Source organism: Kitasatospora sp. NPDC057015 (assembly GCF_042673745.1).
Classification (GTDB): domain Bacteria; phylum Actinomycetota; class Actinomycetes; order Streptomycetales; family Streptomycetaceae; genus Kitasatospora.
Genome location: NZ_JBHUSG010000009.1, coordinates 168,021 through 225,691 on the forward strand (window position 1 = coordinate 168,021; position 57,671 = coordinate 225,691).

The 57,671-nt window shown below is 74.5% G+C and carries 39 protein-coding genes, 5 tRNA genes and 2 pseudogenes (1 of these 46 only partly in view); 17 read left to right on the plus strand and 29 right to left on the minus strand.

Annotation, left to right across the window (positions count from 1 at the left end; genetic code table 11):
- Together ACFTWP_RS12005 and ACFTWP_RS12010 are read right to left on the minus strand one after the other, a co-directional pair.
- Window positions 1-1,685 carry the 5' portion of a transglycosylase domain-containing protein gene (locus ACFTWP_RS12005; RefSeq protein WP_380264357.1) on the minus strand. It extends 667 nt beyond the left edge of the window, so 1,685 of the gene's 2,352 nt are visible here — the first part of the coding sequence; the start codon lies at window positions 1,683-1,685; the stop codon falls past the left edge of the window.
- A 185-nt stretch (window positions 1,686-1,870) separates the two neighbouring features.
- A tRNA-Lys gene (locus ACFTWP_RS12010) sits at window positions 1,871-1,944 on the minus strand.
- A gap of 158 nt (window positions 1,945-2,102) precedes the next feature.
- Here ACFTWP_RS12010 and ACFTWP_RS12015 point away from each other — a divergent pair.
- Window positions 2,103-2,945: an alpha/beta fold hydrolase gene (locus tag ACFTWP_RS12015; RefSeq protein WP_380264358.1), complete on the plus strand. Its 843-nt coding sequence runs from the start codon at window positions 2,103-2,105 to the stop codon at window positions 2,943-2,945.
- 80 nt (window positions 2,946-3,025) lie between these two features.
- On the opposite strand, the gene ACFTWP_RS12020 is transcribed toward ACFTWP_RS12015, so the two are convergent.
- The 9 genes from ACFTWP_RS12020 to ACFTWP_RS12060 all read right to left on the minus strand — a co-directional run bounded on the left by ACFTWP_RS12020 (window position 3,026) and on the right by ACFTWP_RS12060 (window position 12,579).
- Window positions 3,026-3,099, minus strand: a tRNA-Lys gene (locus tag ACFTWP_RS12020).
- A gap of 100 nt (window positions 3,100-3,199) precedes the next feature.
- Window positions 3,200-3,613 (minus strand): hypothetical protein, encoded by a 414-nt coding sequence (locus ACFTWP_RS12025; protein WP_380264359.1) that lies wholly within the window; start codon window positions 3,611-3,613, stop codon window positions 3,200-3,202.
- The gene (locus tag ACFTWP_RS12030) at window positions 3,610-4,194 is read right to left on the minus strand and encodes a ubiquinol-cytochrome c reductase iron-sulfur subunit (protein ID WP_380264360.1); all 585 of its coding nucleotides are present in this window, start codon (window positions 4,192-4,194) and stop codon (window positions 3,610-3,612) included. Before ACFTWP_RS12030 ends, ACFTWP_RS12025 begins: the two co-directional genes overlap by 4 nt.
- The gene (locus ACFTWP_RS12035) at window positions 4,191-4,883 is read right to left on the minus strand and encodes a 4Fe-4S dicluster domain-containing protein (RefSeq protein ID WP_380264361.1); all 693 of its coding nucleotides are present in this window, start codon (window positions 4,881-4,883) and stop codon (window positions 4,191-4,193) included. The genes ACFTWP_RS12030 and ACFTWP_RS12035 overlap by 4 nt, the downstream gene beginning before the upstream one ends.
- 5 nt (window positions 4,884-4,888) lie before the next feature.
- Entirely contained in the window at window positions 4,889-7,189 is a 2,301-nt protein-coding gene (locus tag ACFTWP_RS12040; protein WP_380264362.1) for a molybdopterin oxidoreductase family protein, read from the minus strand.
- Window positions 7,190-7,202: 13 nt separating this feature from the next.
- Entirely contained in the window at window positions 7,203-8,288 is a 1,086-nt protein-coding gene (locus tag ACFTWP_RS12045; RefSeq protein ID WP_380264420.1) for an MFS transporter, read from the minus strand.
- A 141-nt stretch (window positions 8,289-8,429) separates the two neighbouring features.
- Window positions 8,430-10,619 (minus strand): dipeptide ABC transporter ATP-binding protein, encoded by a 2,190-nt coding sequence (locus ACFTWP_RS12050; protein WP_380264363.1) that lies wholly within the window; start codon window positions 10,617-10,619, stop codon window positions 8,430-8,432.
- Window positions 10,616-11,575, minus strand: a complete 960-nt coding sequence (locus ACFTWP_RS12055) for an ABC transporter permease (protein WP_380264364.1) — start codon at window positions 11,573-11,575, stop codon at window positions 10,616-10,618. The genes ACFTWP_RS12050 and ACFTWP_RS12055 overlap by 4 nt, the downstream gene beginning before the upstream one ends.
- A gap of 20 nt (window positions 11,576-11,595) precedes the next feature.
- Entirely contained in the window at window positions 11,596-12,579 is a 984-nt protein-coding gene (locus tag ACFTWP_RS12060) for an ABC transporter permease (protein ID WP_380264421.1), read from the minus strand.
- Window positions 12,580-12,954: 375 nt separating this feature from the next.
- Here ACFTWP_RS12060 and ACFTWP_RS12065 point away from each other — a divergent pair, with 375 nt between their 5' ends.
- From ACFTWP_RS12065 to ACFTWP_RS12080, 4 genes are all read left to right on the plus strand, one after another.
- Window positions 12,955-14,658 (plus strand): ABC transporter family substrate-binding protein, encoded by a 1,704-nt coding sequence (locus ACFTWP_RS12065; protein ID WP_380264365.1) that lies wholly within the window; start codon window positions 12,955-12,957, stop codon window positions 14,656-14,658.
- A 396-nt stretch (window positions 14,659-15,054) separates the two neighbouring features.
- The gene (locus tag ACFTWP_RS12070) at window positions 15,055-16,242 is read left to right on the plus strand and encodes a low temperature requirement protein A (protein ID WP_380264366.1); all 1,188 of its coding nucleotides are present in this window, start codon (window positions 15,055-15,057) and stop codon (window positions 16,240-16,242) included.
- Between the two features lie 146 nt (window positions 16,243-16,388).
- Complete coding sequence (locus tag ACFTWP_RS12075; protein WP_380264367.1) at window positions 16,389-17,048, plus strand: pentapeptide repeat-containing protein; 660 nt, start codon at window positions 16,389-16,391, stop codon at window positions 17,046-17,048.
- Between the two features lie 223 nt (window positions 17,049-17,271).
- A complete protein-coding gene (locus tag ACFTWP_RS12080; RefSeq protein ID WP_380264368.1) occupies window positions 17,272-19,329 on the plus strand; it encodes a phosphocholine-specific phospholipase C in 2,058 nt (685 codons plus the stop codon).
- A 41-nt stretch (window positions 19,330-19,370) separates the two neighbouring features.
- Here the strand turns inward: ACFTWP_RS12080 and ACFTWP_RS12085 are convergent, their stop codons facing one another.
- Window positions 19,371-20,213 (minus strand): DUF1206 domain-containing protein, encoded by an 843-nt coding sequence (locus ACFTWP_RS12085; RefSeq protein WP_380264369.1) that lies wholly within the window; start codon window positions 20,211-20,213, stop codon window positions 19,371-19,373.
- Window positions 20,214-20,516: 303 nt separating this feature from the next.
- Between ACFTWP_RS12085 and ACFTWP_RS12090 the strand changes: the two genes are divergently transcribed.
- Window positions 20,517-22,544, plus strand: a complete 2,028-nt coding sequence (locus ACFTWP_RS12090; RefSeq protein ID WP_380264370.1) for a hypothetical protein — start codon at window positions 20,517-20,519, stop codon at window positions 22,542-22,544.
- An 85-nt stretch (window positions 22,545-22,629) separates the two neighbouring features.
- Complete coding sequence (locus tag ACFTWP_RS12095) at window positions 22,630-22,899, plus strand: hypothetical protein (RefSeq protein ID WP_380264371.1); 270 nt, start codon at window positions 22,630-22,632, stop codon at window positions 22,897-22,899.
- Between the two features lie 134 nt (window positions 22,900-23,033).
- Here the strand turns inward: ACFTWP_RS12095 and ACFTWP_RS12100 are convergent, their stop codons facing one another.
- Window positions 23,034-26,276, minus strand: a complete 3,243-nt coding sequence (locus tag ACFTWP_RS12100; protein WP_380264372.1) for a S41 family peptidase — start codon at window positions 26,274-26,276, stop codon at window positions 23,034-23,036.
- Between the two features lie 390 nt (window positions 26,277-26,666).
- On the opposite strand from ACFTWP_RS12100, the gene ACFTWP_RS12105 reads away from it, so the two are divergent.
- Window positions 26,667-28,355: a chitinase gene (locus ACFTWP_RS12105; protein WP_380264373.1), complete on the plus strand. Its 1,689-nt coding sequence runs from the start codon at window positions 26,667-26,669 to the stop codon at window positions 28,353-28,355.
- 171 nt (window positions 28,356-28,526) lie between these two features.
- Here ACFTWP_RS12105 and ACFTWP_RS12110 read toward each other — a convergent pair.
- Window positions 28,527-28,600: transfer RNA gene (locus ACFTWP_RS12110), tRNA-Lys, on the minus strand.
- 82 nt (window positions 28,601-28,682) lie between these two features.
- On the minus strand, window positions 28,683-29,591 hold the full coding sequence (locus tag ACFTWP_RS12115) for an NADP-dependent oxidoreductase (RefSeq protein WP_380264374.1): 909 nt from the start codon (window positions 29,589-29,591) through the stop codon (window positions 28,683-28,685).
- A gap of 178 nt (window positions 29,592-29,769) precedes the next feature.
- On the opposite strand from ACFTWP_RS12115, the gene ACFTWP_RS12120 reads away from it, so the two are divergent.
- The 3 genes from ACFTWP_RS12120 to ACFTWP_RS12130 all read left to right on the plus strand — a co-directional run bounded on the left by ACFTWP_RS12120 (window position 29,770) and on the right by ACFTWP_RS12130 (window position 33,944).
- On the plus strand, window positions 29,770-31,353 hold the full coding sequence (locus tag ACFTWP_RS12120; protein ID WP_380264375.1) for a Na+/H+ antiporter: 1,584 nt from the start codon (window positions 29,770-29,772) through the stop codon (window positions 31,351-31,353).
- A gap of 288 nt (window positions 31,354-31,641) precedes the next feature.
- Entirely contained in the window at window positions 31,642-33,315 is a 1,674-nt protein-coding gene (gene pgi, locus ACFTWP_RS12125) for a glucose-6-phosphate isomerase (protein ID WP_380264376.1), read from the plus strand.
- Window positions 33,316-33,554: 239 nt separating this feature from the next.
- Window positions 33,555-33,944 carry a DUF3291 domain-containing protein gene (locus ACFTWP_RS12130; RefSeq protein WP_380264377.1) on the plus strand — a complete coding sequence of 130 codons (390 nt, stop codon included), beginning with the start codon at window positions 33,555-33,557 and terminating at the stop codon, window positions 33,942-33,944.
- Between the two features lie 70 nt (window positions 33,945-34,014).
- On the opposite strand, the gene ACFTWP_RS12135 is transcribed toward ACFTWP_RS12130, so the two are convergent.
- The 6 genes from ACFTWP_RS12135 to ACFTWP_RS12160 all read right to left on the minus strand — a co-directional run bounded on the left by ACFTWP_RS12135 (window position 34,015) and on the right by ACFTWP_RS12160 (window position 40,077).
- Window positions 34,015-34,088 (minus strand) — tRNA-Lys (locus tag ACFTWP_RS12135).
- Window positions 34,089-34,302: 214 nt separating this feature from the next.
- Complete coding sequence (locus ACFTWP_RS12140; RefSeq protein WP_380264378.1) at window positions 34,303-35,049, minus strand: bifunctional DNA primase/polymerase; 747 nt, start codon at window positions 35,047-35,049, stop codon at window positions 34,303-34,305.
- Between the two features lie 62 nt (window positions 35,050-35,111).
- Window positions 35,112-35,522: a hypothetical protein gene (locus ACFTWP_RS12145; RefSeq protein ID WP_380264379.1), complete on the minus strand. Its 411-nt coding sequence runs from the start codon at window positions 35,520-35,522 to the stop codon at window positions 35,112-35,114.
- A 297-nt stretch (window positions 35,523-35,819) separates the two neighbouring features.
- Window positions 35,820-37,199, minus strand: coding sequence for an AAA family ATPase (locus ACFTWP_RS12150; protein ID WP_380264380.1), 1,380 nt, complete (start codon window positions 37,197-37,199; stop codon window positions 35,820-35,822).
- Window positions 37,196-38,845: a hypothetical protein gene (locus ACFTWP_RS12155; protein WP_380264381.1), complete on the minus strand. Its 1,650-nt coding sequence runs from the start codon at window positions 38,843-38,845 to the stop codon at window positions 37,196-37,198. The genes ACFTWP_RS12150 and ACFTWP_RS12155 overlap by 4 nt, the downstream gene beginning before the upstream one ends.
- Entirely contained in the window at window positions 38,842-40,077 is a 1,236-nt protein-coding gene (locus ACFTWP_RS12160) for a hypothetical protein (protein ID WP_380264382.1), read from the minus strand. Before ACFTWP_RS12160 ends, ACFTWP_RS12155 begins: the two co-directional genes overlap by 4 nt.
- Before the next feature lie 290 nt (window positions 40,078-40,367).
- Between ACFTWP_RS12160 and ACFTWP_RS12165 the strand changes: the two genes are divergently transcribed.
- On the plus strand, window positions 40,368-41,018 hold the full coding sequence (locus tag ACFTWP_RS12165) for a histidine phosphatase family protein (protein ID WP_380264383.1): 651 nt from the start codon (window positions 40,368-40,370) through the stop codon (window positions 41,016-41,018).
- A gap of 54 nt (window positions 41,019-41,072) precedes the next feature.
- Here ACFTWP_RS12165 and ACFTWP_RS12170 read toward each other — a convergent pair whose 3' ends face one another.
- The gene (locus ACFTWP_RS12170) at window positions 41,073-42,518 is read right to left on the minus strand and encodes a tetratricopeptide repeat protein (protein WP_380264384.1); all 1,446 of its coding nucleotides are present in this window, start codon (window positions 42,516-42,518) and stop codon (window positions 41,073-41,075) included.
- Between the two features lie 524 nt (window positions 42,519-43,042).
- Between ACFTWP_RS12170 and ACFTWP_RS12175 the strand changes: the two genes are divergently transcribed.
- Window positions 43,043-43,561, plus strand: coding sequence for a hypothetical protein (locus ACFTWP_RS12175; RefSeq protein WP_380264385.1), 519 nt, complete (start codon window positions 43,043-43,045; stop codon window positions 43,559-43,561).
- A 155-nt stretch (window positions 43,562-43,716) separates the two neighbouring features.
- Window positions 43,717-44,643, plus strand: a complete 927-nt coding sequence (locus ACFTWP_RS12180) for a spermidine synthase (RefSeq protein ID WP_380264386.1) — start codon at window positions 43,717-43,719, stop codon at window positions 44,641-44,643.
- Between the two features lie 130 nt (window positions 44,644-44,773).
- On the opposite strand, the gene ACFTWP_RS12185 is transcribed toward ACFTWP_RS12180, so the two are convergent.
- Window positions 44,774-45,310 (minus strand): hypothetical protein, encoded by a 537-nt coding sequence (locus ACFTWP_RS12185; RefSeq protein ID WP_380264387.1) that lies wholly within the window; start codon window positions 45,308-45,310, stop codon window positions 44,774-44,776.
- Between the two features lie 699 nt (window positions 45,311-46,009).
- Window positions 46,010-47,470 carry a GH1 family beta-glucosidase gene (locus ACFTWP_RS12190; protein WP_380264388.1) on the minus strand — a complete coding sequence of 487 codons (1,461 nt, stop codon included), beginning with the start codon at window positions 47,468-47,470 and terminating at the stop codon, window positions 46,010-46,012.
- Between the two features lie 478 nt (window positions 47,471-47,948).
- Here ACFTWP_RS12190 and ACFTWP_RS12195 point away from each other — a divergent pair, with 478 nt between their 5' ends.
- Window positions 47,949-49,016, plus strand: a complete 1,068-nt coding sequence (locus ACFTWP_RS12195; RefSeq protein WP_380264389.1) for a LacI family DNA-binding transcriptional regulator — start codon at window positions 47,949-47,951, stop codon at window positions 49,014-49,016.
- Window positions 49,017-49,431: 415 nt separating this feature from the next.
- Here the strand turns inward: ACFTWP_RS12195 and ACFTWP_RS12200 are convergent, their stop codons facing one another.
- The 4 genes and pseudogenes from ACFTWP_RS12200 to ACFTWP_RS12215 all read right to left on the minus strand — a co-directional run.
- Entirely contained in the window at window positions 49,432-49,878 is a 447-nt protein-coding gene (locus ACFTWP_RS12200) for a DUF4442 domain-containing protein (RefSeq protein ID WP_380264390.1), read from the minus strand.
- A gap of 252 nt (window positions 49,879-50,130) precedes the next feature.
- Window positions 50,131-50,206: transfer RNA gene (locus ACFTWP_RS12205), tRNA-His, on the minus strand.
- A 205-nt stretch (window positions 50,207-50,411) separates the two neighbouring features.
- Window positions 50,412-51,014 (minus strand): oligoribonuclease, encoded by a 603-nt coding sequence (orn, locus tag ACFTWP_RS12210; protein ID WP_380264391.1) that lies wholly within the window; start codon window positions 51,012-51,014, stop codon window positions 50,412-50,414.
- 910 nt (window positions 51,015-51,924) lie between these two features.
- Window positions 51,925-52,978, minus strand: a pseudogene (locus ACFTWP_RS12215) (helix-turn-helix domain-containing protein); the annotation flags it as partial.
- A 730-nt stretch (window positions 52,979-53,708) separates the two neighbouring features.
- Between ACFTWP_RS12215 and ACFTWP_RS12220 the strand changes: the two are divergent.
- Entirely contained in the window at window positions 53,709-54,635 is a 927-nt protein-coding gene (locus tag ACFTWP_RS12220) for a GNAT family N-acetyltransferase (protein WP_380264392.1), read from the plus strand.
- Here the strand turns inward: ACFTWP_RS12220 and ACFTWP_RS12225 are convergent.
- Entirely contained in the window at window positions 54,596-56,062 is a 1,467-nt protein-coding gene (locus ACFTWP_RS12225) for an HAD-IA family hydrolase (protein WP_380264393.1), read from the minus strand. The two genes, ACFTWP_RS12220 and ACFTWP_RS12225, sit on opposite strands and share 40 nt — an antisense overlap.
- A gap of 1,013 nt (window positions 56,063-57,075) precedes the next feature.
- On the opposite strand from ACFTWP_RS12225, the pseudogene ACFTWP_RS12230 reads away from it, so the two are divergent.
- Window positions 57,076-57,510: pseudogene (locus tag ACFTWP_RS12230) on the plus strand (universal stress protein); the annotation flags it as partial.
- Window positions 57,511-57,671 lie beyond the last annotated feature (161 nt).

Consider the following 57,671-nt stretch of genomic DNA (forward strand, 5'->3'; position numbering starts at 1 on the left):
ATCGCGGTGACCCGGTTCGCGGTCTGCTCGCCGACCGCCTGGGTGACCTGCGGGGCGGGCAGCGCGACCGGCTGCCCCTCGTGCTCGACCGACGTCACCAGCCACGGCGTGATCCGGCGCCCGCCGTTGTCCAGGGTGGCGTACACCCCGGCCATGTCCAGCACGCTCGGGGTGGCGACGCCCAGCGGCAGGGACGGCTGCGCGGCGAGCCCGGGGGTGCCGGCGGGCAGGCCGAGCGCCACGGCGGTGTCCCGGACCCTGTCCAGCCCGGTGTCCTGGGCCAGCTGGGCGAACACCGAGTTCACCGACCAGTCGGTGGCCTGCTGCAGGGTGACCTGACCGTAGTCCTTGCCGCCCTCGTTCGGCGGTGCGTACGGCGTGCCGGTGCCGCCGCGGACCTTGCGGCCGCTGGTGCCGTCGTAGACGGTGCGCGGGCCGATCGTCTGCCCGGACTGCGTCCGGGCGTCGCTCTCCAGGGCGGCGGCCAGCGCGATCGCCTTGAAGGTGGAACCGGCCTGGTAGTCGCGCCGGGCGGAGTTGTCGACGAAGTGCTCGGTGTAGTCGCTGCCGCCGTACAGGGCGAGCACCGCGCCGGTCTTCGGGTCGACCGAGGCCGCGCCCGCCTGGGCGGCGGCGTCCTTGGCGCGGGTGTCCGGCTTGAGGTCGGCGGTGAGCTGGCTGCGGACGGCGTTCTGCAGGTCCTGCTCGCGCGCGGGGTCGACGGTCAGCTTGATCGTGTAGCCGCCCTTGGCCAGCGCGGCCTCACCGAGGATCTGGTGCGAGACGAGGTAGTCCTCGGCCGCGTTCACCAGGTAGCCGGCCTGGCCGGAGAGCCCGGGCGCGGCCTGCGGCTTCCTGACCTCGGGGAAGGTCACCGCGGCGCGCTCCTCGGCGGAGAGCCAGTTCTCCTTGACCATCCCGTCCAGCACGTAGTTCCACCGGTTCATCGCGTTCTGCTTGCCGGTCGCCGTCGCGGTGGAGACGTCGTACGCGCTCGGGGCGTTGAGCACCGCCGCGAGGTAGGCGCCCTGGGCCGGGGTCAGCGCGGCCGCGTCGACGCCGAAGTAGGCCTGGGCGCCGGCCTGGATGCCGTACGCGCCGCGCCCGTAGTACGAGGTGTTCAGGTAGCCCGCCAGGACGTCGTCCTTGGTCTCGGTGGCGTCCACCTTGAGCGCGATGAACAGCTCCTTCACCTTGCGGCCGATGCTCTGCTGCTGGCTCAGGTAGGTGTTCTTCACGTACTGCTGGGTGATGGTGGAGCCGCCCTGGGTGCCCTCGCCCTTCGCGGTCTTGAGCGCGGCGCGGACCAGGCCGGGCACGTTGACGGCGCCCTCGTGGTAGAAGTTCCGGTCCTCGGCGGCCAGCGCGGCGTGCTGCGCGGCGGGGGAGACCCGGTCCAGGGTGACGTTCTGCCGGTTGGTCTCGCCGGTCCGGGCGATCACCGAGCCGTCCTGGTACAGCCAGGTGTTGCTCTGCGCGGTCGCCGCCGCGTGCGCGTCGGGCACCTGCACCAGCACGACGCCGAGGACGAACGCCCCGATCCCGAGCAGCAGCGAGACGACCAGCCCCGCCAGGGCGGCCCGCCAGCCGGGGATCAGCCGCCGCGGACCGGTGCGCCGGGGGCGCCGCGGGGAGCGGGTCTTGCTGGACGGCGCGCTGCGCTCACTCCGGGCGGTACGTGGCAAAGCAGCGGCCTTTCCTGCGGGCGGATCGTGCCAGCCTGCACAGGTGGTCGCCGAAAAGGTTAGGGACCTTTGTCCTGTTTTTGGGTGATGTGGCGCCTCTCACGTCCGGCGGGGGCGGTGCGCGCCCTCGGCCCGGGAAACGCCGAGAGGCCCTTCGCTCTCGCGAAGGGCCTCTCGGGTGTCTGTGCGCCGCCAGGGACTCGAACCCCGGACCCGCTGATTAAGAGTCAGCTGCTCTAACCAACTGAGCTAGCGGCGCCTGTCTGACCCCGAGAACAATACACGCTCCGCGCGGTCACCACGAAACGCCCGCCCGCGCCCGACCGGCGACGTCCGGTCCGTGGTGGCTAGGGTGGATACGTACCCGCTCGACGGCCGTCGGACGGGAGCAATCGGCACCGGGGAGGGCGGGCAGTCATGACGGAGCGGTTCGTCCGCGTCGACGGTCGGCCGCTGCACGTCCGCCGCGAGGGCGCCGGGCCGGTCTGCCTGCTCAGTGGCGGGCTCGGCAGCAGCTGGTTCGACTGGGACCTCGTGGTGCCGCTGCTCACCCCGTACCGCACGGTGGTCCGCTTCGACCGCCCCGGCTTCGGCCTGAGCGCGCCCGCGCCGGACCCGCCGACCGCCGCCGGCGAGGCCCGGCGGATCCTCGGGGTGCTGGACGCGCTCGGCCTGCCGGGCGCCTGCACCGTGGCCGGCCACTCGCTCGCCGCCTTCCACGTCGAGGCCTTCGCCCGGCTGTACCCGGCCCGCACCGCGGGCCTGGTCCTGCTGGACGGCAGCTTCGAACCGGACCCGGAGCCGCTGCCCGCCCCCGAGCTGCGGGACCTCGCCGCCCGGGGCCTGGCCGCCGGCGCCACCGCCGTGGCGGGCCCCTACCTGCTGGGCCCGGCCGCCCGGCGGCTGGTCGCCCGGGCCAACACCGTCTGCGGCGAGGACCTCGCCCCGGTCGAGCTGGTCCGGCGCAGCTACCGGACCGGCCGCGCGCTGCGGGCCCTGCTCCGGGAGAACAGCGCCTACCTGGACGTCGCCGCCGAACTGGCCGAGCTGCGCGTGCTGGCCCCGCTGCCCGACGCGCCGGTCACCGTGCTGGCCGCGGACGACGGCCGCGACGACCCCCGTACGCACCGCCGGCTGGCCCGGCAGCGCGCGCTGGCGGGCCTGCTCGGCGGCGAGTTCCGCACCGCGGCCCCCGCCGGGCACCTGCTGATGTTCGACCGCCCCGACTCGGTGGCCAGGGCCGTGCTGGACTGCGCCTGAGCGGGTGGCGGGCAGTCATCGCCGGCGCCCGGGAACGCCGAGAGGCCCTTCGCTCTCGCGAAGGGCCTCTCGGGTGTCTGTGCGCCGCCAGGGACTCGAACCCCGGACCCGCTGATTAAGAGTCAGCTGCTCTAACCAACTGAGCTAGCGGCGCCTGTCTGACGCGGAAGACATTACACGCTGGTGAGCGGATCCGCCGAATCGCCACCGGTCCGTCACAGCGGGTAGCCGGCGGGGCCTGCCCGCCGGCCGGCTCAGCGGTCGCGCGGGCCGATCCGCCAGGCGAGCAGCACGAACAGGAAGGAGGCCGCCGAGAAGCCGGTACACCACCAGGCGGCGGCGGTGCGGCCCTCCATCCAGGCGTTGGTGGCCACGGTCAGGGCCCACAACTGGCCGGTCACCACGGTCATCGCCACCACCAGCCGGGCGGTCAGCATGGCGGAGCGTTCCGGCTCCTGCTCGGTGCCGGCTCCCGGGCCCGGGCCGGTACGGCGGACCCGCGGGTCGGCGTAGCCGCTGGTGGCGCGGATCTGCGGGTAGCGCTCGGGCACCGGCCGGTTGAGCCGGGGGTCCGCGCTGCCCGGGGTGTAGCCGGCCGGGACGTACTCGCCCGGGACGTGCTCGCCGGGCGCGTGCTCGTCCGGCGTGCGCCCGGGCGGCCGGCTCACCGCGACCCTCCGCAGCCGGCCCGGGCGGCGAGCGCCGGGCTGCGTTCGCGCAGGCCGCGACAGAGTCCGGCCTCCTCGCTCTCGCCCGAGCGCGCGGTGCCGACCGCCCAGACCGCGCCCTGTTCGTCCTCCACCATCAGCACCTTGGGCAGCGGGCGCGGTGGCGGCCCCGAGGTGACCTCGCCGGTCCGGACGTCGAACACCCCCTCGTGGCAGGGGCAGTAGAGCCCCTCCCGCTCCGCGTGGTCGTCCCGCCGGAGCACGCCGCAGGCCAGGTGGGTGCAGACGGTGGAGTAGCCGACCAGGGTGCCGTCGGCCAGCCGGACGGCCATCGCCCGGTCGTCCTCGCCGGGGTAGTCGAAGGTGACGGCCTCACCCCGGGCCAGCCGGTCGGCGACCTTGAGCGGGGCCGCCGTGCCGTCCCCGTGCCGGTGCAGGACACCGGCGGAGACCAGGGTCGAGCCGACCGCGAGCCCGCCGGAGACGGTGGCGACGATCCGCAGGTAGTCCCGGCGGGAGGTGAGGGAGTCGGCGCTGATCCGGTCGACCAGGGCCTCCTCCTCGGGCGTCGGTCGGCTCATGCGGGGGCTCCCGTCCCGGGCGTGGGCCGCCCGTTGACCTCGATCACGCGCAGCAGCGGCCCGCTGCCCGGCCCGTCCGGTGTGCGCCCGCCCGGCCCGGACCCGCCCGGCGTCCCCCCGGCCGGCAGCCCGCCGGGGAGCGGTTCGGCCCGCCGCTCGGCCGGTACGACCATGGCGACGCCGGTACTCACCGTGACGTCCCCGAAGGCGAACATCGTCGAGACGTCGACCCCGGGCCGCTCGGCCTGGAGCTCCTCCAGCGTGCCGTAGAAGAGCGCGCCGGTCGGGCAGACGGTGGCGCACATCGGGGCCAGGCCGTAGGAGGTGCGGTCGTAGCAGAGGTTGCACTTCATCTGCAGCTTGGCGTCGAGGTCGATCTTCGGTACGCCGAACGGGCAGGCGTTGACGCAGTTGGCGCAGCCGATGCAGCGGGTCGGGTCGGCCTCCTGGACGACGCCGTCGGCGGTGATCAGGATGGCGTCCGCCGGGCAGACCTCGGCGCACGGCGCGACCGGGTCCTCGCAGTGCATGCAGACGGTCGGCAGCGAGGCGACCGAGTGCCCCTCGTCCGGATAGTCGAGGTGGATCATCGACTTGCCGCGGTGCGAGTCGCACTCCCGGCAGGCCGAGACGCAGGCCTGGCAGCCGATGCAGCGGCCGGGGTCGATGAAGATCGTTCGTCCGAGCATGCCGGTCAGCCCCTCTCGGCGGTGCCGCGGCCCTGCGGGGCGGTCGGCGGCAGCGGGTCGGTGCGGGAGGCCTGCGCCTGCGGGTAGGCCTCCCGGCCGGGTGGCATCGGCGGCGCGGGGACGGGGTCGAGCCGCTCCGCGCGCTCGATCCGTACCGCGCACACCTTGTACTCGGGGATCTTGGAGCGCGGGTCCAGGGCGTCGATGGTCAGCGCGTTCGCCGCCACCGGCGAGGGCCAGTGGTAGGGCACGAAGACGTGGTCGGCCCGGATCGCCTCGGTGACCAGGGCCGGCAGCACGGACGCGCCGCGCCGGGTCACCACCCGCACCGGGTCGCCGGTGCGGAACCCGTGCGAGGGGTGGACCTCCACCCAGGGCCGCGGGGTCTGCTCGACCAGCGCGCCGAGCCGCCGGGTCTGGTTGCCGGACAGGAAGTGCGCGACCGTCCGGCCGGTGGTCAGCGTCATCGGGTACTCGTCGTCGTACGGGTCGGCGGGCGGGTGCCACTCGACCACCTGGAGGTGCACCCTGCCGTCCGGGTGGTAGGTGCGCCCGTCCTCGAACAGCCGGGGGGTGCCGGGGTGCGCGGTGTCCGGGCAGGGCCAGGCGATGCCGCCGGTCTCCTCCAGCCGCTCGTAGGTGATGCCCGAGTAGTCGATCACCGTGCCGGCCGAGGCCCGGCGCAGCTCCTCGAAGACCTCACGCGAACCGGGGAAGGCGAACTTGTCGCCCTGCCCGAGCCGCCGGGCGAGTTCGCACATCACCCAGGTGTCGGTGCGCACGCCGCCGGGCGGCTCCTGCGCCTTGTTGTGCTTGACCACCCGGGCCTCGGCGTTGGCCATCACGCCCTCGTCCTCCGCCCAGGTGGTCACCGGGAACACCACGTGGGCGTTGGCGGAGGTCTCGGAGAGGAAGAAGTCGAACTGGGCGTGGAACTCCAGCCGGTCGTAGCCGTCCTTCACCACCGCGTAGTTGGGCAGCGAGACGAAGGGGTTGTTGCAGATGCCGATCAGGCCGCGGATCTCGCCGCGCTGCATCTGCCAGACCATCTCCATCATCGAGGTGCCGGCCTGCGGGAGTTCGGCCTCCTCGATGCCCCAGATCGCGGCGATCTGCCGGCGGTGGGCCGGGTCGTTGATGGAGCGGCCGCCGGGCAGCAGGTCGGACTTCTGGCCGTGCTCGCGGCCGCCCTGCCCGTTGCCCTGCCCGGTGATGGTGCCGTAGCCGGCGCCCGGCCGGCCCAGGTTCCCGGTCGCCGTGCACAGGTTGATGACGGACAGGCAGTTCTCCACGCCCTGGGTGTGGTGCTCGATCCCGCGCGCGTGCCAGGCCATCGCCCGCTCGGCCGTCCCGAACAGCCGGGCCACCCGGACGACCTGCTCGGCGGGGATGCCGCAGATCGCGGCGGCCCGCTCCGGCGGGTACTCGGCGACCTTGGCCTTCAGTTCGGCCCAGCCGGTGGTGTGCGCGGCCAGGAAGGCCTCGTCGGTGAGACCGTCCTGCACGATCACGTGCAGCACGGCGTTGAAGAACGCCGAGTCGGTGCCGGACTTCAGCGCCACGTGCACGTCCGCGGTGCGGGCGATCGCCGTCTCGCGCGGGTCGACCACGATCAGCTGCGCGCCGCGGTCGCGCGCGCCCCACACGTACTGGGTCATCACCGGGAAGCACTCGCCGACGTTGGAGCCGGCGATCAGCAGGCAGTCGGTCTGCAGGATGTCCGCGAACGGGTTGGCCGCCCGGTCGATGCCGAAGGCGAGCTTGTTGGCCCCGGCGGCGCTCACCATGCACAGCCGCCCGTTGTAGTCCACGTGCCGGGTCTTCAGCGCGACCCGGGCGAACTTGCCCACCAGGTACGTCTTCTCGGAGAACAGGCTGGCGCCGCCGAGCAGCCCGAAGGCGTCCACCCCGTGCTCGCGCTGGATCCGCCGGATCTCCTCGACGGTGAAGTCGAGCGCCTCCTCCCAGCCGACCTCGCGGAACGGCTCCTCGCGCGAGCGGCGCAGCAGCGGGGCGGTCAGCCGGTCCGGGTGGTTGACCTGCTGGTAGGCGTTGATGCCCTTGGGGCACAGCCGCATCCGGTTGATGTCGTGGTTGCGCGGCTCCACGCCGAAGACCTTGCCGGCGGCGTTCACCCGCAGGTACATCCCGCACTGCACGCCGCAGAAGCAGCAGTGGGTGGGGACGAGGGTCTCCTCGGCCTGGTCGGCCCGCCAGCCGGAGGCGGGCAGGCCGCCCGCGTCCCGGAAGTTCCGGGTGCCGCGCGGGGCGACGGACGGATCCAGCGGCACGGACTCGGCCGTCACTTGTGACCCCGCTTCACTTGTAGCCCCGTTTCACGTCGGAGAGGTAGGCGCTGCCGCGCAGCACCCGCTTGCAGCGCGGGCAGTACTCGGCCCACTGGTCGAAGCCGAGCCGCAGGTCCCGCATGGTGGCGCGGAGGTTCTCGACGTACGGCGCGGTGTCGACCGGCTCGCCGCACCGGCGGCAGTCGAACACCGGATGGCCGGCGGCCCGTCGGGCGGTGTACTTGAACAGCTGCATCCCGACGGCGGCCGGGCGCTGCACGATGTGGAAGAACTTGCCGAACGGCAGGTAGACCAGGGTCAGCACCACCGAGGCCATGTGCAGGACGGACAGGAACTCGTACCCGCCGCCGTCCAGGGCGATCTCGGAGAAGGTCAGCAGCAGGCCCGTCACCGAGATGGTGAGCAGTGCGATCAGCGGGACGAAGTCGTAGCCGAAGCGCTGGCCGGTGATCGCGCCGCGGTCCCGGAAGCGCCGCCAGAGGAAGTAGCCGGCGCCCGCGATCACCAGTACGGCCGCCAGGTCGAGCCCGTGGTACAGGGCCCAGCCGACGACGCTCGCCGAGTCGAAGCCCAGCACCTCGTAGCCCCAGAGCCGCATCTGGTAGCCCGGGCCGGTGGCACTGGAGGCGGTGAAGGTGAACCAGCCCCAGGTGAGCGGGAAGGTGATCGCGGCGGCCAGCAGGCAGCCCCAGAACATCAGCTGGTGGGCCGCCCAGCGGGCGTGCGAGCGGGCGCCGAGGAACTTCTGGAACCCCAGGTAGGTCGCGGCCATCCGGGGCAGGGCGGTCGGCGCGGAGCGGAGGTTGTCCCAGGACAGGGCCGCTCGCCAGCCCTGCCGGAAGAGCCGGCGGGCGGCCGGCGCGGACACCCAGACGGTGTAGCGGTAGGCGACGCCGAAGGTGAGGAAGAGCGTCGCCACCGTGTAGGGGACGAGCGCCGAGTCGAAGTTCCGCAGGCCCCGGCTGCCCAGCACGACGGCCACCAGGAGGAGCAGGGTCGCTCCGGTGGCCACCAGTGACGCCCGGACGGTGACGGACCGGCCGGGCGGGGGGTCGGGCGGACGCTCCTGCGCGGGGGCGTCCGCCGGTTCGGTCACGGCCACCGGCTACCTCCTGCAGACGTGGGCGACTGCTTCGGAAGCTACTGATGGCCCGTCGGTCCGGCCTGCCGGGCGGGGCGTACGGGTGACCCGGTTCGGCGGGTCGGGGCGAGGGGTGGGGCGCGGGTCGGGAGCGGGTCAGTGCGTCCCGGGGTGGTGGCAGGCGGCCGCGTGGTCGACGCCGGGTGCGGCCTCGGCCAGCGGCGGAGCGTCCTGCTCGCAGGCCGTCCGCAGGCCCTCGGCGAGGCCGGCGTACACCGGGCAGCGGGTCCGGAACCGGCAGCCGGCGAGACGTTCGGCGGGGGAGGGCGGGTCGCCGGCCAGCAGGATCCTGGCCCGGGCGCGCTCGGCGGCCGGGTCGGGCAGCGGGACGGCGGACAGCAGGGCGCGGGTGTACGGATGCCGGGGCCGGTCGAACACCGCGGAGACCTCGCCCTGCTCGACGGTGCGGCCCAGGTACATCACGCTGACCCGGTCGGCGAGATGGCGGATCACCGAGAGGTCGTGCGAGACGAACAGGTAGGAGAGTCCCAGCTCGGCCTTCAGCCGCTGGAGCAGGTTGAGCACGCCGGCCTGGATGGAGACGTCCAGGGCCGACACGGGTTCGTCCAGGACCAGCAGCCTCGGCTCCACGGCCAGCGCGCGGGCGATCGAGACGCGCTGGCGCTGCCCGCCGGAGAACTGGTGCGGATAGCGGTCGGCGTGCGCGGGGTCGAGCCCGACCAGGCGCAGCAGCTCCGGGATCCGCCGGGCGATCAGCTCCCGCGGGGCACGCTGGGCGCGCAGCGGCTCGGCCAGGATGTCGCCGACCGGCAGCCGGGGGTCGAGGCTGGCCATCGGGTCCTGGAAGACGATCTGCAGCTCGGCGCGGAGCCGGTGCGCGGCGGCCCGGGAGAGGTGGGCGGTGTCCTGGCCGAGCACCTCGATCCGGCCGGACTGCGGCGCCGCCAGGTTGAGCAGTTCGAACAGGGCGGTCGACTTGCCCGCGCCGGACTCGCCGACCAGACCCAGCGTCTCGCCCGCCCGGATGTCCAGCTCGACCCCGTCCACGGCGTACACCTCGCCGGCCCTGCGCCGCAGCACCCCGCCCTTGAACACCGGGAAGGTCCTGGTCAGGCCGGTGACCCGGAGGACGTGCCCGCGCTCCGCCCGGGGGCCGGCGGGCGGAGCGGCGGCGACGACCGGCACCGGGTAGATCTCGGCGGGGGCGGCCCCGCGCAGCACCGGTTCGTCCGCCCGGAAGCAGGCCGCCAGGTGTGCGTGCGGCGTGCGCCCGCTCGCCTCCGGGCCCCGCGACCCGGCGCTCCCTCGTTCCCCGGTCGCTCGTCGCTCGTCGCTGTCGGCGCCGGCGGGCGCTTCGGTTCGGGGTGCGGCGACCGGTACCGGCCCGCTCGCCAGCGGGGGTTCGGCGGTGCGGCAGCGGTCCTCGGCCAGCGGGCACCGGGCGGCGAACGGGCAGCCGGCCGGCAGGTCGGCCATCGGGGCGGGCACACCGGGTATCGGCACCAGCGGCCCGCCGCGGGCGTCCAACCGGGGGACGGCGCCGATCAGCCCGAGCGTGTACGGGTGCCGGGGCCGGGCGAAGAGCTCGTCGACCCCGGCCGTCTCGACCACCCGGCCCGCGTACATCACGGCGACCCGGTCGGCCATCCCGGCGATCACCCCGAGGTCGTGGCTGACCAGGACGAGTGCGGCGCCGGTCTCCCGCCGGGCGGTGCGCAGCACGTCCAGCACCTGGGCCTGGATGGTGACGTCCAGGGCGGTGGTCGGCTCGTCGGCGAGCAGGATGTCCGGTTCGTTGGCGACGGCCATGGCGATCATCGCGCGCTGGCGCATGCCGCCGGAGAACTGGTGCGGGAAGCCGTCCAGTGCCCGCGCGGGGTCGGGGATCCCGACCAGGTCGAGGAGTTCGGCCGCGCGCCGGCGGGCGGCCGCGCGGTCGAGCGGCCGGTGGATCCGCAGGGCTTCGACGATCTGGTCGCCGATCCGGTAGACGGGGGTGAAGGCGGAGAGCGGGTCCTGGAAGACCATCGCGACCCGGCGGCCCCGGATCGCGGCCAGCTCCCGGGGCGGGAGGCCGACCAGCTCGCGGCCGTCCAGGCGCACCGAGCCGCGGACGGCGGCGGTGCCCGGCAGCAGACCGAGCACCGCGAGCGCGGTGACCGACTTGCCGGAGCCGGACTCGCCCACGATGCCCAGCGTCTCGCCGCGCCGCACGGTGAGGTCCACGCCGCGCACGGCGGGGACGGGCGGGCGGCCGCGCGGACCGGCGAAGTCGACCCGCAGGTCGCGGACGGTGAGGAGGTCGGTGTCGACGGCGGTGCTCAACTGCTGCTCCGGTTCTGGCGGGTACGGCGGCGCGCGGCCGGGCGGCGGACGGGGCGGCCGGCCTCCGAGGTGGGGTCGAGGGCGTCGCGGAGCCCGTCCCCGATCAGGTTGACGGCGAGCACGAACAGCACCAGCAGGCCGGCCGCGAAGTAGAACAGCCACGGGAACACCGGGGCCTCCGAGGTGCCGGCGGCGAGCAGGGTGCCCAGCGAGACGTCCGGGGCGCGGACGCCGAACCCGAAGTACGACAGGGCGGTCTCGCTCATCACGGCGCCGCCGACCGCGATGGTGGCGTCGATGATCAGGAAGGACGCGACGTTCGGCAGGATGTGCCGCAGGATGATCCGCAGCGGCCGTACGCCCATGAACCGCGCGGCGCGGACGAACTCGCGGGCCTTGAGCGAGATGGTCATCGAGCGGATCACCCGGGCGGTGATCATCCAGTTGAACAGGGCCAGCAGGGCCACGAAGGCGATCCAGCCGGCGCCGCGCAGTTTCGGCGAGACGATGGTGATCACCAGGAAGCTCGGCAGCACCAGCATCAGGTCGACGAGGAACATCAGCAGCCGGTCCGTCCAGCCGCCGAAGTACCCCGCGCAGGAGCCGACCAGGGCGGCGAGCGCGGTGGAGAAGAGGGCCACCAGCAGGCCGATCACCAGGGACTTCTGCAGCCCGCGCAGGGTCTGCGCGAAGACGTCCTGGCCGATCCCGTTCGTCCCGAACCAGTGCTCGGCCGACGGAGGGCGGCGCAGGGCGGTGTAGTCCGGCGTGGCGTAGTCCCACGGGATCAGGTGCGGCCCGGCGAAGGCCAGTACGAACAGCAGCAGGACGGTCACCGCGCCGGCCACCGCCCAGCGGGCGGCGAGCAGCCTTCCGAGCACCAGCCGGCCGCGCCCGGTCGGGGCGGGGGTGTCGTCCGGTGCGGCGGGTGCGGGCTGTGCGATCACGGCGGTCATGGTCCGCGGGGCCTCCGTCATCAGTGCCGCACCCGCGGGTCGAGGGCGGCGTGCAGGGTGTCCGCGAGGAAGCCGGAGGCGAGCACGACCACCGCCGCGAACAGGTTGACCGCGACGACCGCGTTGACGTCCTGTTCGTTGATCGACTGGATGAACCACTCGCCCATGCCGTGCCAGCCGAAGATGGTCTCGGTGAAGGCCGCGCCGGTGAAGATGCCCAGGAAGCTGTAGGCGAACATCGTCGACATCGGGATGACGGCCGTCCGCAGACCGTGCTTGAGCAGCGCGCGACCGCGGGTCAGCCCCTTGGCCTCGGCGGTGCGCAGGTAGTCGGAGCCGAGCACGTCCAGCATGGTGCCGCGCTGGTAGCGGCTGTAGGTGGCGAGGCCGCCGAGCGCCAGGCTGAGCGTGGGCAGCAGCAGGTGCAGGGCCCAGTCGCCGAGGTGCGCGCCGAGCCCGCCGGTGAGGCCGGGGGTCTCGTACCCGGTGAACGGGACGACCTCGTGGCCGGCGATGTCCTTGGCGGCGATGGCGCCGTTCTTGAGGAGGAGCGCCACCAGGAAGACCGGGGTGGAGAGCAGCACGAAGGAGGCCACGGTCAGTGCGCGGTCGGAGATCCGGTACTGCCGCACCGCGCTCCAGGCGCCGCCGGCCACGCCGAGCAGCATGCCGAGCAGGCTGCCGACCAGCAGCAGGCGCAGCGAGACCCGGACCCGGCGGCCGAAGTCGTCGTTGACCGGGGTGTCGTGGATGGTGCGGCCGAGGTCGCCGTGCAGCAGCACGCCGCCCGCCCAGGTGCCGAAGCGTTCCAGCACGGGCGTGCGGTCGTTGATGTTGAGCGCGGTGAGCTGGCGGTCGACCGAGGCGGCGGCCGGCCTGGGCACCTTCGACTCGAAGTACGCGCGGGGCTGCAGGGCGCCCGAGGAGAGCGCGTAGGAGAGGAAGACGGCGGCGACCAGCAGCAGCGCGTAGTAGCCCAGGCGCTTCGCCAGGTAGCGGAGCATCAGCCGCCGCCGGGGGCGGGGACGTCGTTCGTGCACCTGGTGGACATGGTCGTTTGCCTTCGCTCTGGGGGTGGTCGGAGCAGTTGCGTGCAGCGGCTCCCGAGTGCGGCCGGTGGGCCGGTTCGGGGGCATGACGAGATCCGCTGTGCCCGTGTCGGGAAAGCGGCAGGTCAGAGTGTTGCACCGGCTCGCAGCCGCCGTGTTGCGGCAGCATTGCGGCCCGTTTCGTTTCGATCAGATCTGAACATCACCCTCTGGTACTGGAACTGATCCGCTGTTACGTTCGGCGGGCCGGCACCGACTTGGCTGCCCACGCTCAAGTGCCGCCACACCTGGTGGCGCCCAACTCGTCGAAAACTCCCGGGGAGACCCCTCATGGACGCAAGAACCACCGCCCGCCGGATCACCCGGGCGGCCGGCCTCGCCCTCGCCGTGGCCCTGACGGTCACCGCGTGCGGCTCGGGCTCCGGCGGGTCGGCCGACGGCGCGGTCAGGAGCGATCCGCCCGCGCAGGGCGCCAACGACATCAACCCCAGGCCGGCGGAGCAGGTCAGGGACGGCGGCGAGGTCCGGTACCCGCTGTACCAGTGGATCACCCAGTGGAACCCGTACCAGGTCGACGGCACCTACGGGGACGCCGTCGAGATCATGCGAGCCCTGGAGCCGAACCTGTTCCGGGTCGACGCCGGCGGCACCTTCCAGCCGGTGGCCGACTACCTGGTGGACGCCAAGGTGACGTCCACCTCCCCGCAGGTGATCACCTACCGGCTCAACCCGAAGGCCAGGTGGTCCGACGGCAAGCCGCTGAGCGCGCTCGACTTCAAGGCCGTCTGGCAGACGGCCGGCGGCAAGGACCCGGCCTACAACATCTCCAACTCCTCCGGCTACGAGCTGATCTCCGGGGTCGAGCAGGGCGCCGACCCGACCGAGGTCAAGGTCACCTTCGCGGAGCCCTACTCGGACTGGCAGAACCTGTTCCGCCCGCTGATCCCGGCGGCCGGCATCGCCACCCCCGAAGCCTTCAACACGGGCTGGGTCGAGAAGATCCCGATCACCGCCGGCCCGTTCCGGATCGGCACGGCCGACAAGACCGCGCAGACCCTCCAGCTCGTACCGGATCCCAACTGGTGGGGGCAGAAGCCCAAGTTGGAGAAGGTCACCTACCGGGTGATGACCCAGGCGGCCACCACCCAGGCGTTCCTCAACAACGAGATCGACTTCGCGGCGGCGGGCACCGCCACGGCCTACGGCCAGCTCAAGGACGCCAAGGACGCCGTGATCCGCTCGGCCAGCCCGTGGGACGAGGTGCACATCTCCTTCGGCGGCGGGGGCGCGCTGGCCGACCGGAAGGTCCGCCAGGCACTCGGCAGGGCGCTGGACCGGCAGTCCCTCATCAAGATCGCCAACAACGGCGTGCCGGTGGAGTTCAAGCTGCTCGGCAACCACATCTTCATGCCCAACCAGGCCGGCTACCAGGACAACTCCGGCGAGTGGGGCAGGTTCGACCTCGCGGCGGCCGGGAAGCTGCTCGACGAGGCCGGCTGGAAGGCGGACGGCGCCGGCCGGCCGCGCACCAAGGACGGCCAGGCACTGGAACTGCACTGGGTCCTCAACGACGGGACGACGCAGGCCCAGGTCGACCTCGCCACCGCCGCCCAGGCCATGTGGCTGGCGGCCGGGGTCAAGGTCGACATCGACAAGGTGCCGAGCAACGACTTCTTCGCCAAGTACGTCAACCAGGGCAAGTTCGACATCGCCAGCTGGCGCAACACCGACTCCTTCCCGCTCTCCAGCAGCCTGTCCAACTTCCGGCTGCCGCAGGGCGACAACGTCTTCGGCAACTACTCCAAGCTCGGCTCGCCCGAGATCGACGCCCTGCTGAAGAAGGCCGCCGGCACCGTCGACCCGGTCGAGGCCGCCAAGCTCTACAACCAGGCGGACGCCGGGATCTGGGAGCTCGGCCACACCGTCGAGCTGTACCAGCGGCCCTCCGTGGTGGCGGTCCGCAAGGGTCTCGCCAACGACGGCGCGTTCGGACTGGCCAGCCAGGACCTCACGCTGACCGGCTGGGAGAAGTAGGGCCGACCCGGACGGGGGAGGGTGGGGCGCTGACGAGCAGCGCGGTGATCACGGGGCCGGTGGTGCGGACAGGGTGGAACGGCGTGTGCCGCCCCCTCGTCCCGCCACCGGCCTTGACCTTCCGCGTTGCCCGCAGGGCGCCCATGTTCGTTGTTCTTCCACCTGATTCCAGCCGGGGACGAATCTAGCCGTGCGATAGGGACGGACCGGACATGCCGCACGGGGCGCGCCCGGAACCGGCCGAGCTGTCACCCGGTTCGCGCACCGCACCGTCAACTATGGCTGACGGTACGGCAAAACGGGTGAAACCGGCACGTACGGCGTGCCGCCCCGGTGCGTGCGCCCCGGTCGCCAGGCTGCCAGGATCGCCGGGACACCACCCTCCCGGAGGCGACCATGAGCGGCCGACCAGCAGCGATCCACCCGCACCACCCCGAGGACCGGCCGATCCGCCGGATGGTGCCGCGCAGCCGGGACGAGCCGCACCGCTCCGCCACGCCGCTGGAACTCTTCTTCGACCTCTGCTTCGTGGTCGCCGTCGCCCAGGCCGGGCGCGAACTCGCCCACGACCTCGCCGACGCGCACTTCCAGGTCGCCCTGGTCGGCTACCTGTTCGCGTTCTTCGCGATCTGGTGGGCCTGGATGAACTTCACCTGGTTCGCGTCCGCCTACGACTGCGACGACGTCCCGTACCGGATCACCACCCTGGTGCAGATCACCGGCGTCCTGATCCTGGCGGCCGGCGTCCCGCGGATGTTCGCGGACCAGGACCTCACCCTCGCCGTCACCGGCTACGTGGTGATGCGCCTCGCCATGGTCACCCAGTGGCTGCGGGCCGCCGCCGGCGAGGAGGGCCCCGCCCGGACGGTCGCCCTGCGCTACGCGGCCGGCATCACCCTGGTCCAGGCGGGCTGGGTCCTGGTGCTGCTCCTGCCCGAGAGCGCCCGCCCGTACGTCGTCCCGCTCGGGATCCTCGCCGAACTCGCCGTCCCCGTCTACGCGGAGCTGCGCACCCAGACCACCTGGCACCCGCACCACATCGCCGAACGGTACGGCCTGTTCACGCTGATCGTGCTCGGCGAGACGGTGGCCGCCGCGACGGTGGCCGTCCAGGCCGCCGTGGACGAGCACGAGGCGCTGGGCAGCGTCCTGCCGATCGCGGTCGGCGGCCTGCTGCTCTGCTTCGCCGCCTGGTGGATCTACTTCGCCCGCCCGATCGAGGACCACCTGCGCTCCAACCGGCAGGGGTTCCTCTGGGGCTACGGCCACTACCTGGTGTTCGCCTCCGCCGCCGCGATCGGCGCCGGCCTGGAGGTCGCGGTCGAGCACGCCGTCGGCAAGGCCCACATCTCCGCCACCACCGCCACCGCCGCGGTGACCGTCCCCGGCGCGCTCTACCTCGCCACCGTCTGGCTGCTGCACGCCCGCCACACGAAGACCGGCGCCGCCCAGGCCCTGCTGCCGGTCGCCGCCGCGGCCGTCCTGGCCTGCACCCTGCTCGGCGAATCCGGCGTCCTCGCGGCCGGCCTGGTCGCCGCGGCGACGGTCGCGGTGGGGGTGGCCCTGCACGCCCGGGACGCCTGAGACGCCGGCGGCCGGCCCGCGGCGGGGGCGCCGCACCCGACCCCGGGGAGTGCGCCCCGGCGCGGGGCCGGGGCGCCGGGGGTCTGTCGGTGGCCCGTGCGAGGATGCCGGGGTCAGGACCGCAGACCCGATCGTGAGGCCCCGCCATGGCGTCGTCCGTACCCGACCAGCTCGACGACCTGCCGTACGGGCACCTGCTCCGGCCGCACGTCGGGCCGCTGCGGCGGGACGAGCGGTACGACACGGTGCTGTTCCAGGGCGGGGAGTACACCGACCAGGCGGCGGGCGGGGCGACGTTCCTGGAGTGCGCGTTCACCGGGGTCGCGATGAGCGGGGTCAAGATGCGGCAGGCCCGGTTCAACGAGGTGTGGGTGCAGGGCAGCCGCTGGGTGGCGTGCGACCTCTCGGAGAGCGAGTGGCAGGACGCCTCGGTGCTCGGCGGGGTGCTGGCCGGGGTCGCGGCGCACGGGTCGGCGCTGCGCCGGGTGGTGCTGCGGCAGTGCAAGCTGGAGGCGGTGAACCTGCGGGCGGCGGTGCTGCGCGACGTGGTCTTCGAGGACTGCGTGCTGCGCGACGTCGACTTCGGCGACGCCAGGCTGACGGGCGTGTCCTTCCCGGGCTCCACGCTGGAGGAGGTCCGGCTGCGCGGGGCGAAGCTGAGCAAGACGGACCTGCGCGGCGCCGTTCGGCTGGGGCTCACGGACGGGCACGAGGGGCTGCGCGGGGCGCTGATCAGCAGTGCCCAGCTGTTCGAGCTGGCGCCGCAGTTCGCACAGGCACTGGGGATCACGGTCAAGGACCGCTGAGCGGCGGGCGGCGCGCCGGGCCGGTGCCGGGTGTGTGCGCGGGCCCCACGTGCGCTGCCCCTGCCGTTCATCTCCCGTCCGCTCGCCGACAGTTGGGCGAACAGTCCGACAATCATGATGCACGACTCTGGTCTCCCCGGCGCGCCCTGCGTGAGGATGCTCCGCGACCGATGTTGCACGACGTGTGTATACAACATCGCTAGCGAAGGGACGGGCCGGGCTGATGTCCGAGCTGAGTCGTAGGAAGTTCATGGCGCTGTCGGCGAGCGCGGCGGCCGGGGCGGCGGTGGCCGGCAGCGCCGCCGTCGGCACCGCCGCCCCCGCCTCGGCGGCGGGTCTCGCGAGCACCGGCACGATCACCGACGCCCAGCACATCGTGGTGCTGATGCAGGAGAACCGCAGCTTCGACCACTACTTCGGGACGCTGCGCGGCGTGCGCGGCTTCGCCGACCGCAGCGCCATCCAGGTCGCCGGCGGCTACAGCGTCTTCAACCAGCCAAACGGCCTCGGCCGGCAGTACCCGTGGGCGTTCAGCGCCACCAAGCCGGCCGGTGGCGCCGACCCGGAGCGCCTGGCCCAGTGCAACGGCGACCTCGCGCACTCCTGGAACGACCAGCACACCGCCTGGAACGGCGGCAAGCTGGACTCCTGGGTGCTCGCCAAGGGCAACGTCCGCACCCTCGGCCACCTGCAGCGCGCCGACATCCCGTTCCACTTCGCGCTGGCCGAGAACTGGACGATCTGCGACGCGTACTTCTGTTCCACCCTCAGCGCCACCGGCCCCAACCGCACCTTCCACTGGAGCGGCACGATCGACCCGGCCGGCACCGCGGGCGGCCCCGCCTACAACGGCGGCGACGAGTCCGGCCTGCGCTGGCAGACCTACGCCGAGGCCCTGCAGAACGCCGGGGTCAGCTGGAAGGTCTACCAGAACGCGGCCGACAACTTCGGCGACAACGCCCTCGCCTACTTCAAGCAGTTCACCGACGCCCCGGCCGGCAACCCGCTGCACGACCGCGGCATGGGCTCCGTCCCGAAGGTGACCGGCCGCACGCCCGACGACATCGCCGCCGCGATCCGCGCGGACGTCCTGAACGGCACCCTGCCGCAGGTCTCCTGGGTGGTCTCCGACGAGGCCTCCTCCGAGCACCCCTACGCCACGCCCAACGACGGCGCGCACTTCGTGCACATGGTGATGGACGCGCTCAACGCGGACCCGAACGTCTTCAACTCCACCGTCCTGATCCTCAACTACGACGAGAACGACGGGTTCTTCGACCACGTCCCGCCGCCCTCGCCGCCGGCCGGCACCGCCGGGGAGTTCTACAGCAACACCGCGATCGGCCTGGGCTTCCGCGTCCCCATGATCGCCATCTCCCCGTGGAGCCGCGGCGGCTGGGTCAGCTCCGAGGTCTTCGACCACACCTCGGTCCTGCGGTTCCTGGAGCGCTGGACGGCCGCCATCGGCAAGCCGGCCACCTGCCCGAACATCAGCGCCTGGCGCCGCAAGGTCACCGGCGACCTCACCGGCGTCTTCGACTTCGCGAACCCGGTGTACGGGATGCCGGCGCTGCCCAACACCGACGCGGTGATCGGCCTGTCCGCCTGCGGTCCGCTGCCCAACCCGGCGCCGGTCACCAACGCGCTGCCCGCGCAGGAGAGCGGCACCCGCCCGGCCCGTGCGCTGCCGTACCAGCCGAACGCGAACCTGGACCACCTGGAGTTCGGCGCGAACAGCGTGATGAAGGTCTGGCTGAAGATGTCGAACACGGGCACCGCCGCGACCAGCGCCTCGCACTTCGCCGCGTACGCCAACGCCTACCGCAGCGGCGGGCCGTGGCAGTACACGGTGGACGCGGGCACCGAGCAGAGCGACTTCTTCAACTGCGGTTCGGGCTTCGGCAACGGCCCCTACGACCTGAGCGTCACGGGCCCCAACCGGTTCCTGCGCCGCTTCAAGGGCGACGCCACCAAGGCCGGCAAGTACGCGGCGGCCACCGCCTCGTACGCCGTCGAGGCGGGCTCCGGCAAGCTGGCGATCTGGTTCAAGCTCGCCAACTCCGCCACGTCCGCGGTGACGTTCACCATCACCTCGAACAACTACCGCACCGGCACCTGGACGTACCAGGTGCCCGCGGGCGGCAACGTCAGCGACTTCTTCAACGCCGTGGCGGGCCAGAACGGCTGGTACGACTTCACCGTCACGGTGAGCTCGGACAGCAGCTGGTCGCAGCGCTTCTCCGGGCACCTGGAGACCGGCGCGGCGAGCGTCACCGGCTGACCCCGGCCGGCCGCCGAGCACCCGGTCGGAAGGCCGGGTGCTCAGCGCAGGCGGTACCAGCGGGCCTGGCAGAACGAGAAGCAGCCGTACAGCGCCAGCCCCGCACCCACCGCGACCAGCAGTGCGGGCCCGGCCGCGGTGTCCGTGAACGAGCGCAGCGTCTCGTCCAGGCCCTTCGCCCGGGCCGGGTCGAAGGCCAGCGCGGCCAGCAGGACGAACACCCCGGCGCCGGCGAACACCAGTCCGCGCACCGCGCCGCCGACCACGCCGAGGGCGACGACGGCTTTGCGCACCCGGGGGCCCATGGCGCCGGTGTCCAGCTTCTTCTCGAACTTCCGCAGTGCGGCGCGCACGCCCAGCACCACGCCGGTGACGATCACGGCGAGGCCGGCCGCGCCGACCAGCCACCGCCCGGCGGGCCAGCCCAGCACCGTCGCCGTGTACTCCTTGGAGGACTCGTTGCTGGAGCGGGGCCCGCCGGTGCCCGCCAGCAGCGACTGCACCAGGCCGAAGCAGAGGAAGCCGTTGAAGGCGGCCCGGCCCAGGTCGGCCGCCCGCCCGGTCGGGCCGTCCCCGCCGGTGCCCCGGCCGAGGACGGCGACCGAGAGCCGCCAGATCGCCATCCCGGCGAACCCGGCCGCCAGGGCCCAGAGCATCACCCGGCCGAACGGCTGCTCGCCGATGGCGGCCACCGCGCCGGAGCGGTCCGCCTCCTTGCCGTCGGAGCTGCCGAGGGCGATCCGTGCCGCCAGCACTCCGACCAGCAGGTAGATGACGCCGCGGGCGGCGAAGCCCGTCCGTCCGGCGGCCCGGACCACCGGGCTGCGTCCCCATCGCCGTCCCCGTGCTCGCAGGGAGACGTCCGTACCACTGTTGGCGGCCATGCGCCCCGCCTGCCCGGGCCCGGCGGGGTCAAACGGCCGCCGTGCGAGGTCGAGTCCTGCCCCCTGCCCGGCCGGCGCGCCGCCCGGACGGCGGGGGAGCCGGTGCGGGAGACCGGCGGAGAGCCCCGCCGGGACGGTGGGACATCGTGACGATCCCATGATCCGGTCGTTTGGCAGTGGGTCAGGCGGCGCCCACCCGGATCTCCGGGCGCGCGCCAGCGCGGCGCACTGCAGGGGAGTCTCCGAATGTCCGGTCGGAAAAGCGCCGCCTCCGCGGCACCGATAACGCGCGAACCGTCCGGCGTGCCGCAACCACCGTGGGCCGCCGCGCGCCCACCCCGGCGCACCCCGGCCGGCCCGCCCGGGGGCCGCCTGCCGGGCGCCGCCCGCCGCGCCCGGTTCAGGGAGTACGAGGCCGCGCTGGTCGGCGGCTACCGCGAGCTGGCCCGACTCGCCTACCTGGTCCTCCCCGGCGGCACCGACCGCCACCACCGGATCCTCGCCGCGCACACCGTCGTCCAGCAGGCCCTGCGCTCGGCCCGCCGGGCCGGGCCGCCCACCGCCCGGCCCACCGTGCCGCCCGCCGCCCAGTCCACCGCCCAGTCCACCGCCCGGTCCACCGCCCAGCCGCAGGGCCGCGCGTACGAGGCCGTCCGGCTGCAGGTGCTGCGCGGCGCCCTCGCCGGGCCCGCCCGGCGCCGGCCGCTGCCGCTGCCCCGGCTCTGGGGCCTGCGGCTGTTCACCGCCGCCGGCAGCCCCGAGGACCTCGCCCTCGACCAGGCGCTGACCAGGGCCGCCCCGCACACCCGGGCCGGCTACGCCCTGCGGGTACTGGAGGGGCTGACCACCGAGCGGGCCACCGACCTGCTGGCCCGGGCCGGGGTGCCCGATCCCGGACGGGCCCTGGCCGAGGCCGAGCGGATCCACGCCGAGCACCGCGCGGCCGGCCGCGACCTGGAGCGCTCGCCCGAGTTCGACCCGTGCGCCGTCCGGGCCCAGCCCACCGACCTGCTCCGGCGCCGGTCCCGGGGGCGGCTGCTGGCCGGCGCCGCCGCCCTGCTGCTCGCCGCCGGGGCCGGCGTGCCGCTGGCGCTCGCCTCGTCCGGGGCGCCCGTTCCAGCCGGGGCGAGCGCCGGGCCGGTCGGCCGCGGTACCCCGGCGCCGAGCCCGGTGGCCACCGACGCCTGGCGGCAGACCGCCCGGCTCGACTTCGGCGTCTGGCCGGCCCGCGGCGACCTCACCGCCGACCGGGCCCTGCTGGAGCGCGCCGTCGACGCCTGGGCCGGCCCCGCTCCGCAGGTCCGCCGCACGCTCGAACCGGGCACCCCCGCCGGCCCGCCCGGCAGCACGCAGCTGCTGTACGCGGGCCGGCCGGAGGGTGCCGCCGCCGTCGTCGTCCTGTACGGCGAGGGCCGGCTGGCCCGCTACACCGAGGGCCTGGAGCGCGAGCTGGTCCTCGCCCGCGCCGACGACGCCGACGTGACCACGGCCGCCGCCCTGGCCCTCACCCGCACCCCCGCCGGCACCCGCTTCCTGCTCGCCCCCTGGGTCGACGAGGCCGCCACCCGCGACCTGCGGGCCCCCGACGCCGCCGCCCGGCCGGTGCCGCACCCCGACGGCGTCACCCCGGCCGTCACCGCGCCCGCCGCGCCGGCCGCCGACGGCTCCTGCACCGGGCGGCCGGTCCTGCAACTGCGCTCCGCGCCGGTGGTGGCCGAGCAGCACGCCTTCCTGCTGGCCGACGTCGGCGGCCTGCTGCCCGCCCACCTGACCTACACCCCGCCGCCGGACGGCACCCCGGCCCGCCCGCCGCGCGAGGCGACCGGCCCGGAGGCGCTCGCCGCCTGGGCCCGCACCTCCTGCGGCCTGCCCGGCGTGGGCCCGGCCGACGCCGGCCCGGGCACCCGGGCCCTGAACACCTGGGCCTTCGCCACCCAGCCGCTCCCGGACGGCGAGGGCGCCGCGACCTGGGTCTGCGTGCGCCGCGACCGCTGGGACGGCGGTGGGTCCGCGGCCACCGCGCTCCTGCTGCCCGACCCGCGACGGGCCGCCCCGCCCCCGCTGCGCACGGCCGGCGCGCCGGAGACCAGGGCCTGCAGCCGCTTCGACCAGAACGTGCTGGCCGCCACCTGGTGGCGGGGCAGGTCCGGCAGGTCGTACCTGCTGGTGGCGGGCAGCCGCCGGCTGGTGAGCGTCTCGGCCACGGGGGCGCTCACCCTGCCCGAGACCCGCGCACCGGCCCGCACGCTGGCCGTTCCCGGTGCGGGGTCGGGCGAGGTCCGGCTGAGCGGTCTGCTGGACACCGGCGCCCGGATCGGCACCCTGGGGTGATCCGGGCCCGTCCGGCCTGCGGATGCGGGCGGTGCGGCGCGGTGTGAGAGTGAGGACAGCCCGGTAACCACCCCGAGGAGGAGACATGGGCATCTTCGACAGGTTCCGCCACAAGGCGCACGATGCCGGCGAGGAGGCCAAGTCCTCGCTCGGCGGGACCCACGAGCAGGACTCCACCGCCATGACGGACGCCGCGCAGCGCGCCGCCCTCGCCCACGACGAGGCCGCCGACGCGTTCCCGGACGGTACCGAGAAGGCGCGGGAGCCGGAGCAGCGACCGCCCAGGCTGTCCCCGCAGGAGGAGGACGAACGGGCCCGGGAGAACATGACCGCCGAGGGCGATCCCTGGGACTGACCGGCCGCGGCCGGGCCGACGGACCAACGGAATGATCGGAGGGGCGCGCCTGCCGGGGCGCGCCCCTCCGTCGCGTCCCCCGCCCGCGTGCGTACGGGCCCGCGTGCGTACGGGGGACGCGCGCCGGGTGCCGCTCAGCGCGGGGGCAGCGGCGGCCGGCGCAGGTCGGGGCGGGGGACGTCCTCCGGCGGCGGCACCGCGGCCGGGCTGTCCTCCAGGAGTTCCAGTGCGAGCCCGACGGCGCAGGCCAGTTCGGGGTGCCGGCCGCGGGCCCAGTCGTGCGGGGCGCGCAGCACGTGGACGTCCGGTTCGGCGCCGTGGTTCTCCACCGACCAGCCGAGGTCGCCGGTGAACCAGGAGGCGTTCTTCGGTACCGAGATCTGGGTGCCGTCGCCGAGCTGGTGGCGCCCGGTCATGCCGACCACCCCGCCCCAGGTGCGGGCGCCGACCACCGGGCCGAGGCCGAGCAGTTTGATGGCGGTGATGATGACGTCGCCGTCCGAGCTGGTGGCCTCGTCGGCGAGGGCGACCACCGGGCCGCGCGGGGCGTCCCTCGGGTAGCGCACGGGCTGCCGCCCCCGGCTGAAGTCCCAGGCGAGGACGCGGCGGGTGAGCTTCTCCAGCACCAGCTCCGAGACGTTGCCGCCGGCGTTCCCGCGCACGTCCAGCACCAGCGCGGGCTTGTCCAGCTCGCGGCGCACGTCCCGGTTGAACTGCGCCCAGCCGGAGCCGCCGAGGTCGGGGATGTGCAGGTAGCCGCACCGGCCGTCGCTGAACTCCCTGACCAGCTCGCGCCGCCGGGTCACCCAGGCCTGGTAGCGGATCGGCCGCTCGTCGGTCAGCGGGGTGACGGCGATCCGGCGCACCCGGCCCTCGGCGCCGGTGCGCAGCGAGATCTCGACGGTGGTGCCGCCGGTGCCGGCGAGCAGCGGGACGGGTCCGCGGACCGGGTCCGGCGGGCGGCCGGAGATCGCGAGGAGCTCGTCGCCGTCCAGGACGCCGTGCGCCGCGAGCGGGGCGCGGGCCCGCGGGTCGGAGGACTCCCCGGGCAGGACGCGCTCCACCAGCCAGCGGCCGTCGGGCGAGCGGCGGGCGTTGGCGCCGAGCAGCCCGAGCGGCTGCTGGACGGGCGTGGGCCCCTCGCCGCGCCGGGCCGGGGTGACGTACGCGTGCGAGGTGCCGAGCTCGCCGAGGAGTTCGCGCAGCAGGTCGGCGAAGTCGTCCGGGCCGGCGATCCGCTCCAGCAGCGGCTCGTACTGCGCGGTCAGGGCCGGCCAGTCGAGGCCGCACATGCCCTCGTCCCAGAACTGGTCGCGGACGATCCGGGCGGCCTCGTGGTACGCCTGGCGCCACTCCTCGGCCGGGTGCACGGTGTGGGTGATCCGCCGCAGGTCGACGGTGACCCCGCCGGACGGGCTGGTCACCGGGACGATCCGCAGGCTGCCCGCGGAGTACACGGCGACCGAGCCGCCGTCGCCGGAGACCGCGAAGCCGTCCAGCTTGTCGACCAGGGTGGTGCGGGTGCCCCGGGCCAGGTCGAAGTGCTCCAGGGAGGGGCGGCCGGAGGTGTCGTCCGGATTGGCGAAGGTCTGGCCGAGGGCGCCGGAGATCGGCCAGCGGAGCCAGACCAGGCCGCCGCGGACGGCCTCGGTGGCGGAGTACTTGGAGGCGATCACGGGGAACTGCACCAGCCGCTCCGAGATGCCCTGCGGGTCGACGGTGACGCTGCCGTCGCCCGGTTCGGCGCCGGTCGCCGCCGGTGTGCCCGGCCGGCCCTCGGTGGGCGCCGCGAACGGCGAGGGGGTGTCGGCGGCCAGCGGGACGAGGTAGGGGCGGCAGCCGAGCGGGAAGGACATGTCGCCGGTGTGCACGTCGTGCACCGGGTCGAAGCCGCGCCAGGAGAGGAACACCAGGTAGCGGCCGTCCCGGGTGAAGACCGGCTGCTCGTCCTCGAACCGGCCGTCGGTGACGTCGGTGACGGGCGCGAGGGCGTCGGTGCGGGTCATCCGGATCCGGCGCAGCGAGCGGCCGGCCACCGGCTGGGACCAGGCGATCCAGAGCGAGTCGGGGGAGAAGACGGCGCTGCTGACCGGCCCGTAGGTGGAGGCGGCCAGCTCGCGCACCTCGCCGTCGGCGGCGGCCACCAGCAGCAGCCGGCCGTCGGAGGTGGCCGCCGCCAGGGTGCGTCCGTCGGGGGCGGCGGAGAGTTCCAGCACCCGGCCGATCCGGCCGCCGGCGATCCGCCGGTGCTCCGGGTGCTGCTCGGTGCGGTGTTCGTGCAGGTGCTCGCTGCCGGGCAGCGGGGCGATCTCGACGGCGTCCTCGCCCTCGGCGTCGGTGATCCAGCAGACCTCGCCGGTGCGGCCGAGCACCACCGGCAGCCTGGTCCGCACGCCCGGGGTGTCGGCCAGCGCCCGGGCCGGGCCGTCCCGGTGGGTGAGCCAGTACTGGCTGCCGCGCACGGTGATCACGCCGGTCCGGCCGGTGCTGTCGCAGGCCAGGTCCTTGACGTGCGAGGCGGCGCTGACCTGGTACGGGCGGCGGCCTGACCGGGCACCGCCGAGCGGCACCCGCAGGCGGTGCGGCGCGGCGGCGTCGAGGCCGTCGAGCAGCCAGATGTCGCCGGCGTGCTGGTAGACGATCCGGGTACCGTCGGTGGCGGCCTCACGGGCGTAGTAGGAGGCGTGGTCGGTGTGCCGGCGCAGGTCGGAGCCGTCCGGCCGGCAGGAGTAGAGGTTGCCGATGCCCTCGTGGTCGGAGAGGAAGGCGATCCTCGGCCCGTCCGGTCCGTGCACCGGCATCGGGGAGGCGAGGTGCCCCCGGTGCTCGGGCAGCACGCGCAGTCCGTCCACCCAGAGCCGGCCGGCGGCGCCGCCGCGGTAGCGCTTCCAGGCGGCGGGTTCGTGCGGGGCCGCCCCGGTGAGCAGGACGGTGTGCTCGCGGCTCATCTGGGCGTCGCCGACCGGCCCCCAGGGCATCTTGCGGCCGGCCGAGCCGTCGAGCGGCAGCGCGTGCGCCCAGGTGTAGTGGGCGAACGGCTCGTGGTACGAGGTGACCGCGAGCACCTCGCCGTCCGGGAGCCAGCCCCGGACCCGGGTGTCCTGGCTGCCCCAGTAGGACAGCCGGACGGCCTCGCCGCCGCCGACCGGCGCCGTCCAGACCTCGGGGGTGAGGGCGAACCAGCTGGTCCAGGCGAGGGTGCGGCCGTCGGGGGAGAGGCGCGGGTGGCTGACCCGGGTGCGGTCGCAGCTGACCCGCCAGGCCCGGCCGGCCTCGTCGCCCCCGGACAGCGGCGCGACCCAGACGTCGTCCTCGGCGGTGAAGGCGAGCAGGCCACCGCGCAGGTGGGGGTATCGGAGGTAGCCGGGCGCCGTCACCTCTTCATGGTTCGGTGCCTGCCTACCGGTCGCAACCCGGGCCGCGGGGCGCCGGGAGCGCGGGCCGCGCCGCCGGGGGCGCGGCGCGGGAGGCCGGGGGTGGGCGGCCTGCGGCGCGGTCGTCCGGCCGGTTGTCCGGGCGGCCGGCCGTCGGGGCGTCGTCCGGGGTCGGGCGCGGGCCGGGGCGCCGGGCGCGGGCCGTCCGGCGGCGGGCTGTGCGGGTGCCGACCAACTCTCCGTCGCTTCGGGGGCATTGACACACAACCGGCGGATCCACTTCAGTGGTCTAGTCCAACTGGTTGAACCGACGGCCGACACCCCCCACCTGGCCGGCGGTCCGCCATGCCCGCGGACACCCCCACATCCCGCGCCCCAGCAGGAGTCCCCCGCATGCGCAGAACAGCATCCCCCACGAACCACCGGGGCAGGCCCGGCCGCCTCGCCGCCCTCGGCACCGCCTGGGCCGTCGCGGCCGCCGGCGCCGTCGGCCTCGCCCTCGGCACCGCGCCCGCCGCCTCCGCCGGCGAGTTCCTCACCAACGGCGGCTTCGAGAGCAACGCGCTGGCCCCCTGGAGCTGCGCCGCCGGTACCGGCAGCGTCGTCAGCGGCCAGGCCCGCACCGGCAGTTACGCCCTGGCGGGAGCGGCCTCGGCCAGCTCCTCGGCCCAGTGCTCGCAGACCGTCACGGTCGCGCCCAACACCACGTACACGCTCAGTGCCTACGTCAAGGGCGCCTACGTCTACCTCGGTGTCGACGGCGGGACCAGCACCTGGACGCCCGGCACCGGCGGCGCGTACCAGAAGCTCTCGGTCAGCTTCACCACCGGCGCGGCCCAGACCAGCGCCACCGTGTACACCCACGGCTGGTACGGGCAGGGCACCTACTACGCGGACGACGTCTCGCTGGACGGGCCGGGCGCCCCGAGCCCCTCCCCGTCGGCCACCGCCACCGCGAGCCCGACCGCCACCGCCTCGCCGACGGCCACCGCCACGCCCACCGTGACGGCCACCCCGACCACCACCGCCACGCCGACCAGCACCGGCACGCCGACCCTGCCGCCGCCCGGCAACCACGCCCTGGTCGGCTACCTGCACGCCAGCTTCGCCAACGGCGCCGGCTACACCAAGGTCGCCGACATCCCCGACTCGTGGGACTTCATCAACCTGTCCTTCGGCGAGCCGACCTCGGTCACCTCCGGCGACATCCGCTTCAACCGCTGCCCGGTCGCCGAGTGCCCCTCGGTGGAGTCGGACGCCGACTTCAAGGCGGCGATCGCCGCCAAGCGCGCCAAGGGCAAGAAGGTGCTGATCTCGATCGGCGGCCAGAACGGCCAGGTCCAGCTGACCACCACCGCCGCCCGCGACACCTTCGTCTCCTCGGTCTCCGCGATCATCGACAAGTGGGGCCTGGACGGGCTCGACATCGACTTCGAGGGCCACTCGCTGTCGCTGGCCACCGGCGACACCGACTTCAAGAACCCGACCACCCCGGTCGTGGTCAACCTGATCTCCGCCCTGAAGACCCTGAAGGCCAAGTACGGCGCCGGCTTCGTGCTGACCATGGCCCCGGAGACCTTCTTCGTCCAGCTCGGCTACCAGTACTACGGCTCGGGCCCGTGGGGCGGCCAGGACCCGCGTGCCGGCGCCTACCTGCCGGTCATCTACGCCATGCGCGGCGACCTGACCCTGCTGCACGTCCAGGACTACAACTCCGGCTCCATCATGGGCCTGGACAACCAGTACCACTCGATGGGCGGCGCCGACTTCCACGTCGCGATGACCGACATGCTGCTCAAGGGGTTCCCGGTGGCGGGCAACACCGCCAACATGTTCCCGGCGCTCAACCCGTCCCAGCTGGCCATCGGCATGCCGGCCACCACCAACGCGGGCAACGGCTACGTCAGCCCGACCGAGGTGAACAAGGCGCTGGACTGCCTCACCAAGCTGACCAACTGCGGCAGCTACGTCCCGCGGGCCGGCGCCCAGCCGAACCTGCGCGGCCTGATGACCTGGTCGATCAACTGGGACCAGTTCGGCGGCCGGGAGTTCTCGAAGAACTTCGACAGCTACTTCGGCTGATCCGCCCGGACCGCCCGCCAGGGCGGCACCGCGGCGCACCGTGATCCGTCGGCCGGCCGGCCCGCCCCCAGGGGCGCCGGCCGGCCGACGGCCTTCGCGCCGCGGGAGCCCGGAGCGACCGGGAAACGCCGAGGGGCCCTCCGCTCTCGCGAAGGGCCCCTCGGGTGTCTGTGCGCCGCCAGGGACTCGAACCCCGGACCCGCTGATTAAGAGTCAGCTGCTCTAACCAACTGAGCTAGCGGCGCCTGTCTGACGCGGAGAACATTACCTGGTCAGCAGGCGAATCCGCCAATCGGTTCGGGCGGCGCGGGCGGGCGGCCCGCCCGGTCAGGGGACGAGGACCACCTTGCCCCGGACGTGGCCGCCGCCGACCAGCCGGTGGGCGTCCGCGGCACGCTCCAGCGGGAAGGTCTCGGCGACCTCCAGTCGCAGGCCGCCGGCCTCCCAGAGCTCGGTCAGCTCGGTGAGCCGGGCCGCCGTGCGGGCGCCGCGCAGCATCGCCACGCCCAGCCGCTGCGCCGTCTGGAAGTCGACGATGGTGCCGATCCGGCCGCGGTCGGCGACCAGCTCGACGGAGGCCTCCAGGGCTCCGCGCCCCGCCGCGTCCAGGGCCGCGTCCACCCCCTGCGGGGCGAGCGCCCGGACGCGGTCGGCGAGCCCCGGGCCGTAGGCCACCGGGACGGCCCCCAGCTCGCGCAGGTAGTCGTGGTTGCGCTCGCTCGCGGTGCCGATCACCGTCGCGCCCCAGGCGCGGGCGAGCTGGACGGCGACCGTGCCGACCCCGCCGGAGGCGCCGTGCACCAGCACGGTCTCGCCCGCGGCGACCTTCAGCTCGCTCAGCGCCACGTGGGCGGTCTGGCCGGAGGCGGAGAGCGAGCCGGCCTGCTCCCAGGGCATGCCGAGGGGCTTGGCGACCAGCTGGGCGGCGTCCACGGTGACGTACTCGGCATGGCTGCCGAGCTGCCGGAAGCCCAGCACCTCGTCGCCGACCTCCCAGCCGGAGCTGCCGGCGCCGAGCCGGTCGACCACCCCGGCGAACTCGTTGCCGGTGACGACCGGCAGTTCGATCCGCGCGCCGGGCGGGGTCCAGCCGGTGCGCACGGCGAGGTCGGCGGGCTGCAGGCCGGCCGCGTACACCCGGACCCGCACCTCCCCCGGTCCGGCGGCCGGCGTCGGAACCTCGGCCACCCGCAGCACCTCGGGGCCGCCGAACTCGGGGACGGTCACTGCCTTCACAAGAATTCTCCTGTCGTCAGGTCCTCCGGCCATCATGAAAGTTCAAGCGGACTTGAAGTCAAGCCCCCGGTGTGTCGGGCAGCGAATGGGCGCATTGTCTGATTTATTCTGACGCCGGGCGGGGACCACCCCCGTCCGGGCGACGGCCCGGCGACCGGAAGCCGAGAGGAAACACTCCGTGGGCCAGCTGCCACTGTTCTTCCTGGTGCTGCTCGCCTCGGTGGTCACCATCCCGCTGGCGCGCCGCACCAAGGTGCCGCAGCCCGTCCTGATGACCCTGCTCGGGCTGGGCATGGCCCTGGTGCCGCAGATCCCCGACGTCGCGATCGACCCCGAACTGATCCTGCCGCTCGTCCTGCCGCCGCTGATCTTCGCCGTCGCCCGCCGCTCCTCCGTCCGCTACTTCCGGGCCAACATCCGCTCGATCCTGCTGCTCGCGGTGGCCCTGGTGGTGGTCACCACGATCGCCGTCGCGGGCACCGTCCACTGGCTGCTGCCGACCCTGCCGCTCGGCGCCGCCATCGCCCTCGGGGCCCTGGTCTCCCCGCCGGACCCGGTGGCCGCCGTCGCCGTGGCCGGCGCCGTCGGGCTCCCGCGCCGGCTGGTCTCCGTCCTGGAGAGCGAGGGGCTGTTCAACGACGTCACCGCGATCGTGATCTACTCGCTGGCCATCGAGGGCGTGGTCAGCGGCGACTTCTCCACCGGCAACGCGGTGCTGCGCTTCGTGCTGTCCGCGGTGGTCGCGCTGGCCGTCGGCATCGGGCTCGGCTGGGTGAACAGCAAGCTCGCCGGCATCCTGGAGGACCCGACCCAGCAGGTCGCGCTCAACCTGCTGGTGCCGTTCGCGGTCTACGCCCTGGCCGAGGCGATCCACGGCTCCGGCGTGCTCGCCGTCGTGGTCTGCGCCCTCTACCTGGCCGAGCGCGCCGCCGACGCCGACGAGGTCGCCTACCGCCTGGTCGGCAACGCCTTCTGGGAGATCGTCGAGATCCTGATCACCGGCTTCGCCTTCGGCCTGATCGGGCTGGAGCTGGCCACGGTCATGAAGGAGGCGGGCACCGGCTGGACCAGCATGCTCGGCGACGCCGCCACCGTGATCGCGGTGGTCGTCCTGGTCCGGCTGCTCTGGCTGCTGCCGGCCGGCTGGCTCTCCAAGCGGCTGCGCAGCGGCGACGAGGAGGACACCCCGATCAGCTGGCAGGAGAGCGTGGTGCTCTGGTGGTCCGGGATGCGGGGGGTGGCCACCGTGGCCCTGGCCCTGGCCGTCCCGCTCACCCTGCACTCCGGCGAGCCCTTCCCCGAGCGCGGCCGGCTGGTCTTCGTCGCGTTCGGCGTGGTGCTCTTCACCCTCCTGGTCCAGGGCCTCTCGCTGCCCTTCCTGGTGCGGGTCCTCGAACTCGACGCCGACCACGACGCCCACGAGCAGGCCGTCCGGGAACTGTGGTGGCGGGCCGCCAAGGCCGGGCTGGACCGGCTCGTCGAACTGGAGGAGGAGGAGGACCTCTCGGTCGAACTGGTCGACCGGCTCCGGGACCGCCAGCACTCGCGACTGGCCCGGCTCTGCCCCGAGAAGTACGCCGAGGAGGAGGCCGCCGAGGCCCGTCACCGCGCCTCCCAGTGGCGCGAGGCGCACACGGTCGAGCAGGAGATGATCGCCGCCTCCCGCCGCGAGATGATCACCGCGCGCAGCGAGCTCGGCGCCGACCCCGAACTCGTCGACCAGGTGCTCCGGGGGCTCGACCTGCGCTCCGAGCGCACCTGAGGCGGTCGGCCGCGGGCCCGGCCCGGGCCGGGCGCCCCGGCCCCCGCGACCGGCCGGTGACGCGGCGGCGAGGTCCGGGCGACGCACCGGCGACAACCCGGGTGCCCGGCGGCGACTCGGCGTCCGCCGGCCGTGCAATGTACGCGGCGCCCCGCGGCGTTGCATAGGCTGTCGCCGGGCAGCCCGTCAACGGAGTCGGCGCACCACACGTACCGCCGGACCTCGCGCAACCACCCTCCCGCTGGGCTCTGCCGGTATCTGCACCCAGATGAATCGAGGAGCATTCCGATGTCGGAACTCGACGCCCGCCCGGGGGCCAACGGCCGCACCCCGCTCGACCGCACCCCCGAGTGGGCCGCGCTCGGCAAGCACCGGTCGGAGCTCGGTGAGCTGCACCTGCGCGAGCTGTTCGCCGCCGACCCCGAGCGAGGCCGCCGCTACACGCTGCAGGTCGGCGACCTGCATGTCGACTACTCCAAGCACCTGGTGACGGACCGCACGCTGGACCTGCTGCGCGCGCTGGCCGACGCGACCGGTGTCGCCGAACTGCGCGACGCGATGTTCCGCGGCGAGAAGATCAACACCACCGAGGACCGCGCCGTCCTGCACACCGCGCTGCGCGCCCCGCGCGGCGCCGTGGTCGAGGTCGACGGCGAGAACGTGGTGCCCGCCGTGCACGCCGTCCTCGACAAGATGGGCGTCTTCGCCGAGAAGGTCCGCTCCGGCGAGTGGACCGGCCACACCGGCAAGCGGATCCGCACCGTCGTCAACATCGGCATCGGCGGCTCCGACCTCGGCCCGGCGATGGCGTACGAGGTGCTGCGTTCCTACACCGCCCGCGACCTGGACGTCCGCTTCGTCTCCAACGTGGACGGCGCCGACCTGCACGAGGCGGTCCGCGACCTGGACGCGGCCGAGACGCTGTTCATCGTCGCCTCGAAGACCTTCACCACCATCGAGACCATCACCAACGCCACCTCGGCGCGGGACTGGCTGCTCACCGAACTGCGGGCCGGCACCGACGCGGTGGCCAAGCACTTCGTCGCCCTCTCCACCAACGCCGAGGGCGTGGCGGACTTCGGCATCGACGTGGCCAACATGTTCGAGTTCTGGGACTGGGTCGGCGGTCGCTACTCCTACGACTCCGCGATCGGCCTCTCGCTGATGATCGCGATCGGGCCGGAGCAGTTCCGCGAGATGCTGGACGGCTTCCACCTGGTCGACGAGCACTTCCGGACCGCCCCGCCGGAGCAGAACGTCCCGCTGCTGATGGGCCTGCTGGGCGTCTGGTACGGCGCGTTCTTCGACGCGCAGGCGCACGCGGTGCTGCCCTACTCGCACTACCTGTCGAAGTTCACCGCCTACCTGCAGCAGCTGGACATGGAGTCCAACGGCAAGTCGGTCGACCGGGACGGCAACCCCGTGGGCTGGCAGACCGGCCCGGTGGTCTGGGGCACCCCCGGCACCAACGGCCAGCACGCCTACTACCAGCTGCTGCACCAGGGCACCAAGGTCATCCCGGCCGACTTCATCGGCTTCGCCGAGCCGGTCGCCGACCTGCTGCCCGGGCTGGTCGCCCAGCACGACCTGCTGCTGGCGAACTTCTTCGCCCAGACCCAGGCGCTGGCCTTCGGCAAGACCCCGGAGGAGGTCGCGGCCGAGGGCGTGCCGGCCGAGCTGGTGCCGCACAAGACCTTCAAGGGAAACCACCCGACCACCACCGTCCTGGCCGGCTCGCTGACCCCGTCGGTGCTCGGCCAGCTGGTCGCGCTCTACGAGCACAAGGTCTTCGTCCAGGGCGCGATCTGGAACATCGACTCCTTCGACCAGTGGGGCGTCGAGCTGGGCAAGGTGCTCGCCAAGCGGATCGAGCCGGTGCTGCTCACCGGCGAGGGCACCGAGGCACTGGACAGCTCCACCGCCGAGCTGGTCGCGCGCTACCGCTCGCTGCGCGGTCGCTGACCCCGTTCGCGGCGCCGGTCGGGCCGCCCGGAACCGACCCGCGGACACGGAACCGACCGCGGGCACGGAACCGACCCGCAGGCAAAGAGAAGGCCCCGGCACTCCCGGGGGAGGAGGGCTCCCGCTTCGGCGGGGGCCCTCCTCGTGTTTCCGGTGGGAGAAAGATATGGATACTGGATAGCGTCAGTGTCTATTATGGAGCCAGGTTCCGGCCCCTGCCGGCGAAAGGCTGTGACGACGTGCCCACTCTTCCCTGGATCACCCCCCATGCGCCCCGCCCCGGCACGCAGGTACTGGTGATGGCCTCCCGGCTGGAGGTCCGCCGCCTGCGCGACGTGCCCCGCTTCTTCCTCAAGGCGATGGCCGCCTGGCGGCAGCTGCGCACGGCACCCGGCGCCGTCGGCGCCTCGCTCGTCGCCGAGCCGCTGCGGCGCACCTTCTGGACCCTCTCGGCCTGGGAGAGCCGCGACAGCCTCAACGCCTACGTCCGGGCCGAACCGCACCACTCGATCATGACCTCGCTGCGGTCGGTCATGGCGGGCTCCGCCTTCACCTTCTGGGAGGGGCCGGCCGAGGAGTTGCCGATCAGCTGGGAGGAGGCCAGACGCCGCCTGGCGGAGCAGTCCTGACGGCGCGGCGGGAGTGCCCGGGAAACGCCGAGAGGCCCTTCGCTCTCGCGAAGGGCCTCTCGGCTGTCTGTGCGCCGCCAGGGACTCGAACCCCGGACCCGCTGATTAAGAGTCAGCTGCTCTAACCAACTGAGCTAGCGGCGCCTGCTGACAGAGAGGACTCTAGCAGCGGCCCCGGGTCGGGCCAAAATCGATAATCCGGATCGGCCAGGACGTCGGCGCGTGTGTCGGGGCCCACCCCTGACGTCGCCGGTGGCCCGGCCCCCGGGGGCCGCGGCCACGCCCGTTCCGGGGTGCCCAAGGAGGTCGACCCGGGTCGCCCCCGGGGCCGTCGGGCACGGAAGTCGGGGCAGCGGGATCAGGCGGACGGGAGCGGCTGGAGCCGGGGGCCCGGCCGCCGGCCGGCCTGCTGCGAGCCGCGCCGCCCGCCCCGCCCGTCGGGCCGGGGCGGTGTGGTCGGCGCCGCCTCCGGGGCGGGGAGCGGCGGCAGCGCGGCCCCGGGCCTCCGGGAGGCCCGGACGCAGGCCCAGAGCAGCACGCCGGCGCCGGGCAGCCACGGCTCGCGGGAGTCCGGGGCGACGATCCACCGGCCGGCCCCCAGCCCGGGGGAGTCCGGGGTGTTCGTCATCCGCTGCACGGGCGGCACGGTCACCGCGTCGCCCTGCCCGTGGCAGAGCAGCGGCGGCACGTCCCTCGCCCACTCCTCCCAGGCCAGCAGCGTGCGCAGCCTCGGGGCGGCGCCCGGCTGCGCGAACAGCAGGGTCCGACCGCGGTGGCTCGCCACCGGGCCGCACCCCGGACCGGAGGTCCAGAGCTCGTCCAGCACTCTCCGGCCGAACAGCGACGGCATGCTGATCACGTCGAAGGCCCGGCCGCAGGGCAGGACCGAGGGCGCCCACGGGCGCGACTGCCACAGGGCGCGCATGCTGCGCGGGTACTCACTGGCGGAGGCCAGCCAGGTCTCCCCTGCCACGGTGACGTACTCCACCGATTCATACGTCCAGATGTCCACGGGAGCAGCGTGCGGCGTCGCGCGGGTGGCGCGGAGGGAAAGCGCGGTTTGCCGGACAGCGCACCGTGGAGCGGCGTACCCTGCCCTGCGCATATGCCACAGGCGAGCGAATTCCGCCCGCCCGTGCGACCGGCGGAGCCGGCGGGCGGGTCGGGTCAGTCGCCCTGGCGCTGCGGACGCAGCAGGCCGCGCCCGTACTCGACCATCTTCTCGGCGTAGTCGGGGGTCCAGTCCGCCCGGGCGGCGATCTCGTCGGCGGAGAGCGCGTCGAACCGGCGGGTGTCGGCCAGCTGGGCGGCCGCGACGGCCTGGAAGTCGGTGGCGCGCTCGGCGGCGGCGCGGAAGGCCAGCGCCAGCTCGGTCGAGCGGCGCAGCAGCTCGGCCGGATCCTCGATCGACTCCAGGTCGAAGAAGCGCTCCGGCTCGGGCTCGCCGGCCGGCGGCTCGAACAGCAGCTGGGCCGGGCGCAGCCGGCGGGCGGGCTGTTCGGGAGTGCCGGACCGGCCCGGACCGGCCGGCGCGGGGGGACCGCTCTGGTCGGACGGCCTCGGGTGCGAGTCGGGCATGGGTGGACACCTCCGGGAGTGATCAGCGTGGGGGCACCGGCGGGCGGCCGCCGGGGCTGGGGCACCGGGCCCGGCCGTCGTCCATTGTCGCAAGGCGCCGGCCGGTAACGGAACGGTGCGATCACAGGCGCTATTCCCGCCCCGCGCGCCGGGGTGGTGCATCGACCGCCCCGGCGGCCGGCTCCCCGGGGTGCGTCCTGGTGAGCCGAGCGGGGTGCCGACCGTGCTGCCGACCGGTGGGCGAGCCGGTGAGCCGGTGAGCCGGCCGCAGTGGCCCGGCCGGCGGAGAGGACCGGGTCAGCGGACGGCCACCCGGTGGTCGCCCAGGTGCGCGAGGACGGCGTGGTGGGCCTCCCAGCCGTCCGGGAACTTCACCGTCACCCCCAGCTGGACGGGCTCCGTGGCCGGGTGTTCGTCCAGCAGTTCGGCGATGCCGGCGCGGGCGACCACGATGCAGGCGTGCCGGTGCCGGGACGCCAGCACGCACAGCCGGCCCGTCTCCAGGTGGAAGGCGGTCGCGTCCGGTCGGCCCGACAGCGGGTGCAGCACCACCGTGACGTCGTACTCGCGGCCCTGCAACCGGTTGGCGGTGTCCACCGAGACGGCCGGGCCGGCCGCCGGGTCGACCGGGACGCCGAGCTGCGCGAGCGCCGCGCGGACGGCGGCCGCCTGGTCCCGGTGGGCCGTCCCCACGGCGATCCGCCCGGCGGACAGCGGGGTGGAGCCCTGCTCGGAGTGCGCGGTCAGCCCGCGGTCCAGCAGCCGGCGCACGGTGGCGGCGACGACGGCCACCGCCTGCGGGTCGGTCCGGACGGTGTGCCGGGCCGGCAGCTCCAGCAGGGCCCAGCCGCTCCCCGCCGCCTCGTCGATCGCCGCGTCCAGCGCGGAGCCGTCCGGCCGGACGGCGGCGGTCAGGGTGCGCTCGCCCGGACCGGTGCCCGACCGGAACGGCGTGTACGGGTAGAAGGCGGCCGAGACCAGCGGCGCGGCGCTGGCGGGCAGCCGCCAGGAGACCGGCAGCCGGTGCGGCTCGATCTGCGGATTGTGCGCGAGCAGCGTCACCACCGCGCTGTTCGACGGGTCGTAGGACAGCCCGGCCCACTGGTCGGTGCCGACCACGGTGAACGGGTCCAGCTGGCCGGGGTCGCCGACGAAGAGCGCCCGTTCGAACAGCCGGGCCACGGCCAGCAGCGCGTCCGAGCGCATCTGGTACGCCTCGTCGACGATCGCGTGCCGCCACGGCGCCTCGGTCTTCACCCACTGCCACTTGGCGGAGGTCGAGATCACCACGTCGTGCTCGGCGAGGTCGGCGACCTTGGTGGCCGCGGTGACGTTGGGGTGCCGCAGCGCCTCCGCCGCGGGCCGGCCGTCGGTGGCGTGCAGGCGACCGATGGTGACGTCCGGCGCCTTCTCGGCCAGCCGGTCGACCAGGTCGTCCACCTGGTTGTTGGTCTGGGCGACGATCATCAACCGCTCGCCCGCGCCGACCAGCTCCCGGGCCGCCCGCACCACCAGGGTGGACTTGCCGGCCCCCGGCGGGGAGTCGACCACCACCCCCCGCGGGGCGCCCACGGCGGGGCGGACGGTCGCGTCGAGGATCCTGGCCACCACCGCGTCGGCGGCGGCGCCCGGGGCCTGCTCGTGGTCGGGGGGCGGCGCGGTCACGGGGCTGGTCACTCCCATTCCTCGGCGGCGGACGCCGCGGCGGTGGTCGGCCGGGCACTCGCGGCGCCCGCGGGATCGGCGCCCGGCGGCCCGCCGTGCGTCCACGGGGTGTCGTCCGGCTCCGGCAGCGGAGCGGACTGGCGGACCGTCAGCTCGAAGAGGGTGAAGGTCACCCGCTCGCCCGGCTCGGGGAGGCTGCCGGGCTCCGGCTCCTTCTTGCGGCCCATGCCCGACATCACCCGTACGGTGATCGTCCCCGCGGCCTGGTCCACCGCGCTGATCACGGCCTTCTGCGCCGTCGCGGTGTGCGTGCGGTGCGCCTCGCGGCCCGGGTCGGCGTGCGGCCGGTCGGCCGTGCGGACCGTCACCAGCGGCCGGGGCTTGGGCGAGCGCCCCGAGGTGTCGTAGTCCGGCACCACCTCGACGACCTCACCGGTGAACGCCTCGCCGGCCAACCGGCGCTCGGCCATCGCCAGCGGGTCGTCCAGGGCCTCCTGGACGTCCACCCGGACCTGCTCGCGCTCGCGCTGGGCGAGCTTGCGGGCGGCCGTCACCGCGTCGTCCTGCCGGGGCTGCGGCGGCTCGCCCGCGGCCACCCGGTCGCGGTGACCGGTGTAGGACCAGCGGTCGCCCTCCCAGCGCTCCGCCAGGTGGGCGGCGGGCGGCAGGGCGCGCAGGAGGTCGAGGCCGTGCCAGACGTCCCGCCAGGTGGGCAGCAGGACGCCCGTCAGCTCGTCGGCCAGCACCGCGACCGCCTGTTCCACGAACCGCTGGGCGCGCTCGCGCTCCTGCGGCCCGGCGTCCCGCAGGGCGGTGACGGCGGCGTCGTAGCGGCCGACGGCCGGGGCGAGCACCAGCTCGTCGAAGCGCGGGTCGGTGGCCGGGCCGGCCGGCGGGTGCAGCAGCCGGCCGCGGGCGTCCCGGGCGGTCTCGGCCCACTCGGCGGCCGCGGCGCCCGTCGCCGGGCGGTCCGGCACGTCGCCCGCGGCGTCCACCGGCGGGGACGGCCGGGGGTGCCAGGCGAGCCGGGCGGCCAGGTGCTGGTCCTCCAGGTGGCTCTGGCCGGTCGCCCAGTGGCGGGCCAGCAGGCCCGTCATCGGCAGCAGCAGGCTGGAGCCGGGCACCTGGGCGCGGTCGGTGAGGTGGGTCAGCCAGCGGCCGAGCAGCGGCACCCGGGCCGGCGCCGGGTACGGGCCCGGGTCGGCGTCCTCGATCGTGCGGCGGAACCGGGTGGAGCGGCCCAGCAGCGCCAGGTGGTGCACACCGCCGCCGTTGGGGACGATCAACTGCGGCGCGTCGGAGCAGAGCTCCCGGAGGATCTGGCTCTTCTCGCCGGTCTCCGGATCCGTCTCGGACCCCTCGACCTGCTCCACCTCCGCGCCGAAGGACTCCAGGTACGGCAGCAGGTCGGCGGCGAACGCGGCGAGGAACTCGAAGCGCAGGGTGCGGTTCAGCGGCTGCGGCACGAAGTGCACCCGCGGTGCCTCCCGGTCGGTGCCGAGCATCACCGCCAGCGGGGCGCCCGACTCGCCGGCGGCCGTCAGCGGCACGACCACCATCGGGCGCTCGGACAGGTGCCGGTGCCGGACGGTCGCCAGCGGCTCGGCCCGCCCGCTGCGCACGGCCTCCAGCCGGGCGAGTGTGCCGAGCAGGCTCATCCGCGGCACCCGCCCAGCGCCTCGGCGCGCAGCGCGGCCGCGTACGACAGCCGGGCGGCGGCCTCGTCCGGCTCGGAGCCGGCGGTGTCCGCCGTGCCCCCGGAGCCGGAGTCGGAGCCGGAGCCCGAGCCGGGGCCGGAGCCGGCGGCGGCCAGCGCCTCGCCGACCGTACGGATGCTGCCCAGCTCGCCCCGGACGCCCCGGCCGAGCTGCTCCACCCGGTCGTCGCAGCGGGCTTGCGAACGGCAGTGGAACCCCAGCTCGCAGGAGGAGAGGCAGTCCGGACTGTAGGCGGCCGGGAGACCCTCCACGGCCCGGGCCAGTTCGGCCGCCGGCCGGGTGGGCACGCCCGCCTGATCAGGGGCCAGGTCGAAGCTGGTACCGGGCGCCAGCGTGTCCAGCAGCTGGTCGACGGTGGTCATCCGGGCCAGCTGGCGGCGGGTGGTGGCCAGTTCGCGCCGGACGTCGACGGCGACGGCGGTCGGCCGGTTGCTGAAGTCCTTCGGGCAGACCAGCAGCACGCTCGGCTCCGGACTGCCGGGCAGCGACTGCACCGCGTACGGGCCCGGCTCCGCCGCGCCGCCGGCCAGCGCCGCCGCGGCCTCCTGCAGCGCCAGCACGTACACCGCCGACTGCCGGGCGGCGGCGCCGACCTTGGCCGGGTCGGCGCTGCCGTCCAGCACCGGGAAGGACTTGATCTCGATCACCGTGCAGCGGCCGCCGTGCACCACCACGGCGTCCGGCTCCAGGTACGCCGGGCAGCCGGCCACCGTCAGCCGCAGCAGCGGGTGGTCCAGCAGGGTCCAGGCGGCGGGGTCGCGGGCGGCCTCCGCGAGGGCGGCCATCGTCCGCTCGGCCCGGACGGCCGGACCCGAGCGGCGCAGCAGGTCCGGCACGGCGAGCGGGGCGCCGCCGTCCACGGGCAGCCCGAGGTGGCGCCGCAGCGGCTCCAGCAGCGCCGCGTAGCCGTCGGCCTTCAGCCGGGCCTCGAAGATGGTGCCGCGGGCGATCGCGAACGGCGACTGGCCGAACGGCGCGGGGCGGCCCAACCGCTGGGCCAGCGCCCCCTTGTCGACCCCGGCGGCGTCGAGCACCGCGCGGCGGCGGCACCCGGGGTTGGCGGCGAGCGCGGCGAGGGCGCGGGCGTTCAGGCTGCGCTGCGGCGCCGGGCCGCGCAGCTCGGCGAGGCGCTGCGCGAGCGGCTCGGGGTGCCCGATGTGCGAGACGTTCATGGTGCGGCCCAGTGTTGCATCCGGGTCGGACAATCGGGCCCGGACGGCCGAGGCAGCGTGCCGCGGCGGTGCCCGGAGGGGCCGTCCGCCGGCCGACCGCGCAGGGGCGCGGTCGGCCTCGCGCCCCGCGGCGGCCGTCGGCGCGAGGCCGCGGGCCGCGGGCCGCGGGCGGGTGCCCGGGCAGGTCGCAGGGGCAGGCCGAGAGGGCCGGAGCGGGATGGGGGATCATGGAGACCGGTGCTCGATGGTGAGACCGGCCGCTTGTCACCGCCCGCTGCGAGGAGTTCCCCATGCCCGCCCGAATCGTGCTCGTCCGGCACGGCGAGACCGCCTGGTCGGCCACCGGCCGCCACACCGGCCGTACCGACATCCCGCTGACGGAGGAGGGCCGCGCGATGGCCCGCGCCCTCGGCGCACGGCTCGCCGCGGAGCCCTGGAACGGCCTGCCGGACGCCCTCGTCTACACCAGCCCGCTGAGCCGCGCCAGGGAGACCGGCGAGCTGGCCGGGTTCGGGGACCGCGCCGTCGACCGCCCCGAACTGCTGGAATGGGACTACGGCACCTACGAGGGCCGGACCGGCCCCGACATCCGGGCCACCGACCACCCCGGCTGGCTGATCTGGCGCGACGGCGTACCGGGCGGGGAGAAGCTCTCCGAGGTCGCGGCCCGCGTCGACTCCTTCATCGCCGGCCTCCACACCGAGCACGGCGTGCCGCACCCGGACACCACCACGATGCACTGCGCCGACCGCGACGTGGTGCTCTTCGCCCACGGCCACCTGCTGCGCATCCTCACGGCCCGCTGGCTCGGCCTGCCCCCCGAGTACGCGCAGCGCTTCAAGCTGGGCACGGCCGCGCTGTCGGTCCTCTCCTGGGAGTACGGCCTGCCCGCCGTGGAGGTCTGGAACGACACCAGCCACCTCGAAGGACCCAAGGGCTGAACGGTCCGCGGTCGGAGCCGGGTGCCGCCCCGGCTCCGGCCCCGCCCGGGGCGGTCAGGACGCGGCCGCGTCGTCGTACGCGGCCAGGAACCCGCCGACCTCGGGCACCCCGGCGTCCGCGCGCAGCCGGTCGGCGGTCGCGGCCAGCATCGCGGAGATCCTGGCCGAACGGACACCCCGGAGCAGCGTCACCGCCGCGGACCCGTGGTCGCCGGCCCCGGCCAGATCGCCCCGGCCCAGCCGGTCGTGGGCGAGCTCCGCGGTGTACAGCGCGCGGTTGCGGACGAAGTGCGGCTCCTGGAGCGTGATGGCCCGCACGGCCCGGTCGCTGGCGCGGTCCCACTCCCCGAGGGCGGACCAGCACTGCGACTCCAGGCCGGCGATCTCCGCCTCCCCGAAGAAGGACATCCACTCGGGATCGGCCTCCGACTCGCCCCGGTCGAAGAGCGTGTACGCGCGGCCGAGGGCGCGCTCGCAGGCCTCCCGGTCGCGCAGCAGGGCCCAGCCGCCGGCCTCGCGCATCGCGAGCAGCGACAGCAGCCGGTCCGAGTCCAGCCGCCGGGCGGCGCTCTGCCCGGCCTGGGCGGCCCGCAGGGCCTCGCGGGGGCGGCCGGCGTCCCGGGCCAGGAAGGCGCTGTTGCAGAAGACGTGGGCCTCCAGCGCGCTGTCGTCGGCCATCCGGGCCGTGGCCAGCGCCTCGGCGTACAGGGAGCGGGCCTCCGCGAGCCGGTTCGAGTCGTGGGCCAGCCACCCGACCGAGATCGCCAGCTCACCGGCCCCGGCCTGCAGCCGGCGCTCGGTGGCGGAGCCGTACTCGCCGTCGTTGAGCAGCACGTACGCGGTGCGCAGGGACTGGCCGGCCCGCTCGAAGAGCGTGTCGGCGCCGTGCACGTCGTCCAGCAGCCGGATGTCGCGCACGGCCTGTTCGACGCTGTGCACCTCGGCGGCGCCGACCCGGCGGGGCGGCGGGACGGGCCCGGCCTGCCGGGGCGGCTGCCAGGTGGGGGCCGCGGCCGCGGCCGGCCGGTCAAGGCCGATCACGGTCGCCAGGGCGGTCGGGCCGCCGCTCAGGAACGTACGGCGACGCACGTCGTCGTTCTCCTCGTCCAGATGGTGCGGATCGTCGGGCCACCAGGGCGCCACCGGAGCCGGTACCCGGTCGGCGAGGTCAGCGTAGCCGTCGTCAACTCTCCTGCTGCTACCGGCTGTTCCGGTTGCACGACGGCGGACCGTGCGGCGCGGGGCGAAGCCGAGATCCTGCAGGCCGAGGTCCGGCCACATGTGCCGGAAGACCCGCTCGTAGGCGTAGTTGGGGCAGCGGATCTCGCCGGACTCGACCCGCCCGACGTAGCGCGCGTCGCAGGACACGTGCTCGCCGATCTCGCGGGCCGCCCGGCGTACGGCGGTGGCGAACTCGCCGGGGGAGAGCGCGCCGCGCAGCTCGCGCATCGCACGGTTGGGCGAGGGGAGGTCCGGTGCGGCCGGTCCGGTGGCTGCCATGCTGCACTCCGTGGTCGTGCGGGGCCGTGCTCGTCGGATTCGGTGCCGGGCGGGGCGCCCGGCGTGGGCTGGTGGCCGAGGGCGGAGACGGTGGTGACGGGGCCGCCCGGGCCGACGGTGGCGGATGGTGCGGGGGAACGGCCGGGGGGCCGGTGAGGGCGGTGGGGGTCGGTGGGGGTCGGTGGGGGCCGAGGAGGGTCGGTGGTGGTCGGACTCGTGGGCGGTCGGCGACCTCCCGATGCTGCGAAGACAGTACCGGGAGTCACCGGACGAACACGGCTTGTTCTGGGATGATCTGCTATCAATTCAGGCTATTTCGGGCACTGTTGCCGAGATCTGCCATGAAATGCCATGGCTTGCTGTAAGTCGCCCCGTGGCCTGGAGGGCCCTCCTCGCGTTGTCCTGATACGCGGAAGCCGTTCCGACGCCCGACCCGCCGCCGGCTCGCTCCCGAGCCGGCCGCGGCCCCCACACCGCCGGGTGCCGAGGCTTCCGATCTGGACGAGGTGACAGGAGGGCCCGAGATGGCCACCGGAGTGCCGCAGTACCACCGCCTGGCCGCCGGAGGAGTCCTGCCGGGCGTCGCACCGGCCCTGCTGCCCGAAACCACCGACGGCCGTGCGTTCCGGGCGGGCGGCGGACCGCTGCCGGCCCGCGGCCCGCGGGTCGGTCGCGAGGCCGGCGGCCGGGCCGGTGCGGTCACCCCCGCCGCCGGCGGCTACGACACCGTCACCGTCTCCATCCGGCACGGCCTGGAGGCGGTGGACATCCTGCGCCTGCGGCGGGCCTGCGGCGCGGTACTGCAGAGCGTCACCGGTACCACCGTCTCCTTCCTGGTGCCCGCCGGGACGGTGGTCGGCTGGCACCTGCCCGGCAGCTCGTGTTCCGCCGGCGCCGTGGTCCTGCCCGCCGCCGATCCCCGCTGGGTGATGCCGCCCGCCGGCGTGGAGGCGGTCGCCCGGCCGACCGATCCCTGGGTCCTGCGCTCCGCGCTCTGCGAGGCCGCCTGCACGCTGACCGCAGGCGGCCTCGGGCCGTTCTGAGCCCCGCCGCCCTCTCCCCGCGCCGTACCCGCGGCCCGCCGCACCCGGCCGGTCGCCGCCGCGCCCGGGGCCGTCCCGTGCTGTCCGTCGCTCAGCGACCGTCCCGTACCGCCTGACCTGCGGACGCCTCCGGACCGGCGGCGATAATGGCCCGCATGGGACGAAGCAGCAGGGCCGGCAGGAGCTCCGACCGGAGCCGGAGCGCGTCGGAGGTCGCGACGGTGAGCGATCCGGGCGGCCGGGTCCACGCGCAGGGCCCGCTGGCCCGTCCCGTCGACTCCGGCCTCGCCGAACTCGTCCCGGACCGGGACCGCCCGCAGGCCTGGTCGCTGCTGATCGACGGCGCCCCGCAGTCCCTGGTCGATCTCGCCGACCCCACCCACCTGGGCTTCGAGTACCAGCGCCGACTCGGCCACCTGATCGACCTGGTCGCCCCCGCCGGCCGCCCGCTCACCGTGCTGCACCTCGGCGGCGGCGCCCTCACCCTCGCCCGCTACGTCGCGGCGACCCGCCCCCGCTCGCGCCAGCAGGTCGCCGAGATCGACACCGCACTCACCGAACTGGTCCGGTCCGAGCTGCCCCTGGAACGCGGCTGGCAGGTGAAGGTCCGGGGCGCCGACGCCCGGGCCGTCCTGGAGCGCACCCCCGACGCCGCGGTCGACCTGGTGATCGCCGACGTCTTCGCCGGCGCCCGGGTGCCCGCGCACTGCGCCACCGTCGAGTTCGTCACCCAGGCCGCCCGGGTGCTGGCGCCCGGCGGCTGGTACGCCGCGAACATCACCGACGGCTCGGCCCTGGCCTTCGCCCGTGCCCAGGTCGCCACGCTGGGCAGCGTCTTCCCCGAGTGCTGCCTGGTCGCGGATCCGGCGGTGCTCCGCGGCAAGCGCTTCGGCAACCTCGTCCTGGCCGGTGCCCACACCCCGCTGCCGATCGCCGACCTGACCCGCAGGGTCGCCGGCGACTCCGCGCTCGGCCGGGTCGAGCACGGCCGTGAACTCGTCGACTTCACCGCCGGCGCCGCCCCGGTCACCGACGCCGGCGCGGGCCCCTCGCCCGAACCTCCGTCAGGCGTCTTTCGCTAGAGCCGGTCCGGGCGGGCCACGGACCCGGGCGGCGCCGGCCTGGGTCGCCGCGCTCGGGGCCGACCGCAGTCCGCGGGGACGAACCGGGCTCGGTGACCGGGGTTCGGCGGTCGGGGTTCAGCGGTCGGGTTCAGTGGCCCTTCGGCAGGCCGCGGTGCTTGCACATCGCGGCGGCGGTGAGGAGCAGTCCGGCCGTGATCGGGACGAGTACCGCGGCGCCGGTCCCGGCGGTCCCCTCCGCGACCGGGCTGCCGGCGGAGATCGTCAGGCCCGACCCGTCCGGCGGCTCGGGCCTGGTCGGACCGGCCGTCGCCGCGACGGCGGGCCGGCGATCCGCCGACGGTGATCCACCCGGCGGCAGGCCGCCGGGGCGCAGGTCGGCGACGGGCAGAGGCTGGGCCGCGAGCACCGCCGGCCCGGGGCGGGTCGCCGGGACGTCGGCCGGCACCCCGGGCTCGGCCGCGGTCTCCACCGTGGCCTCGTCGGGGCTGTCCCGAGAGGCGTGCGGCTCGCTCTCGTGGGGCTCCGCAGGGCCGGCGGGGAGGAGGACGGCGGCGATCGCGAAGGCGTCGGGAACCGACGACCCCTGGCCGGGCAGCGGGAGTCCACCGGCCCTGATCCGCTCCTGGAGCACCTGGTCGACCGAGGCCGGCGGGGTCTCCAGCACCGGCACCCCGGCGGTCAGGCCGCCGACGAGGTCCCCGGAGCCGGCGTTCCCCGATCCATTGCTCGCAGATCCATTGCTCGCAGATCCACTGTTCCCGGATCCACTGCTCCCTGCCCCACTGCCCCCACCGCCTCCCGACCCACCGGCGTCCGGCCCGTTGCCCCCTGATCCGCCGCTCTCCGACCGGGCGCCGGCGGACGGATCGCCCGGGCGGACCGGTGCGGGGCCCCGGCGTGCGGCGGCGCCGGTGTCGGCGGCCTCGGGGTCGGCGGTGGACCCCTCCGGCCGGGGCGGGGTTCGCTGCGCGGGCAGCGGGACGGGGGGTCGGGCGGCGGCCCGGTGGGCGGTCGCGGCGGTCGGGCCGGGGGCGGCCGTGGTGGCCTGGGCGCAGCCGGCACCGAGGCCGACCCCCCAGAGCTGGACGAGCAGCGCCCCGCCCGCCGCGACGGCGCGGGGGCGGGGCAGCCACCCACGTCCCCGGCGGCCGCCCTCGCGACAGGGGGTGGCCGGGGCCTGGGGGTGGGTCGGTTGTTTGGCTCGCACGTGAGGGCACAACGAGCGGACGCGTCTCAGGTCACGCCGGTCGTCACGGACAGTCATCGCCACCGGGCGGGCGGCGGAGCGGAGCCGGTCGTGCCGGTGCTCCGGAACGCCGTCGGCCCGGGCGGCGGCCCGCCCCGCACGCGTTCGCGCTCACCGTCAGTCGAGGCCGCCGCGCCGGATCACCTCGGAGTACCAGTGGGCGCTGGCCTTCGGCGTGCGGACCAGCGTCTCGTAGTCGACGTGGACGGCACCGAACCGCTTCGCGTACCCGTAGGCCCACTCGAAGTTGTCCATCAGCGACCACAGGTAGTAGCCGCGCACGTCGGCGCCGGCCTCGATGGCGCGGGCGACCGCGACCAGGTGCTGCTGCAGGTAGGCGATCCGGTCGGTGTCCTGGACGGTGCCGTCCGGGCCGGGGACGTCGTCGAAGGCGGCGCCGTTCTCGGTGATCAGCATCGGCAGACCGGGGTGGGCGTGGTGGACGTCGAGCAGCAGGTCGGTCAGACCGGTCGCGTCGATGGGCCAGCCCATCGCGGTGAGCTCGCCGGGCGCGAGGTGGAAGGCGACGTCGTCGGCGCCGGGCCACGGCGAGTGGGGGCTGGCGCCGTGGATGTCACTGCCGTGTTCGGCCGTGGCGTTCTCGGCGGCGGAGACCACGGTGGGGGTGTAGTAGTTGATGCCCAGCAGGTCGATCGGGCGGGAGATCTCGTCGAGGTCGCCGGGGCGGACGAGGGCGTCCCAGTCGACGATGCGGGCGGTGTCGGCGAGCAGGTCCGCCGGGTAGGCGCCGCGCAGCACCGGGCCGGTGAAGATGCGGTTGCCGACGGCGTCGATCCGGCGGGCGGCCTCGGCGTCGGCGGCGTCCTCGGTCAGCGGCCGCACCTGGTGCAGGTTGAGCGAGAGGGCGATCCGCGCGTCGGAGGGGAGGGCGGCGCGCAGCGCGCCGACGGCCAGGCCGTGGCCCAGGTTGAGGTGGTGGGCCGCCTTCAGCGCGTCGGCGGGGGAGGTGCGGCCGGGGGCGTGCACGCCGGAGCCGTAGCCGAGGAAGGCGCTGCACCAGGGTTCGTTGAGGGTGGTCCAGGTGGTGACCCGGTCGCCCAGCGCCTCGGCGGCGAGTGCGGCGTAGTCGGCGAACCGGGCGGAGGTGTCACGGACCGTCCAGCCGCCGAGGTCCTCCAGGTGCTGCGGGAGGTCCCAGTGGTAGAGGGTGGCGACGGGCGAGATCCCGTACGAGAGGAGCTCGTCGGTCAGCGCGCGGTAGAAGTCCAGGCCGCGTTCGATGGCGGGGCCCCGGCCGGTGGGCTGGATCCGGGGCCAGGAGAGCGAGAAGCGGTAGGACGTGAGGCCGAGGTCGGCCATCATGCGGACGTCCTCGCGGAACCGGTGGAAGTGGTCGACCGCGACGTCCCCGGTGTCGCCGTCGGCGGTCCGGCCGGGGGTGTGGCTGAAGACGTCCCAGATGGACGGGGTCCGGCCGCCCTCCGCGACCGCGCCCTCGATCTGGTAGGCGGCCGTGGCGGCGCCCCAGGCGAAGCCGGCCGGGAAGGTGTGGCCCGGGGTGGCGGACCTGGGCGCCGGGACGAAGTCCGAGGCGGTCTGTTCGGATACGGCTGTCATGCGGGAGCGCTCCCATGAGTTTCGAAGGGCCGGAAAACTGAAGCGGTACGGGCGAGCGGGCGAGGGCGCCGAGGCTGCCGCCCGGCAGATGCCCAGGAGGCATGCGGATGCACGTGCCGGCCGTGACTGCCGAGCCGGCGCGCTTGGTGCTGTTCCTTGGCGGGATTGCCCACTAGAGTGTGGGAGCGCTCCCATCGTGCATGCCGAAAGGTTCCTTTGTCCCGGGGGCGAGTGTCAAGACGCCGGATCGGATCCGATCTCCGGGGCTCGGGGGCGCGATCGGGCCGCCGCGGCCTCCGGCGGCCCGGGCGGCATCGGTCACCGCCCGTCACCGCAGGCGGCGGGTGGTGACCGGTCCGGTCCCGGGTGGCTCCCCGGCCGCCGGAACCGGCCACAATGAACAGCACCACAATGAACAGCAGTGACCAGCAACCGGGCGACAGGCCCGGCCGAGGATGATCTCTCCACGAGGTGAGCGATGAGCCAGACCGCACAGCGCCCCACCGGGCCGAGCGAATCCGGGGCGAATGCGCGGGGCTCGGCACGCCCGACCCTGGAGGAGGTGGCCGCGCTGGCCGGCGTCGGCCGCGGCACCGTCTCCCGCGTGATCAACGGCTCGCCCCGGGTCAGCGACCGGGCCCGCGAGGCCGTCCAGGCCGCCATCACCGAACTCGGCTACGTCCCCAACCGGGCCGCCCGCACCCTCGTCACGTCGAGGACCGACTCGATCGCGCTGATCGTCCCCGAAGCCGAGACCCGGCTCTTCTCCGAGCCCTACTTCTCGGACATCATCAGCGGCGTCGCGGCCGAGCTCTCCGAGACCGACATGCAGCTGCTGCTGATCCTGGTGCGCAACCGGCGGGAGCGGGATCGACTTTCGGCCTATCTGACGGCCGGCCGGGTCGACGGCGTACTGCTCGTCGCCGTGCACCAGGACGACCCGCTGCCCGCCCTGCTGGAGAGCCTGGAGATCCCCTCCGTGCTGGCCGGCCGCCGGGGCGACCAGGAGCCGTTGAGCTACGTCCACGCGGACAACGCCGGCGGGGCGCGGATGGCCGTGCGGCACCTGCTGCGGCGCGGCTGCGAGCAGGTCGCCACCATCACCGGACCGCTCGACATGGAGGTCGCCCGGGCCCGGCTCGGCGGCTACCGGACGGCCCTGGAGGAGGCCGGACGCCCCTACGACGAGGAGTTGGTGATGCTCGCCGACTTCACCGAGGAGGGCGGCCGGCTGGCGATGCGTGAACTCCTGGAGCGCCGGCCGGGGCTGGACGCCGTGTTCTGCGCCTCCGACGTGATGGCGGCCGGCGCGATGCAGGAGCTGCGGGCGGCCGGGCGGCGGGTGCCGGACCAGGTGGCCGTGATCGGCTTCGACGACTCGATCGTGGCCCGGCACACCGACCCGCCGATGACCAGCGTGCGCCAGCCGATCGAGGAGATGGGCCGGACCCTGGCCCGGCTGCTGCTGGACGAGATCACCGAGCGCGGACGGGCCCGCCGCCAGGTGGTACTGGCGACCGAACTGGTGGTGCGGGACTCCGCCTGACCGGTGGGGTGGGGTGCGGGCCGGCCGGGCGCGGCCGGGGCGGTGGCCGCCCCGGGCGTGACCGGGCCGGCCTCGCGCGTCCGGTGCCAGGTGGCCTGGTGGTGGTGCGGCGGTGTGCTGGTCCCGGGCTCGCCCCTTGCCTCGGACCGCAGGACGGCGACCCGGGGCCGGAGCTTGCTGCGGCCGGGCCGCTGAGCCCTGTTCAGGGCTGGTTCAGCGGCCCGGTGCAGGTGTGGCCAGCCGGTGCCCGGCTGCGGTCGTGCGGGGTGCTGCGCGGTGCGGGTGATCGCTTCCGGGCGGTGGCTCCCGGTGGCGACCGGGGTGCACGGCGCCTGTCCCTGTTCCGGAGCGTCGGCCCTGCCGGCGTCGTACCCACCCGCGCGGGCGGTACGGGTGGCTCCGGGCGGGCCGGTCGTCAGGAGTTCGGGCGCAGCGTCCAGATGACGGTCATGACACCGGTGACGGCGCCGTCCGCGCGGGTGATCTCGACACTGACCGGGAACTCCGGGCGCTCGCCCTTGTCCAGCTCGGCCACGATCTCCGCGGCGGGGCGGCCGAGGACGGCGGTGGCGGTGACCGCGCCCATCGCCAGCTTCTTGTAGGAGATCTCGGCGCTCACGGCGAGCGGAACCGCGCGCGAGAGCTGGTCGGCGAACGCGCCCAGCACGATGCAGCCGCTGGCCGACTCGGCGAGGGTGAACATGGCGCCGGCGTGCGGGCCGCCGACGTGGTTGTGGTAGTCGGGCTGGTCGGGCAGCCGCAGGACGGCGCGCTCGGGCGTGGTCTCCAGGTATTCGAGATTCAGGGTGCGTGCCATCGGCACGGTGGAGTCGAGGAGCTGGCCGATCGAGGGAGTGGTCATGCCGACATGTTACTAGTCGGTAGCTTCTTGGGGCAGGTCCGGGTGCCCGAAATTCCCGGCCGCAGCCGACGTCCGTCCCGAAGTGATCGGGGGAGGCGGGGAGGTCTGGGGGTTGGGAGGGGAGCGGTTGGCGCGGCGGGCAGGAGCCGCAGGGGCCGGGCGCGCGGGGCGCGCGAGGCGCCGTGTTTCGGTGCCGGAACGACAGAAACGCCTGAGGGCCTGATCTCCAGAAGAGATCAGGCCCTCAGGCACTGGGGTGAGTGACGGGACTCGAACCCGCGGCCACCTGGACCACAACCAGGTGCTCTACCAACTGAGCTACACCCACCATCTGTCCGGGGCGTTCCCGCTCCGACAGGAAGAACTCTACAGGATCCGAGAGGGTGCTCGCGCCAGGGTTTCCGGCAGGCGGGGCAGCCTGTTCGGACCCCCGCCCCGAGCCCGGGGACGGTCGTGTCGACCCGGTCGGCAGGACCGTCCCCGGCCGTCCGGTCAGCCGCGCCGTCCCGGTAGCACCGGCGGCGCGGCCCGGTTCACTCGGTCGGCAGCTGGTACTTCGCCGCGATGGCGCGGGCCGTCTCGGTGTCCGGTCCGGGCTGTGCCACGAACACCGCCTCGCGGTAGTACTGCAGTTCGGCGATGCTCTCGCGGATGTCGGCCAGGGCCCGGTGGTTACCACCCTTCTGCGGGCTGTTGTAGTAGGCCCGGGGGAACCAGCGGCGGGACAGCTCCTTGATCGAGGAGACGTCCACGATCCGGTAGTGGAGGTGCCCCTCCAGCGCGGGCATGTCACGGGCGAGGAAGCCGCGATCGGTGGCCACCGAGTTCCCGCAGAGCGGGGTCTTGCCGGCCTCCGGCACGTGCTCGCGGATGTACGCCAGGACGAGGGCCTCGGCCTCCGCCAGCGTCACCCCGTGCTCCAGCTCGTCGAGCAGACCCGAAGAGGTGTGCATGGTGCGCACCACCTCGGGCATGTTCGCCACGGCCTCGGCGGGCGGGCGGATGATGACGTCGATGCCGTCGCCGAGGATGTTCAGCTCGGAGTCCGTCACCAGCGCCGCGACCTCGACCAGTGCGTCCCGGTCGAGGTCGAGCCCCGTCATTTCACAGTCGATCCATACCAAACGGTCATTCACGTCACTCACCCTACGGCGCGATCACGCGCCGCGGGCACTGCAAGGCCCGCGCGGGAGCCGGCCGCGCCGATCCCGTCGTCCGCGGGTGCGGCGGGCGCGGGCACGCGGTCGGTCGGCGAGGCGTGGTTCACGGACCGGTGGTCGGTGGCCGCGCCGCCGTCCGGAAGGTGTCCGGACCCCAGGTGACCCGAGTCGCCACGACCGGATTCACCACGACCTGATCCGCCGTACCCGGCGCCGCCCTGTCCGGCGCCGGCGTGCTGGATGTCCGCCTGTTCGGCGCTGGCGTGCTCGGTGTTGGCGTGCTGGGCGTTGGCGTGCTCGGTGTTGGAGTGTTCGAGGCTCACGTGTTCGGCGCGAGCGGGCTCGGAGGGGCCGCGACCGGCGGGTACCCGATCGTTCGGCGACGCACCGGATCCGGACCGCTCGGAGAAGGGCCGCTCGGTGCCCGAACGGTCGGGCACGCTCCGTTCGGGCACGCTCCGCTCCGTACCGGCTCGGCCGGCCCGGTGCCCCTGGCCCGATCCCTGCCCCCGGGCCCCCGGTTGCGGCTGGCCGTCCTCGGCCGCCGCGTGCTCGACGGTACGAGGAGGCCGCGGGCCGGCCGGACCCGCCTGGGCGGGCACGAGCGCCCGGCCGCCGCGGCCTGCCGCCGACTGCGCGGTGTGGGCCGGGTACGGCTGGCGGGCGTGCTGCCCCTGATGCGGGACGGCCCCCGGAGCCGAAGGTGCGGACGGGTGCGCGACGCCGTGGGCGGCGTGCCCCGCCGAGCCCGGGCTCGGGGCATGCTGCTGCCCGGGCGCTCCGGCCCCCGCCGACGGGTGGGCGTGGCCGGGGTGCCCGGTCGCTCCCGGCTGCGGGCCGCCGGTCGTGCCGGTGAAGCGCTCGGTCGGGCCGGCCGCCGTGGCAGTCGGCCCGGGCCGGCGGGCCCGGTAACTCGTCCGGTAGGCCGCCGGCGAGACGCCCAGCTGGCGGCGGAAGTGCCCGCGCAGCGCCACCGGGGAGCGGAAGCCGCAACGGCGCGCGACGTCGTCCACCGACAGCTCGGAGGTCTCCAGCAGGCGCTGGGCCTGCAGGACCCGCTGGGTGATCAGCCACTGGAGCGGCGCGCTGCCGGTGAGGGTGCGGAAACGGCGGTCGAAGGTGCGGCGGCTCATGTAGGCACGGGCTGCAAGGACCTCGACGTCGAACTGCTGGTTGAGGTTCTCCAGGGCCCAGGTGACGACCTCCGCCAGCGGGTCGTTGCCGATCTCCTCAGGTAAAGACTGATCGATGTACTGGGCCTGCCCGCCGCCGCTCCGCCGGCTCGGCACCACCAGGCGGCGGGCCAGGGCGTTGGCGGCCTCGGCACCGTGGTCGCTGCGGACCACGTGCAGGCAGAGGTCGATCCCGGCCGCCGTACCGGCCGAGGTGAGGACGTCGCCGTCGTCGACGAAGAGTTCGCGCGGGTCGACATGGACCCGCGGGTAGCGCTTGGCCAGTGTCGGAGCGTACATCCAGTGCGTCGTGGCGGGGCGCCCGTCGAGCAGGCCGGCTGCGGCGAGGACGAAGGCACCGGTGCACAGCCCGATGATCCGTGCGCCCTCGTGGTGGGCCTTGCGCAGGGCGGCGATGGCCTCCACCGGCGGCGGCTGCGAGATCGAGCGCCAGGCCGGTACGACGATGGTGCCCGCGCGCGCGAGGGCCTCCAGGCCGTACGGGGCGGTGAGGGTCAGCCCGCCGGTGGTGGCCAGCGGACCCTCCTCCCCGGCGCAGACCAAGAGGCGGTAGCGGGGCACGCCGGCGTCCTGACGGTCGACGCCGAAGACGGACAGCGGGATCGAGCTCTCGAAGATCGGCGCGCCGCCGAAGATCAGCACGGCCACCGTCTCGCGCCGCCGCCGGCCGGAGAGCTTGCGGGGCGGAGTCGACGTCAGCGGTCCGGCGGACGACTGCCCGGGAATCGTGCTGCCCGCGGCGGACATGACGGTGGATCCGGAGCCCGAGGAGTGCGGACCGCCCTGGAACACGGTGCCGACGGTCGCGCCCACCGCCGCGCCGGTGGTCTGGCCCGCCGTCAGGTGCGGCCCGCCGATGCCGAACTGGTTCGGGACGGCGTGCGAGGTGCCGAACGGGGAGCGGCCGAGGGGAGCGCGCGTGACGGTGCGGCCGGCGGCGTCCGCGGTGGCGGAGGCGTCGGCCGAGGCGTCGGATTCTCTCGACGCCTGGTCCGTGAGACCGGCCACGGCCTGGCCGTTGTCAGGACCCGCGTCGCTCCTGCTCACCCTGCTCAAGGCGCTCAAGCCCCCTCGGTGGTGTGGTGTGGTGGTGCGGCACTGCTAGCCAAGATCGAATCTACTGGGTGGACCGTTGCTGTTGTGACAAGTTCACCATTCGACGCTATGTCGACATGGCAATTTGGCGTGAAGCATTCGATCACGAAGCGTGGCACCCGTCGAGCCTTCTGGGAAGGGGGCAGGTGCGGCGGTGGCTTGTTGTCGCACGACCTTTCCCGTGGTGGCGGACCCCGACGGGCCCGGCCGACTGCCGTGGGCTGCGACTTTGTCCAAGAGGGGTCGACCGACACCAGATTGACTGAAAATAGGCGGTGCACGCGAGGGGCGCGCACAGTACAGGAGTGCGCCCGCCCCACCCCCTCAGCACAGCACCGAAGGGGCTGGGACCCATCCCGACCCGTCCGGATATCGTCCTGTCGTGGAGAATCGCAGCCGGCTCGAACAGGCCAACGACAACGCCGCTGGATTCTGGCTCGCCCAGGCCCGCGTGAACGGGTGGGAGTACCTCCACCGACCTGGCCTCACCGCCGTTCGGTGCGCCCGGAGCGCCGCCGACCCCCATCGCGTGGTGATCACCGATCCCTATGGCGAATCGGCCGTGCTGGAAGAGGAGTTGTCCGAGCTGCTGAACTCATGGCGTACGACCCAGCTCTGCCTGGAGGATCCGTACCGGCGACTCGACCTCTCCCGCTTCGGGTGTGTGCACGGACTGGACATGGCGATCATGGTCCGTGAGCCGGTGGTCGTGCCGGGCCCGAACGCGATGCCGGGTTCGCCCCTCGTACCGGGTTCGGCCCTCGGGCCGGGTTCGGCCCTCGCGCCGGGGCAGGCCGTCGTGGTCGGGTCCGCCGCTGGTTCCACCGGTTCGGTAGGTACCGCGGGTTGGGGCGGGCGGCGGCGGTACGGCGACGAACTGACGGTAGCCCAGGCCGTGGACGGTGAAGGGTTGGCGGCTGCGGAACGGACGGTGGTGGAGGGGTTTCCCGTCCCCGCGCATCAGCCGGCCGTGCGCGGCGGGATGCTGGCGGAGGGTCTACTGGACGAACCGGGCCTCCGGGCCTGGCTGGCCGAGGTCGACGGACAGGAGGCCGGAGCCTGCCTGACCTACGACAACGGCACGACGGTCGGGGTGTACTGGGTGGCCACCCTTCCCGGCCACCGGTCCAGGGGGGTGGCCCGCGCGCTGGTCGAGGCGGCACTGGCCGCACACCCGGACAGACCTGCCGTGCTGGTCGCCACCCTGCTCGCCGAGCCCCTCTACCGCAAACTCGGTTTCGTGGAGCAGGGGGTGACCCGATGGTGGGGCTATCCGGCGGCGCCCGAGGCGTACCCCAGCGGAGCCTGACGCAGGCGCTGAACGGCCTCGGTGCTGCCACCCACCACCCTCGTGGCGCTGTCCGACCGAGGCCGGGACACGGGGAGGGAGCCTGAGAGGGAGCCTGGGAGGGACCCGGCGGCGGCCGAGGAGAGGGCACAGGGGGTGCCGTTGCCGTGCGGGGCGGCGCTGGGCGAGCCGGCGCTGAGTGAACCGGCGCTGGGTGAACCGGTGAGGGTGGAGTCGACGGCGGTGGGGTTGGCGGTAGCGGTGTCGGCGGCAGCGGATGGACTCAGGGGCGTGGCGATGGATCGGGTGGCCGCTGCCAGTGCCGACGTCGGCCCCGTGGAGGCCGGCGTTGTAGCCGTAGCCGTAGCCGTAGCCGGACGCGGAGTCGAGGTCGGGGTCGCCGCACTCGTGGCGGGCCGACCCGCTCCGGGTGCGCCGGCGACGGACGCACCCTTGGGGGACGCGCCGAGCGCGAGTGCGGCCGGCTCGGTGTGGGTCGTCGGGCCGGAGGAGGGCGTGGCGAAGCGGGTACGGGGCCTCGGACGCTGTTCCGATGCCGGACCGGTGTCCGGCATCCGGCCGAGACCGGCCGCGACCCGGGACGCGCGACCGGCGGAGTTTCGGACAGTCACCGAGCTGGGCACGCTCGGCGCCGGTGTGGTGCTCGATGCCTCCCCGGTGACCGGGGTGAACGGAGTGTTCGCCGTGGTGTCCGCCGACCCGACGGCCCTCGGCCGGGCCACGGGTCGTGCCGCCGGCCGCTGGTGGGGCCGAGGGCTGGGGGCGGCCACGGCGCTCAGGACGAGCCCGACGGCCTCGGGGAGCCCCGGTGCGCTGAGTGTCGGACGATAGCCGGGTTCCGACCAGGGCCGGCCATGGTGCAGCCACACACTGCGCAGGCCGGTGAGGTCGGCGCCCGCGATGTCGGCGGGGGCGTGGTCGCCGATCATCCAGGTGTCCGAAGCCCAGTCGCCGGTGGGTGGCACGCCACAGCGCTGTGCGGCGATCTCGAAGATCAACGGATCGGGTTTGAGGCACTCCGCCTCCTCCGAGATGACCCAGCCGTCCACGAGCGGGCCGAGCCCGGTGCGGCGGATCTTCTCCAGTTGCGGGCGGGTGCCGCCGTTGCTGACGATCCCGAGGGTCCAGCCGGCGGCGCGGGCCGCGCGCAGGGCGGCGAGGTGACGAGTGGGGCAGTGGATGTGGGAGTTGATGCCGCGTCGGTAGTGGGCGAGCAGGAAGTCGAGGGAGTGGTCCAGGCCGTAGCGGCGGCGGGCCGCTGACAGTACGGTGCTCCGCGGCACGTACCCGCCGCCGTCGATGGTCGCGAGCCAGTCGAGTTCTGCGGGGGGCAGCCCCAGTTCGGACAGGAAGTCGTGGGCCCAGGCCCGGAAGGCCGCGTCCCGCGGCAGCAGGGTGTTGTCGAGGTCGAACAGGAGCAGCGGCATGGTCTGCATGCTGCCAGCGCCGCCGGGTATGCACGTGGCAATTGCCAGGTGACGTCGCGAACCGGATCGAATTGGCTGAAACAACAACATTCGGGCCGGGAGTCCGGGGTCGGTGACCGCGAGGCGCCGGCGGTGGCGGTGGCGGTGGCGGTGGCGGTGGCGGTGGCAGCGGCGGTGGCGGTGGCAGCGGCGGTGGCAGCGGCGGAGGCCGGGCCTGCCGCCGGCACGGAAGCCGACGTGAGTGGGGTGCCGGGCGGGCGGGTGGACGGCGCCCGTGGGCCGAGCGGGTGCGGGTCGGTGAACGGCCGAAGGTTGGCCCCTCGTAGTCGGCGGTGAGTCCGGTCGGCCTGGGTCGGCGGCGGCGCGGGGAGTGTGAGGAACGGGGGTGGGACGAGGGTCAAAAACTACCGCTCTATGACAGTCCGGTCACGGTGTGTGCCCGGACAGTTGCGTAGCCGCGGCGGCTCCGTCAAGCTCCAGGGAACCTCTTTTCCCGCGCGGGGGTTCGAACGCCTGCGCAGAGGGCGCGTTGCGAGGGGCGTACGCCCCTGCCGTTGGCGGGAATCCTGTCGTTCAGGAGCTCTGCCGGTGGGCCGGGCTCCATGCCCGTCGTACTCTGAAAGGAACAGGTCACATACGGTGGTGCGCGGCACAGTCCGATGTGGTGCCGTGGGCGGGCCTGCCGCCCGGGCAGCGTCGCCCTCCCCTGTCGGCCCATCTCATCCGAAGAGCTTTGAGCCATGGCTGGTACTGAGTCTTCCCGACCAGTCGGTGCGGACGGTTCCGCACGGTCGATCGGTAGTTCGGACGGCCCGGAAGGTGGACAGATCCCTCCGGCCACGTCTCGGGACACCGCGCGCCGTGGTTGGCCGCGGTCCCGCCAGCGACGCGGGGACAGTCGGGACCGTACGGAGCGAGCAGTGACCGAACGTATCGAGCCGGGCGCAGGCCGGTCCGGGGTGCCGGGTGCCGCCGGAGCGCCTGGGTGGCCACTGGTTGAGGGCGAGGCAGTTGGCCCCTGTGACCCCGTTTTCCAGCACGGCGTGGTGGTGGGGTTTGACGGGTCGCTGTCGAGCGAGCGCGCGCTCGCGTACGCGGTCGGGATGGCCCGCCGCTCGCAGTGCGGTCTGGTGATCGTCCATGTGGCCAACCGCCTGCCGGCCACCGTCTGGGCCGGGTGTGAGCCTCCTGTCTTCGTCGACCTGCCGGATCACCGGACGGAGGTCATCGGGCTGGAGCTGGCGTGCGCGGACTTCCTGTCGGGGGTTCCGTGGATCCTGGTGGAGCGGGGTGGCGACATCTGCCACGAGATCGAGGAAGTGGGTCGGGAGTACGCGGCCGACGCCATCGTGGTCGGCAGTACGCACGGGCTGCTGGGGAAGCTCTTCGGCTCGGTTTCGGGCAGGTTGGCGCGCCGCGCGAACCGGCCGGTGATCGTCATTCCCTGACGTTGCTCCTGGGCTTGATCCTTGACGAAGTCTCAGGTCATCGAGGGCGGTGGTCGATCAGGGCGGGTCGCCCGCCGACCTGCCGTACCGGACGGCAGGTCGGCACGCAGTCGTCGCATGGTGCCAGCCGTACCCCGGCGCCGTCGGGGGACGGTCGGGCG

Excerpts from the sequence above, each read along its gene's own strand:
- ACFTWP_RS12015 (WP_380264358.1), top strand. The coding sequence starts at position 2,103 with ATGACGGAGCGGTTCGTCCGCGTCGACGGTCGGCCGCTGCACGTCCGC.
- ACFTWP_RS12030 (WP_380264360.1), bottom strand. The coding sequence starts at position 4,194 with ATGAGCCGACCGACGCCCGAGGAGGAGGCCCTGGTCGACCGGATCAGC.
- ACFTWP_RS12035 (WP_380264361.1), bottom strand. The coding sequence starts at position 4,883 with ATGCTCGGACGAACGATCTTCATCGACCCCGGCCGCTGCATCGGCTGC.
- ACFTWP_RS12055 (WP_380264364.1), bottom strand. The coding sequence starts at position 11,575 with ATGACCGCCGTGATCGCACAGCCCGCACCCGCCGCACCGGACGACACC.
- ACFTWP_RS12060 (WP_380264421.1), bottom strand. The coding sequence starts at position 12,579 with ATGCTCCGCTACCTGGCGAAGCGCCTGGGCTACTACGCGCTGCTGCTG.
- ACFTWP_RS12065 (WP_380264365.1), top strand. The coding sequence starts at position 12,955 with ATGGACGCAAGAACCACCGCCCGCCGGATCACCCGGGCGGCCGGCCTC.
- ACFTWP_RS12070 (WP_380264366.1), top strand. The coding sequence starts at position 15,055 with ATGAGCGGCCGACCAGCAGCGATCCACCCGCACCACCCCGAGGACCGG.
- ACFTWP_RS12075 (WP_380264367.1), top strand. The coding sequence starts at position 16,389 with ATGGCGTCGTCCGTACCCGACCAGCTCGACGACCTGCCGTACGGGCAC.
- ACFTWP_RS12080 (WP_380264368.1), top strand. The coding sequence starts at position 17,272 with ATGTCCGAGCTGAGTCGTAGGAAGTTCATGGCGCTGTCGGCGAGCGCG.
- ACFTWP_RS12085 (WP_380264369.1), bottom strand. The coding sequence starts at position 20,213 with ATGGCCGCCAACAGTGGTACGGACGTCTCCCTGCGAGCACGGGGACGG.
- ACFTWP_RS12095 (WP_380264371.1), top strand. The coding sequence starts at position 22,630 with ATGGGCATCTTCGACAGGTTCCGCCACAAGGCGCACGATGCCGGCGAG.
- ACFTWP_RS12105 (WP_380264373.1), top strand. The coding sequence starts at position 26,667 with ATGCGCAGAACAGCATCCCCCACGAACCACCGGGGCAGGCCCGGCCGC.
- pgi (WP_380264376.1), top strand. The coding sequence starts at position 31,642 with ATGTCGGAACTCGACGCCCGCCCGGGGGCCAACGGCCGCACCCCGCTC.
- ACFTWP_RS12140 (WP_380264378.1), bottom strand. The coding sequence starts at position 35,049 with ATGCGCAGGGCAGGGTACGCCGCTCCACGGTGCGCTGTCCGGCAAACC.
- ACFTWP_RS12145 (WP_380264379.1), bottom strand. The coding sequence starts at position 35,522 with ATGCCCGACTCGCACCCGAGGCCGTCCGACCAGAGCGGTCCCCCCGCG.
- ACFTWP_RS12155 (WP_380264381.1), bottom strand. The coding sequence starts at position 38,845 with ATGAGCCTGCTCGGCACACTCGCCCGGCTGGAGGCCGTGCGCAGCGGG.
- ACFTWP_RS12160 (WP_380264382.1), bottom strand. The coding sequence starts at position 40,077 with ATGAACGTCTCGCACATCGGGCACCCCGAGCCGCTCGCGCAGCGCCTC.
- ACFTWP_RS12165 (WP_380264383.1), top strand. The coding sequence starts at position 40,368 with ATGCCCGCCCGAATCGTGCTCGTCCGGCACGGCGAGACCGCCTGGTCG.
- ACFTWP_RS12170 (WP_380264384.1), bottom strand. The coding sequence starts at position 42,518 with ATGGCAGCCACCGGACCGGCCGCACCGGACCTCCCCTCGCCCAACCGT.
- ACFTWP_RS12175 (WP_380264385.1), top strand. The coding sequence starts at position 43,043 with ATGGCCACCGGAGTGCCGCAGTACCACCGCCTGGCCGCCGGAGGAGTC.
- ACFTWP_RS12180 (WP_380264386.1), top strand. The coding sequence starts at position 43,717 with ATGGGACGAAGCAGCAGGGCCGGCAGGAGCTCCGACCGGAGCCGGAGC.
- ACFTWP_RS12190 (WP_380264388.1), bottom strand. The coding sequence starts at position 47,470 with ATGACAGCCGTATCCGAACAGACCGCCTCGGACTTCGTCCCGGCGCCC.
- ACFTWP_RS12195 (WP_380264389.1), top strand. The coding sequence starts at position 47,949 with ATGAGCCAGACCGCACAGCGCCCCACCGGGCCGAGCGAATCCGGGGCG.
- ACFTWP_RS12200 (WP_380264390.1), bottom strand. The coding sequence starts at position 49,878 with ATGACCACTCCCTCGATCGGCCAGCTCCTCGACTCCACCGTGCCGATG.
- ACFTWP_RS12225 (WP_380264393.1), bottom strand. The coding sequence starts at position 56,062 with ATGCCGCTGCTCCTGTTCGACCTCGACAACACCCTGCTGCCGCGGGAC.